The following is a 56,357-nucleotide window of genomic DNA, read 5'->3' on the forward strand; positions in this document are numbered from 1 at the left end:
CGGACCCTCGCCGTCGCGATCGTGGCCGCCGCCGGTGGGGCAGGGGGCCAGGTGCCGGAGGGGGCGCTCGCGGTCACCGGGGGACCGGTCGCGGTCCGGGTGCGCCGTTTGCTCGCACCGGCGGACCCGCTGCCCGCCCGCGCCCGCTGGGCCGCACTCGCCGGCGCGGTCGCGCTGCTCCTCGTGCCCACCCTGCTGTTGCTGCTCCCCGCTCTGCTCTGAGCCGGAGCGCGCGGCTGCCTCCGCTCGCCTAGCGTCAGCCCGATGGACGCAGCAGTGCTCACCGAGCCCGGCACCCCCACCTTCGACTCGTTCGACGAGCCCGCCGCCGGCCCCGGGCAGGTGGTGGTGGACGTCCGGGTCGCCGGGGTCAACCCGGTCGACGTCGCCATCGCCGCCGGCGCCTTCGTCACCAAGCCGCCGTTCCCGTCGGTCGCCGGGCGTGAGGGCGTCGGCACGGTCGAGGACCGGCGGGTGTACTTCAACGGCTGCGTCGCGCCGTTCGGCTCGATGGCGCAGCGCACGCTGGTACCGGCCGACTCGCTGTTCGACGTGCCCGAGGGGCTCGACGACGGGCTCGCGGTCGCCCTCGGCATCGCCGGGTTGGCGGCGTGGCTGCCGCTGCAGTGGCGGGCCCGGCTGCAGCCGGGGGAGACGGTGCTCGTGCTGGGAGCCAGCGGGGTGCTCGGCACGATCGCCGTCCAGGCGGCGAAGGTGCTCGGTGCCGGCCGGGTGGTCGCGGCTGCCCGGGACGCCGAGTCGCTCCGGCGGCTGACCGACCTGGGTGCCGACGCCACCGTCGAGCTCACCGGCGACGAGTCGACCGCCGCGCTCGGCGAGCGGATCCGGGACGCGGCCGGCGGCGGGGTCGACGTGACCATCGACCCGGTGTGGGGTCAGCCTGCGCTGGCTGCCATGGCGGCTGCCCGGATGGGGATGCGGCACGTGCAGATCGGGCACTCGGCGGCGCCGGCGGCGGAGGTGGTCGCGGGCGGCTTCCGGGAGGCGATGGTCGACCTGCTCGGCTACACGACCCGGCACGTGCCGCAGGACGTCGTCGCCCGGGGCTGGGCCGAGCTCACCGGGCACGCCACCGACGGGCGGATCGCCGTGGAGGTCGAGCGGGCGCCGTTGGCCGACGTGGCCGCGGTCTGGCAGCGGCAGACCTCCTTCGCCCACCGCAAGCTGGTGCTGGAGCCCTGATCCGCCGGCTCAGCGGCGCCGGTCGCGCAGCTCCTGGCGGACGGCGTCCCGTTCGTCGCGGGCGTGCTCGGCGTCGGCGACGGCCTCGGCCAGGTCGTCCTGCAGCTGCACGATGACCTGGGCCGAGCCGAGCAGGTGGCCGTCGTCGAGGAGCACCCGCACCCGGGCGGCCAGCTGGAGCTGGTGCCGGGAGTAGCGCCTGTGCCCGCCGGGGGAGCGGTGCGGGTGCAGCACGCCGGAGGAGTCCAGGCTGCGCAGGAAGGCCGCCTGGACGCCGAGCAGGTCGGCCGCCTGGCTCATGGTGAGCACCGGGTGGTCGGGGTCGTCCAGGGGCTGGAGCGGGTCGGTGCTCATGGGTCCTCCGGAAGACGCCGGAGGGGCGGGACCGCTGGGTCCCGCCCCTCCCGGGTTGCTGTCGATCAGCTCTCGACGGAGGGCTGCTCACCCTCGATGGTGTGCGCCTCCACCGCAGCCGGGGTGTCCGCGCGGGTCACCGTGATCTTGCGGGCCTTGGCCTTCTCGGCGACCGGGATGCTCACGGTGAGCACGCCGTCGTGGTAGCTCGCCTCGAGCCGGTCGGTGTCCAGGCTGCGGCCCAGCACCAGCTGCCGGGTGTAGCTGCCGAACGGGCGCTCGGCGACCTGCCACTGCGCGCCCTCGATCTGCGGCACCGACCGCTCGGCGCTGATGGTCAGCGTGGTGCCCTCGACCGACAGGTCGATCGAGCCGGGGTCGACGCCGGGCAGGTCGAAGTGGGCCACGAAGTTGTCGCCCACCCGGTAGGCGTCCATCGGCATGCCGGCCAGCGGGCGGGCGGTGGTCGTGCCGGATCGGCCGGTCAGCTGGTCCAGCGCGCGGAAGGCGGCGGACGTCGCGGCGAAGGGGTCGTAGGAAGTCAGCATCATGGCTGCGTACCTCCGGATGTCGTGCTGGTTCGGTTGTCGTGTCGCCGGCTCTGGTGAACCTCCAGCGGCAACTGGAGATTACCTCGGCCGCGCACTGAAGTAAACGTCGTTGCTGGAAAAATGTTCCAGCAGTCACTGGAGGTCGGCCAGGTGGACCGCCGAGCCTGCCCGTGCGGGGTCGACTGAGCGGGTCGGTGCTCAGTACCGCCAGCGGACGGCGGCGGTGAGCTCCTCCGGTGACGTCTCCGCGAACAGGGCGATCTCCCCTCGCCGGACCTCGGCAATCGTGGTCGCCAGCTCCGGCCCGAACGCGGCGAGGAGCACGTCGTCCCGCTCGAAGGCGGTCACTGCCTCTTCCAGCGAGGTCGGCAGCGCGACGATCCCGGCCTCCCGGCGTCCCTCCTCGGTCAGCGTGCCGGGGTCGACGGCGACCGGGTCGGGGAGGACGGAGCCGGCCCGTAGTCCCGCCTGGCCGGCGGCGAGCAGCCCGGCCAGCAGCAGGTACGGGTTGGCCGCGCCGTCGACGCACTTGACCTCGACGTTGGCCGCAGCCTGTCGGTTGCCGCTCGGACCGGTGACGAAGCGGACGGCGGCCTCCCGGTTCTCCAGACCCCACACGGCGTAGGCGCCGGCCCAGTGCGAGGGCACCAGGCGCAGGTAGGAGGCGACGCTCGGGCAGCCGACGGCGAGCAGCGCGGGCAGGTGGGCGAGCAGCCCGGCGGTGAACCCCTCGCCGTCCTCGGTCAACCCGAAGGTCCCGGGCCCGCCGTTCATCAGGTTCTCCGCCCCGCGCCACAGCGACAGGTGCACGTGGCCGCCGTTGCCCACCCCGTCGGCGGTCACCTTGGGGGAAAACGAGGCGCGCAGCCCGTGCGCGATGCTGACCGCCTGGATGGTGGTGCGCACCAGGAGCGAGGTGTCGGCGGCGGCGACCGGGTCCTGCGCGCCCACCGACACCTCCAGCTGACCGGCGGCGTACTCCGGGTGGAACTGGTCGACCGCGACCCCTTGGGCGTCCAGCGCCTCCAGCAGGTCCCGCGCGTAGTCGGAGACCTCGATGTGCCGGGTCATGCCGTAGGCGGGCCCGGCGAGCGCCGGCCGGAAGGTGCGGGGGTCGGAGCCGGGTGGCCCCGCACCCTCGCCCAGCGCCCACTCGACCTCGATGGCGGCCTTCACGCTCAGCCCCTCCTCGGCGAGCTCACCGACCAGCCGGCGCAGCAGCGAGCGCGAGCACTGCACGTGCGGTGCGCCGTCCTGCGTGTACCGGTCGACCGGCGCCCACGCCCAGCCGTCCTGGCCGGCCAGCACCCGGAGTCCGGACAGGTCGGGGTGCAGCCGCAGGTCGCCGATCGCACTGCCGGCGTGGGTGCCCGCGACGATGGAGTCGTCGACCAGGAAGCCGTCGAAGACCTGGCTCATGCCCGCGCCCCACTGGGCGGCGCTGGGCAGCCTGGCCAGCGGAACGGACTTCATCCGGGTGATGCCGCTGGTGTCGACCCAGGGCAGGACGACGCCGACCACCCCCGCACTCGCCAGGTCGTCCAGCACCGCCTCGGCCGCGGCTCGTCGCTCGTCCCGCTCGTGCAGTTCCATGTGCCCTCCGGCGTCGGTCGGGTCGCGCTCGGTCCGTGCTGTGCTCAGTCCGTGCTGCGGTCGGGTGGGTCGAAGGACACGTGCACCGTCTCGAAGCCCTTGGTCCGCTGGGCCTTCGCCATGCCGGTGTAGCTGCGCCGGTCGCCGGCGGTGAGGTCGACGTCGTCGGTGAACGGGGTGAGCAGCGCCCGCGGCCACAGCCGGTTGACCCGCACCGCGTTGATCTCCACGCACAGCACGCCGACCACCGCGGCCAGGTACAGGAACGCGAGCAGGCCGAGCACCAGGGCGAAGACGCCGTTGGTGGCGCTCGCCGTGGTCATGACCCGGCTGACGTAGGTGACGCCGAAGGTCTGCAGCAGCTGCCACAGCACTGCGGCGGTGAACGCCCCCGGGAGCACCTGGCGGATCGTCAGGGGCCGGGCGGTGGCCAGCCGGAAGGCGAAGACGAAGACGGCGGCGTTGATCGCCACCGACCCGATGACGGTGAGGACCCGGGACGCCCCGCCCATCGAGCCGGCGTGGCCGGCGGTGAAGGTGGCCAGCGCCGTCGTCCCGATGACGGCGAGCCCGGCGGTGGCGACCAGCAGCAGGCTGAGGCCGCGGGCGAGGAACGGGTTGGGGCGGCTGTTGCGCGGCACCGCCCAGGCGGTGTTCATCGCGTACTGGATCGCCTGGGCGACGCCGAGGGCGCCGTACAGCGAGCCCAGGATGCCGACGACCACCCCGAGCACGCCGCCGCTGAGGCCGCGCGGCTCCCCGATCTGCTGGCCGACCACGGGGAACTGGCTCACCGCCGACTCGAGCAGCTGCTGCTGCAGCTCAGGGTTGTTCACCAGGACGTTGCTCAGGATGGTGGAGAACAGCAGCAGCAGGGGGAACAGCGAGACGAAGGCGTAGTAGGTGATCAGCGCGGCGAGGTAGGGGCCGGAGTCGTCGACGTACTTGTAGATGACGGCGATGGGGAACCCAGCCGCGCGGCGCCGGCGCTGCAGCCGGTCGAGCTTCTCGACAACGGACACCGCGGCAGTGCACCACGGCATCCCGGTCGCGCACCACGCGAGGTCGGCCGTGCGTGCACCCCGGCCACGAGGTGGCGGCGTGGCTCAGGCAGCCGGGGTGTGCCCGCGCATCGCGAGCCAGGCGGCGGCGAGCTCGCGGGCTCGCTGGATCGGGTCTCCGGCGTGGAGCTCCGGGGTGGTCCACTCCCGGGCCGAGCGGGCCAGTGCGCCGTCGTAGCAGAGCAGCACGGTGGCGGCGGCCTCGTCCGGGTCGGCCAGCCCGGCGGCGACGGCGAACTCCCGCAGCCGGTCGGTCAGCAGCCGGGAGTCCGCCTGCAGCCACGCCTGGCCCGGGTGGTCGGCCGGTAGCTCGGTGGCCGCGGCGAGGAACCCGCACCCGCGCCTGCTGCCCTCGCGTTCGCGGTACCGGACCACGGCGTCGAAGAGCGACAGCAGCCGGTCGACCGGGTCGGTGCGCTCGGCGAGCACCTCGTCCCAGGTCCGGCGCCACACCTCGTACCGCTGCTCCAGGTAGGCCGCCACCAGCCCGTCCTTGCCGGCGAAGTGCGCGTACATCGTCGCCGGGGCGACCTGTGCGCGGGCGAGCACCGCGTCGACCCCGGTCGCGGCGATGCCGGACTCGTAGAAGAGCTCGCCGGCGGCGGCGAGCAACCGATCGCGCGCGGGCCGGGTCGCGGAACGTGGGGTCATGCGCCTACTGTAACGCTCGTTATGATGAAACGATCGTTACAGTCAGCGTCGGAGCACCGGTCGGCCGCCCTGGTCGTGCCCGGGCTGGCGGTCATCGCCGTCACCTACGGGCTGGCCCGCTACGGCTTCGGCCTCTACCTGCCGCAGTTCCGCGCCGCCTTCGGGTTGTCCCCGGGGACCGCGGGGGCCATCGCGGCGGCCAGCTACCTGGCGTACTGCCTCGCCGCCCATGCCAGCCAGCGACTGGCCGGGCGCGCCCGGGCGCGACAGGCGCTGTGGCTGGCCGGCGGTACCGCTGCCCTGGGCTCGCTGCTCGTGGCTGCCTCCTGGTCGGTCCCGGCCCTGGCGGTCGGGGCGCTCGTCGCGGGCAGCGGAGCCGGGGCGGCCAGCCCGGCGCTGGTCGCTGCTGTGGCCTCGACCGTGCGGCCGGAGGCGCAGCCGCGTGCCCAGGCCCTGGTCAACAGCGGCACCGGGGCCGGCGTCGTCGTCGGCGGACTGCTCGTGCTCGCCGTGCCGGACGCGTGGCGGGCGGCATGGGCCGGGTTCGCCCTGGTGGCCGTGCTGGTCACCGCGTGGGCCGACCGGAACAGCCGCTGGCCCACCGTCCCGGAGAGCCGCCCCGAGGCGCCGTTGCGCGACCTCGTCCGGCCCCTGGTCGCCGCCGGACTGGCGGGCGCGGGCTGCGCCGCCGTGTGGACCTTCGGGCGGGACCTGATGACCGTCGCCGGCGGGCTGTCCGCCGGCACCACCGGGCTGCTCTGGTGCGTGCTCGGCGGTGCCGGCCTGATCGGTGGGCTCAGCGGCGACCTGGTGCTGCGGGTCGGGCTGCGCCGGGCCTGGGCGTGCTCGGCCGGGACCGCGGCGGCCGCCACCCTGGCACTCGCCGTCCTGCCCGGTTCACCCGCCGTCGTGGCGCTCGCGCTGGCCGGGTTCGGTGCCGCCTTCGTCGCGCTCAGCGGCGTGCTCATCGTCTGGGGTGGCCACCGGCTCCCCGCCGCAGCGCCGCAGGCCGCGGCGGTGCTGTTCATCGGCCTCACCGTGGGCCAGGCGGCCGGTGCCCTGGTGCTCGGCGCGGTCGCGGACGCGACGAGCACCCGGACGGCGTTCGTGGTGGCCGCGGCCCTGGTCCTCGCGGCGGCGCCGGCCGCGGAACGGGCGGTGGTCAGGTCGGGGAGTCGACGCCGGTGAGCTCGACGGACGCAGTCCACAGCCGGCCGGCCATCACCGGGTCCGAGGCGGCGGGGCTGCGGCCGGCCAGCGTCGGCGCACCGCGCATGGTGGTGCCGTCCGGCCCGGCGAAGCTTCCACCCGGCAGGTCGGCGGCGGCGGCGAACAGCGTCGGCAGCGCGCCCTGCTGGGCGCTGGTGGCCAGGGCGCGGTTGGCGACCGCCATCGCGGCGTCCTTCACCCGGTTGCCCGTGCGGCCCTGCAGGTTGGTGGCCGCCCAGCCCGGGTGTGCCGCGAGGGCGCGCACCGTCGAGCCCGCCGCGGTCAGCCGTCGCTGCAGCTCCAGGGTGAACAGCAGGTTCGCCAGCTTCGACTGCCCGTAGGCGCCGGTGGCCGAGTACGTGCGGCGCTCCCAGTTCAGGTCGTCGAGCACGATCTCCCCGGACCGGTGCAGCATCGAGGAGACCGTGACCACCCGGTCGGTCACGTGCGGCAGCAGCAGGTTGGTCAGCGCGAAGTGACCGAGGTGGTTGGTGCCGAACTGCAGCTCGAAGCCGTCGGCGGTGCGCCCGGCCGGCACCTGCATGATCCCGGCGTTGTTGACCAGGACGTCGAGGTCGCCGGTCCACCCCGCGGCGAACTCCCGCACCGAGGCGAGGTCGGCCAGGTCCAGCCGGCGCACCTCCACCTCACCCGGCAGGTTCGCCGCGGCCTGGGTGCCGCGGGCGGTGTCCCGCACGGCCAGCACCACCCGGGCGCCGGCCACGGCCAGGGCGCGTGCGGTCTCCAGGCCCAGGCCGCTGTTCGCGCCGGTCACCACGACGGTGCGGCCGGACTGCGCGGGGATGTCGGCGGTGCTCCAGGAGGCCATCCACCGACTGTAGGCAGCGCCCCGGCTCCCGGCAGGCGGCGCCCGGCCGGCCCGCGAGCCAGACTGGCCCGGTGAGCGACCTGGACCCCGACCTCGCCGACCTGCCGCTGGTCGACCACCACTGCCACGGCCTGGTCCGCCGGGACCTGACCCGGGCCGGGTTCGAGTCGATGCTGACCGAGGCGGCCGGGCCGAGCGCGCTCGGTGGCTCGCTGTTCGACTCGCAGGTCGGTCTCGCCGTCCGCCGGTGGTGCCCACCGGTGCTCGACCTGCCCGCGCACGCCCCGGCCGAGGAGTACCTCGACCGCCGGGCCGAGCTCGGCGCCGACGAGGTGAACCGCCGCATGCTCGCGGCGACCGGCACCGGCACGTTCCTGGTCGACACCGGGTACCTGCCCGAGCCGATCACCTCCCCGGCCGAGCTGGCCGCGCTGGCCGGGGGGCGGGCACGGGAGGTCGTGCGGCTGGAGGCGCTCGCCGAGGAGGTGCTCGCCGACGGTGGCGCAGCCGCGGACTTCCCCGAGCGGCTCCGCACCCGGCTGGCCGCCCGCACCGCCGAGGCCGCGGGGGTCAAGTCGATCGCCGCCTACCGGGTCGGGCTGGCCCTGGAGGGCACCCGGCCGGACGACGCCGAGGTCGCCAGGGCCGCCGACCGGCTGCTGGCCGGGGGCGGCCCGGTCCGGGTCGCCGACCCGGTGCTGCACCGGTTCCTGATCTGGTCCGGCATCGACCTGGGGATGCCGGTGCAGTTCCACGTCGGGTACGGCGACGCCGACGTCGACCTGCACCGCTGCGACCCGCTGCTGCTGACCGACCTGCTGCGGGCCACCGAGCCCGCCGGGGTGCCGGTGATGCTGCTGCACAACTACCCGTTCCACCGGCACGCCGGTTTCCTCGCCCAGGTGTTCGGCCACGTCTTCGTCGACGTCGGGCTGGCCACCCACAACGTCGGGCACCGGTCGGGGGCGCTGCTGCGCGAGCTGCTCGAGCTGGCGCCGTTCGGGAAGGTGCTGTTCTCCTCCGATGCCTTCGGCCTGGCCGAGCTCTACCTGCTGGGCACGCTGCTGTTCCGCCGCGGGCTGGGCCGGTACCTGGCCGAGGGGGTCGCCGAGGACGCCTGGACGACGGCCGACGCCGTCCGGATCGCCGGTCTCATCGGCGCCGGCAACGCCGAGCGGGCCTACCGGCTCGGCTGACCTGCAGCGCCGCGGGGGGACGCCCGGGAGGCGAGGGGCGGGTGCGACGCCGTCCGCCCGTCCGGCCGGAGATCGGCCGACCGGCCACCTAGCCTGTCCGGGTGTCGGCCCACTCCCACGTCCACGGACCCGAGGGCGAGGTCCGCCCACCCGACCCGGCCGCGGTCGCACGTCGCCGCACCGCCGTCCGGCTGATGCTCCTCGTGCTCGTGCCGGTGGGCATCGCCACGCTGGTCGGCCTGCTGGTGCTGTGGCCCAGCAGCGAGCAGACCGCGGCGCAGCGGGCGGCGGAGTCGTTCCAGCCGCCGGGCACGACCTACCCGGAGGCGACCATCGTCTCGCTGGAGACCTACGAGTGCGCCGCGGCGACCGGCAACGCGCCCGCGCAGGTCTGTGCCCGGGCGGTCCTGGTCGTCGCCGAGGGCGACAGCTCCGGGGACTACGTGCAGGTCGAGCTGTCCTCGGAGGTGGTGGCCGAGGGCATCGAGGTGGGCGACGAGCTGGTGCTCAACCGCGACCCCGGCATCGACACCGGGCAGGTCACGTACTCGTTCCAGGACTTCCCGCGCAGCACCCCGATCATCACCCTGGCGCTGGCGTTCACCCTCGTGGTGGGGGCGGTGGCCCGGTTGCGCGGCCTGCTCGCCCTGCTCGGCCTGGTGTTCGCGTTCTTCATCCTGCTGCAGTTCATGCTGCCCGGTCTGCTGGCCGGGTCCTCACCGATCTGGGTCAGCCTGGTCGGCTCCTCGGCGATCATGTACGTCGTCCTGTACCTGGCGCACGGCTTCAACGCCCGGACGACGACGGCGCTGCTGGGCACCTTGTTCGGGCTCGCGCTCAGTGCGGTGCTCGGGACGATCGCCGTCGCCGCCGCGCACCTCACCGGCCTGGCCAACGAGGAGGCCGTGCAGCTGCTCCAGTTCGACCCGACCCTGGACTTCTCCGGCCTCGTGCTGGCCGCCCTGGTCGTGGCCGGGCTGGGCATCCTCAACGACGTCACCATCACCCAGGCGTCCGCGGTCTGGCAGCTGCACGAGGTCTCGCCGGAGATGGGCTGGGTGCAGCTGTTCCAGCGCGGCATGGCGATCGGGCGCGACCACATCGCCTCGACGATCTACACGATCGTCTTCGCCTACGCCGGCGCCGCGCTGCCGCTGCTGCTGCTGTTCGACATCTACGAGCGCCCGTTCTGGACGACGCTGACCGGCTCGGTGGTGGGCGAGGAGGTCGTCCGTACGCTCGTCGGCGGGATCGCGCTCGTGCTCGCCGTCCCGGTGACCACGCTGATCGGCGCACTGGTCGCGGCCGCGGCGACGTCGGCGACCCCCGCGACCGCCGAGCTGCCGGCCGACCGCAGCGGAGGAGCCGCCCGATGACCACCGACCTGCTGGCCGCTGCGGCCGCCGCACCCGGGTTCATGCCGCCGGACGAGGGCCGGGCGCTCTACGTCGCCGCGCGGGCGGTGCAGGTGCCCGGGCCGCTGCTGGAGATCGGCAGCTGGCTGGGCAAGTCGGCGCTGTACCTGGCCGCCGCCGCCCGGGAGACCGGCCGGCAGGTGGTCACCGTCGACCACCACCGCGGCTCGGAGGAGCACCAGCCCGGCTGGGAGTACCACGACCCGTCGCTGGTCGACCCGCTGGTCGGGCGGATCGACACCCTCCCGGGCTTCCGGCGCACCGTCGCCGCCGCCGGCGCGGAGGACGTCGTGGTCGCCGTCGTCGCCCGGTCGGAGGTGCTGGCACCGCTGTGGTCGACCCCGCTGGCACTGCTGTTCCTGGACGGCAGCCACACCGAGGAGTCCGCGCGCCGCGACCAGGACGCCTGGGTGGCGAAGCTCGCCGTCGGCGGCACGCTGGCCGTCCACGACGTCTTCCCGGACCCGGCCGACGGCGGGCAGGCGCCGTTCGGGGTCTACCAGCGGGTGCTGGGGTCGGGGGAGTTCACCGAGCTGCCCGGCACCGGCTCGCTGCGGCTGCTGCGGCGCACGTCGTCCTGACGGGGCCACGTCCTGACGGGGCCACGTCCTGACGGGGCCACGTCTTGACGGGGTCACGGTGCGCGACGATGGCGCGATGACGGTGACCGACGAGCTGGCCCGCGCCCGGGCCGAGACGCTCGCGCAGATCGACGCGCTGACCCGGGAGTTCGACGAGGTGGTCGCCGCGTCCCGGTCGTCCAACGCCGACGACGAGCACGACCCGGAGGGCGCGACCATCGCCTTCGAGCGCCAGCAGGTCGCGGCGCTGCTGGACCAGGCCCGCCGTCGGCTGGCCGACGTCGACGACGCCCTGGCCCGCGCGGAGACCGGGGACTACGGCCGGTGCGCCGACTGCGGGCAGCCGATCGACCCGGAGCGGCTGGCTGCCCGCCCGCAGGCCCGCACCTGCATCGCCTGCGCCCGCTGACCCGGGCCGCGGGTCAGGGGAGCGCGCCGACCTGCTCCAGCTCGGTGAGCACGTCGGGCAGCTCGGCGAAGGCCTCCTGGACGTCGTCCGGCGTGGCGATCGACCAGGCGTTCGCGCGCAGGTAGTCCTGCAGCGCGGCGTCGAAGGCCTCGGCGCCGACCCGGTCCCGGGCGGTGACCAGAGTCGCCCCGCCGACGGTGTAGACGGTGTCGTAGTAGGTGGCGCTCGGCCGGCGGAACTGCTCCCAGTACTGGATCGGCTCGCCCACGCCGTGCCGGCGGGACCCCGGCAGGTCGGCCATGCTGGCCGAGCCCTGCCCGTGCACGACCATCTGCGCGAAGGTCGCGAACGACTCGTCGAGCCAGGGGTGCACGGCCTGGTTGTTGCCGACCAGGCCGTAGAACCACATGTGCGCCAGTTCGTGGGTCACCAGCGCCCGGCGGAAGTCCGGGTCGGTGTCGCCGAACTGGATCGCCCCGGGGAACTCGATGCCGCTGGTCTGGCTGGACAGCACCGAGACCCAGAGGTCGTCGTAGGGGAAGGGGCCGAGCAACGCGACGAGGGCGTCCATCGACTCCTCGAGCCGGGCCAGCCACTCCACCGCGCTCGCCTCCTCCACCCCCTGGTCCAGGCCCACGTGCACCCGGACGCCGCCGATCTCCGCCGACTGCACGTCGAGCTCCCCGACGGTCACCGCGACGTCCCGGACGGACGGGGCGGTGAACTCGTGGACCGTGGTGTCGCCCGGGCCGTCGGAGGTGCCGACCGCCTGGCCGGTGCCCAGCACCTCGTACCGGGAGTCCGCGACCACCTCCAGCGAGGCCAGCTCGAAGTCCTCGCTCACCGCCATCTCGCCGGCGACGGCGACGGCGGGGCTGCGGTCCCATCCCCGCCCGCGCTCCCAGGCGAGCAACGGGAAGGCGGTGGCGAACCAGGCGACCTCGACGTCCCCGGCGGTGCCCACCCGCTCGTTGACGTCGGTGCCGAGCTCGACCTCGAACTCGAGGTCGATGGTGATCTCCTCGCCGGGCTCCGCGCACTCGGTCAGCGGCACCTCCTGCAGCGTGCCGGCGGGCGCGTTCTCGGGGGCTCCGGCCGGCACGTCGCGCACCTCGGCCGGTTCGCCGTCGACCCGGACCTCGGACACGGTCAGCCCGCTGCCCGCCCGCGCGGTGGCCGGCTTGTTGGGCCAGGAGCGGAAGACCAGCACGCAGGTGTCGAGGTCAGGGGTGAAGACCACCCGTTCCGCACCGGCGATCGTCTCCAGGTCCTCGGCTACCTCGAAACGCAGGTCGACCACCGGCCGGTCGGCCCGGGGCTCGGGCCAGCCCGCGGCGTCCGGGGTGGACGGCGGCCGGGGCACGGGGTCGGGGGAGTCGCTCGTGGAACAACCGGCGAGCAGCAGGGCTCCGGTGAGCGCGGCGGCCGCGGCCCGACGACGACCCGCGCGCATCACTGCCCTTCGAGATGGACGACGGGATCCTCCCGTCGCCACCCATTGTCTCGATCGTGCGCAACTCGGGCCAACCCGCCCTCCTCGGCAGTGCCGGGGGACGGGGACACCCCACTCACGAGGCGGTTGTTACTGCTGTGACGAACGAGTCAACTGTGAACCGAGCGTGACCTTACGGATGCACAAAGTGCGTGTAACGATCAGTTCCGTAATCACCGCACACCGTCCGCACCCAGATGGCGGACGCTCGGAGAGGTCTCTTCTTGTCCAGACGTCACACCCGGAGTGGCCATGGCCGCCGCTTCCTGTCCGCCCTCACCACCCGCAGCGGCCGGCGGGCGCGGACCGGCCTCGCCGCCGCCTTCCTGTGCGTGACCGCCACGTTCGGGGCCACCAGCGTCGCTGACAACTCACCCGTCGCGTCGCCGGTGAGCAACGTCCAGCCGCAGGCGGAGACCGCGGTCCAGGTCGAGGCCGCCCGAGCCGAGAAGCCTGCGCGGAACTCCGAGCGGGCACGTCGGGGCACGCAGAAGCCGGCGCCCACGGCGACCGCCCCGGCCCCGGCACCGGCCCCGGCACCGGCCCCGGCTCCGGCACCCGCCCCGGCCCCGGCTCCGGCCCCGGCACCCGCCCCGGCCCCGGCCCCGGCTCCCGCTCCGGCACCCGCCCCGGCTCCGGCCCCTGCCCCGGTCGCCACCACCCCGACGAAGTCGGCTCCCACGGCGCCGCTGACCAACCGGACGACGTCCTTCAGCGCCGCGGGGTACACCGCCGACTACCGCGTCTTCGCCGAGGGCATCGACCCCGCGAAGCCGATCGGCCTGCTCGTGTACGCCGACGGCACCGGCGAGTACGGCGTCGAGAACCCGACCCAGTCCTACGCGATCGGCGGGGCGAAGGGGCTGGCCGCCGTGGCCAAGGCGCGCAACATGGTGCTCGTGGCGCCGTTCAGCCCGAACCGTTCCTGCCAGTGCTGGGAGCAGGGGGACGCGGTTGGGTACGCGAAGTACCTGGCGGCGCTGATCGCCGAGACGAAGGCCCAGTACGGCGCCGGAGAGCTGTGGTTCTCCGGCTACTCGTCGGGTTCGCAGGCGGCGACCCGATTCGTCTTCCCCGCCCACCCGGGGTTGTGGTCCGGCGGCGGCGGGGTCATCGCGATCGGCGGCGGTGGCGCACCGGCAGGTCGGGTCACCATCCCCGCGGACGTGAAGGCGAAGGTCGCGCTGCGCTGGGACACCGGCGCCCTGGACACGGGCGCCGGCGGTGGGTTCAACGCGCTGTCCGGTCCCTACGGTGCGCAGGCCGGGGAGCGGTGGTACGCGGCCCAGGGCCTCGACACCCGACTGGTCGCCCCCGCCGGGGTCGGCCACAACCGGTCCGGGCAGTTCGGCGCCATCGTGGCCGCCTTCCTCGACGAGCGCTGAGCCGGCAGCTCCACCACGTCGCACGACACAGGCCACCGCAGGGAGCTCGGGCTCCCTGCGGTGGCCTGTGTGCTGTGCTGGGTCGTGCTCAGCGGGCCGGGGCGACCTGACCGAGCTGCATCACCCGGTCGACGAGGTCCTGGGTGAGGTCGGCCCCCAGGTCCGCCGGCACGGGCAGGCCACAGTCGGTGAACCAGTCCGGCGTCGCCTCCGGGTGCGGCCCCACGACGCCGACCGCACCGGCTCCGAAGGGTGCGACCACCGCGGCGGGCAGCCCGTTCTCGTAGGTGGCCAGCACCTCGGCCGGCCCCCGGGTGGGGTCGAGGTCGAACCAGGCGCCGTCCTGGAAGAACACCTCTCGGCGGCGGCCGTCCCAGATCACGGTGGCCACCGTGTCGTCGGTGTGCGTCGGCCACGCCCCCGGGGAGGCGATGAACTGATCGGTGTCCCCGGGCAGGAGCCCGAAACCGGGTGTCTCCCCGGCGAGGTAACCGCCCAGGCAGAAGCCCAGGTAGCGGCCCCCGCCGGCGACGTAGTCACGGACCGCCGGGGCCTGGCGGCGGAGCTTGCGCCAGGCCTTGTCCAGCTCGCCGCCGCCGGGCTGGGCGTACAGGACGGCGGAGGCGAGCACCGCCGGCTCCAGCGCGAGGCGCTCCTTCGGCCCGACGAACCGGACGTCGAGGTCCCACCGGCTCCGCGTCAAGGCACCGGCCACCGCCTCCGGGCACCCGGCCGTGGAGGCCGGGCCCCGGTAGACCAGCGCCGGCCGCCGATCACCGCCGCCACGCCCGAACACGATCAGCTGCCGGTCGTGGTGGCCGGCGCCCGGTGGGCGCGAGATGACCCCAGCACCTTCCGGCGCACGGCGTCGGTGACCCGCCAGACGAGCTCCTCCAGGGGCCCGCGCAGGTGGCTCCGGTTCCAGACCAGGGCGAAGGCCACCAGGACGGCGACCTGCACGATCAGGTTGAGGACCCCGCGGGGCAACGGCGAGGCGACCAGCAGCAGGTGGGCGCTGTACAGGGTCAGCGTCATGCTGCCGGCGGCGGCCAGCGGGCGCAGCAGCGGCTGCAGGCCCCGGCCGAGCAGCAGGCACGCGCCGAGCACCGCCAGCGCCACCCCGATGGTGAAGGTCAGGTCGAGCGGGCTGCCGCTGTGCGGCGCCATGGCCGCCAGCCACCACGGGCTGTTGGTCGGCGTCGTCCCGGACGGCCCCCAGGTCAACGTGTCCTGGTAGAGCTCGAACTCCATGGTCTGCAGCGCGTCCACGCGCAGCCGGCTGCCGAGGCCGCCGGCGGTCAGCAGCAGCATGGACACCAGGCTCGAGGCGAGTGCGAGCCCCAGGCCGATCAGGGTGAGCTGGCCGACGACCCGCCGCGAGGCGAGCACCGCCCGACCCACTGCCATGCCGGCCAGCAGGTAGGCGATCCAGACCAGGGCGGGGAACACCCCGGTGAGGGTCAACCGGGACAGCAGCCCCAGCGGGTCGGTGACCAGGTCGGTCAGCGTCGGGTTGGCCTCGGTGACCGGCGTCATCTCACTGCGCAGCCCGTAGCTGACCAGCGGCATGACGAGCGCTGCGATCGCCGCCGCCACCACCAGGCCGCGGGTGGACAACCGCAGGAACGGGATGGCCAGGGCGAACAGCACGCCGTAGTAGGCGAGGATCACCGCGGCGTCGCCCGTGCCGACGACGTAGCCGAGCGCGAGGCCGATCGCCGCGATGATCACGGCGCGGGTCAGCAGCGACAGCGCGCCGGCCCGCCAGGCCAGGCCACTCGGCGGCCGGCGCCCACCGGTGGAGAAGGCGATGCCGACGCCGGCGAGCAGGGCGAACAACGCCGAGGCCTTGCCGTTGGACAGCAGCCAGGCCCACGACACGTCTCCGTCGGCGGTGGCCGCGGGGATCAGGTGGACCGACATCATGCCCACCAGGGCGACGCCGCGGGCGGCGTCGATCCCGACCAGGCGTGCCTTCGGGCGCCGGGGCGCCGCGGCCGGCGGACCCGCGGGGGTGCCCTCGGCCGGGGTGCCGGCGACGTCACCCGGCTGCGCGGGGGCACAGCTGTGCGGCAGGGCCGCTGCCGTCGCCGTCGGGACCTCCGGGGGCAGCGGGGCCACGAAGTTCCGGTGCGCGCTGGTCTGCGACACGGTCACACCTCCCGGCTGTTCGACGCGGTGCTGAGCTCACGGCTCTCGGTGGTCGGGTTGTCGATCATCGGGCTGTCGAGGGACGGGTCGTCCCGCACCGGCAGCGTGCTGGCCGGGGCGCGGCCGACCTTCTGGGCGGGGATGCCGCTCCAGGCGGTGCCGGCGGGCAGCACCTCGCCCTTCATCACCAGGGAGAGGTCGGCGAGCGTGGCGTCCGCCTCGATGATCGAGCCGTAGAGGACCACGGACTTGTCCCCGACGCTGGCCCGGTCCCGGATGACGATGTGGTCCATCTTCATCACCCGGTCCTCGAACAGGTGGGTCTGCAGCGAGGCGTTGGTGCCCACGGAGACGTCGTCGCCCAGGGTCACCAGGTCGAACTCGGTGAGGTAGGTGGTGTCGATGAGCGTCCGCCGGCCGATCTTCGCCCCGTAGAGCCGCAGCAGCGGGCCGAGCAACGGGGTGCCGGTCAGCCAGGTCAGCAGCGCCGGGACGGCGGCCGCCTCGTAGATGCCGGTGACGAACTCGGTGCGGCGCACGAACCCGCTCCACAGGGGACGGACCCGCGGCTTGTACCGGCCGACCATGGCCCACTTGAGCAGGGCCACCGCCACCACGACGGTGAGGCTGGACAGCAGCGCGATCAGCGGTGCCACCACCACGGTGACGAGCGCGTTCTGGTTCGCCGCGAGCAGTGAGACCCCGTACAGCGTGGCGAACATCGCCAACGCGAGGATCGAGCTGGGCAGCACGATCCGCAGGAACTCGATGGCGTACCGAGCGCGGACCCGGCGGCGGCTGGGCGTGAAGGTCTCCGCCTCGGTGTACTCCTCGAACATCTCCCGGCGCGGCAGGTTGATCGGCGGGGAGCCCAGCCAGGAGCTGTTCGCCTCGACGCCGGTGGTCGGCGGCACGCTGCGCACGCCGATCAGCGAGCCCTCGCCCAGGTGCGAACCGGAGGGGATGAAGGCGGCGTTGCCGACGAAGGCGCGCGCGCCGACCTCGGTGACCTGGAAGGCCACGTGCCCGTTGGCGTAGGTGGCGCTGCCGACGCTGGCCATGTCAGCGACGAAGCTGCCCTCACCGAGGGTGAGCAGGTCGGGGTCGATGTTGGCGATCGTGGAGACCTCGGCGCCACGACCGACCTTGGTGCCCATGGCCCGCAGCCAGATGGAGGTGTACAGCGTCGCGTACATGCTGTTGTTGAGCATCAGGCTCATCTCGAGGAGCTTGTCGCCCAGCCACTTCTCCAGCCCGAGCTTGGAGCGCACGTGGTGCACCCCCGGCGGCGTCTCCGTCAGGGCGAGCCGACGGGAGCCCAGGATGAGCGCGCAGGAGGCTGCCACGAAGACCGGCCCCGACAGCGCGGTGGCGAGGATGGCGGCGCCCAGCCCGAAGGTGAGCAGCACCCACCAGACCAGCGCCACCACCGGCAGGAGCACGAGGAAGGGCAGCAGCTCCAGGAGCCCGATGCCGGCGGCGAAGCCGGTCCGCAGCTGACGCGACCAGGTGGTCGGTGCCGCGGTGCAGCCGGTCATCAACGCGAGCACCGGGTCGGTCGGCTCGGTCGAGGCCTGGGCCGGTGACCCGGCCCAGGTCGCCCCGGCGGGAACGACCTGGCCGGCGGGCAGCAGCGACTGCTCGCGCAGCACGCCGCGGTCCTCGACCGCCGAGCCGGCCTCCAGCAGCGACTGCGAGCCGAGGGTCGCCCCGGCACCCACGGAGACGACCCCGAGGGAGAGGACGCCGTCGGCGATGCGGTGGCCGTGCAGCTGGGTGCCGTAGCCGAGGGTCGCCCCGGGGCCCACGTCCAGCATCGCCGGGAGGCTGATCTCCGACGTGCCGATGTGGCAGTCGTCGTCGATCCGTGCTCCGGCCAGGCGCAGGTAGGTGGCCGCCCACGGCGATCCGCTCAGGACCGTCAGGGGGGAGATCACCATCAGCTTCTGGATCGTCCAGACCCGCAGGTGGGTCCAGCTCCACAGCGGGTGGTCACCGGGCTGCAGGCCACGGGAGAGCAACCGGGAGCCGACGACCGGCAGCACCCAGCGGACGACGAGGAAGAACGCCGGCAGAGCGAGGGCCAGCTGGAGCACGAGGGCGACCGAGGGCTCCCCGTCGTTCACGGCGTAGACCACCGCGGCCGGGAACAGGAAGAGCAGGACGATGCCGTAGAAGGTGGCGAGCTGGGCGCTGCCGAAGGCGGCGACCCGGCGGCGGGAGGACTGCACCGGGCGGCGCAGGTGCGGCTCGGCGACGGCCTCTCCGGCCCGGGCGTCCTCCTCCAGGTGCGCGGCCAGCGAACGGACCGTCGGGTGCCGGTAGAGCTCGAGGATGGACAGCCCGGCGCCCAGGTCGCTGGAGCGCATCGTGGAGATGATCCGCGCGGCGAGCAGCGAGTGGCCACCCAGCGCGTCGAAGAAGTTGGCCTCCACCGACACCGATCCGCCAGGCAGACCGAACGCCTCCTCCCAGATCCCGGCCACCCACGCCTCGGTGGGGGAGTCCGGGGGCACGTGGGCCCCGGTGTCCCGCATCAGGCGCGGGCCCTGCGGCTCCGGCAGCGCCTTCCGGTCGGCCTTGCCGCTCGGCAGCATCGGGATGGTGTCGACGACGTCGAGGAAGGCCGGGACCATGTAGGGCGGCAGCTGCGCCAGGACCAGGTCGTGCAGCTCGGCGACGAGGCCCTCGGCATCGTCCCCAGGGCGGGGGATCACGTAGGCGGCGAGCTCCCCGCCGGTCTCCGCCTCCAGCAGCGTGACGACCGCGGCGGTGACCCGGTCGTGCTGCAGCAGCATCCCCTCGATCTCCTGGAGGTCGACGCGGTGGCCGCGGACCTTGACCTCGCTGTCGGCGCGGCCGAGGTACTCCAGCTCCCCGTCGGGGAGGAAGCGCCCGAGGTCGCCGGTGCGGTAGAGCCGCTCGCCGGGGAAGCCGTTCGGGTCGGGGAGGAAGCGGTCGGCCGTCAGGTCGGGGCGGTTGACGTACCCGAGAGCCACCCCGGGGCCGCCGACGCAGATCTCGCCGACCTCACCGTTGGCCACCGGCCGGCGCTCGTCGTCCAGCAGGGTGACGCGGTAGGTGGGCAGCGGCCGCCCGATCGTCACCGGCTTGCCGGGGTACAGCTCGGCCATCGTGCAGGTGACCGTGGTCTCCGTCGGCCCGTAGGTGTTCAGGATCCGGCGGCCGGGGCCCCACCGGTCGACGAGCTCGCGCGGGCAGGCCTCGCCGCCGACGTTCACCGTGCGGATCAGCGGGAGCGTGCGGTCGAGGGTGGCCAGCACGGTGGGGACGCAGTAGATCATCGTGATCTCCTGCTCGGCCAGGAAGTCGGCCAGCCCCGAGCCCACCCGGCGCCCGTCGGTGGGCCCGGCGACGAGGGTCGCGCCCACCGCCCAGGTCGGCCAGATCTCCTCGATGGAGAAGTCGAAGGCGATCGTCATGCCCTGGTAGACCCGGTCGGTCGGCTCGACGCCGTACAGGACCGGCACGATGCCGATGAAGTTGCAGATGCTCGACTGGGCGATCTCCACGCCCTTGGGGCGGCCGCTGGAGCCCGACGTGTAGATGATGTAGGCGACCGGGTCGCCGCCGGTCTCCAGGCCGGGGCGCCAGCTCGGGGCACCTGCGAGGGCGCCACCCAGCTCGTCCAGGTACACGGGCGGGCAGGGGATCCCGGCGCAGGTCGCCGCGAACGACGAGGTCGTGACCACCATCCCGAGTTCGGAGTCCTCGGCGATGTACTGCACGCGGTCTGCCGGGGCCGCCGGGTCGATGGGGACGAAGGTCGCCTCGGTCTTCGTCACCGCGAGCAGGGCGACGTAGGTGTTGACCGAGCGGTCCAGCAGGATGCCGACCCGGACACCGGCCCGCACACCGAGGCCGAGCAGGTGGTTGGCGAGCCGGTTGGCCCGCTGGTCGAGGTCGGCGTAGCTCAGGCGCTCGCCGTCGCACTCCAGTGCCGTCGCCGAGGGTCGCTCGTCGCAGGTCCGCTCGAAGAACTGGGACATCCGCGTCGTGTCGTGCTGCGGTCGGGACGGAGCCCCAGCGACGTTGTCGGAGAAGGAGAAGCGTCGGCTCGTGGAGTCGACTTCCGGGTCTCTGGGGGTGGTGAAGCCTGGGATGAAGTCCCGGCTGTCGCTCTCCGTCGCCATCGACTCGCTCTCATGGTTGACAATCAGGAATTGTGTCCGACGCTAGGGAGAAGCACAGGCTCCTGCCACTCATTCCGGGTGAACTCACATTTATTTCTGCGGTGTTAACTCACCGTGTTCGACCAATTCCTGAGCGTTCAACTTCGTTAAACATGAGTGCAAAGATCAATTCTTTGCGCAATTGACCGTGTTCGGACAGTCACAGCACACGTCGCTGCGCCGACGTGTCGGCCGGGAGGGGGACTGGTGTTCGCTCGCCTGCGCCGGGCACCTGCTCGGCGACCCCTGGTCGTCGTGGCCACCCCCACCGAGGTCCTCGCAGACGGCGACGCCGGCCTGCTCGGAGCCGCCGAACGGCAGCGCAGCGCGTCCCTGCGGGACCCGGCGGACCGGGCCGCCTACGTCGCCGCGCACCTGCTGGTCCGCCGATGCGCCGCTGCGCTCAGCGGACGACCGGTTGTCGACCTGGCCGTGCAGCAGTGGTGCGCCGACTGCGGGACGGCGGGACACGGACGTCCCTCGATCGCGGGCTCCCCGGACGTCCACGTCAGCTGGGCGCACAGTCGCGGCGTGGTGGTGGCGGCTGCGTCGTGGCACCCGGTCGGGGTGGACGTCGAGACGTTCCCGCCGAACGGGTCCGTAATCGGCCGGTTCCCCGGGCTCACCCCGGCCGAACAGTGGCAGCTGCGCTCGGCGGCGGACCCGTCTCTGCTCGCCCTCCGCCACTGGGTCCGCAAGGAGTGCCTGGTGAAGGCCGGGGCGGCGACGCTGGACGGGGTGCACCGGATCGACCTGTCCCGGGTGGTCGAGCGCACCGACCGGGCCGGGCGGTCGGTGAGCCGGTACCGCGGTCTGCGCCTGGTCGACTGGTGCGACCCGACGCGACGGGCGCTGGTGGCCGTCGCGGGGGCAGGCGTCCCCGCGGTCCGTCCATCCACCGATCTGGCGGCGGTGCACCGGAAAGGGCCCGTCGGGCACTGAGTGAGCCCGGGCACATTACCAGGACATTTCGCTCACTCGTGGTCACCGAACGCTGACTCGATTGCGCGGGCGCTCCGCGTGTTCGCGAAATGGACGACCATTCGCTGCAGCGCACTCCGCAGTCGATCAGGCTCGCCGACAGGGGAAACGACCTCTCCGGCCGCACGTCGCCGAGAGCCGTCGTCCACCCCGCTGTCCGTTCCATCGATCCAGAGGAAGTGTGTGTGCGCACGCGCATCGCGTTGTTGGTCGTCCTGATCACCGGGTCGTTGCCCGCCGGGATCGCGATGGCCGAGCAGCCGGTGGCGGTCGACGCACCGATCACGGACGAGGCCGGCGTGCTCGGCGCGGACGCCCGAGCGGCCGAGCGCGCCGTGGCCGAGCTCCGCCGGGAGGCCGGGATCGCCCTGTCCGCGGTCTTCGTGCCCTCTTTCGACGGTGCGACCGACGACGCCGACTGGGCCGAGCTGACCGCGATGCGGTCCGAGCTCGGTGCCGAGGAGGTGCTGCTGGCCGTCGCGACGGACACGGCCGCCTACGAGTGGTGGATCGGTGAGGAGTCGACGTTGCAGCCGGACGCCGTCGAGGCCCTGATCGACGAGGACGTCGAGCCCGCCGTCGTGGACGGGGACTGGTCAGGCGCGGTGGTCGCGCTGGCCGACGGGCTGCAGTCCACCGACGTCGTCGACCCGGCCATGCCGTCGTGGTCACCGGCGAGGACGGCAGTGGTCGTGGTCGTCCTCGCCGGGGTGCTGACCGCGCTCTACCTCGTCTCCCGTCGCGGCTCCCCGGCGGGCCGGGACTCCGACGCCACGTCGGCCCAGCCGAGCTGACCGGCTGGGTCGTCGCTCAGCTCACGTAGCGGCGGGCGCTGGAGCTGCGCTGAGCGTGTTCCAGGGCAGCGAACCGGGCCTCCGCGTGCGGGGGCAGCACCCTCCGCTCGCGCAGCACCCAGGGCAGGCCGCGGGCCGCGGCGAGCAGCCCCCGGGCGGTGACCCGGTCGCGCGGGACGGTGCGCAGCAGGTGCACGGTGCGTCGCAGCGCGGGCCGGAACGGGCGGCGCAGCCACGTCGTCCACAGCGTGTTGCGGATGCCGTCCTGTCTCCGCTTGTGCGGGTCGCGGGCGGTGCTGGCCTGGTGGTGGATCGCGATCGTGGACAGGTAGCAGAGCTCCCAGCCGGCCGCGGCCAGGTCCCCGGCCATCAGCTCCTCCTCGCCGCCCAGCCACAGGCGCTCGGAGAAGCCGCCGACCTCGGTGAACGCCTCCCGGCGCAGCACGCTGGCACCGGCCAGGAAGCTGCCCAGCGCCGGTCCGGGCAGCCAGTCGGCGCCGACCACGGGGGAGTCGCGCAGCTCGGCGACGATCGGGTCCTCGACACCGCCGGGCTCGACCAGGATCCGGGCGGTGACCACGGCCAGCCGCGGGTGGGCGTCCAGCGCGTCGGCCGCGGTGCGCAGTGAGCCCGGGTCCCACCAGGTGTCGTCGTCGCAGAAGGCGACGTACGGGGTGTCCAGCCGGGCCACGCCCAGGTTGCGGCCGACCGCACCCAGGTTCTCCGGGCTGGCGATCAGTTCGACCCAGGCGTGCTGGGTGCGCACCGCGTCGGCGGTTCCGTCGGTCGAGCCGTTGTCCACGACGACCACGTGCGGCTGCTCGGGCAGCTCCCGCAGCCGGGACAGCGCCAGCACCAGCTCGTCCCGGCGGTCGTGGGTGATGACGACGACGGCGACGCGGGGGTCCCGGCCGTTGTCCGGGGCCACCGGTCCGGTCGGCTCGCTCGTCATGCCGCCAGCTCCCGGACCCCGGCCATCACGTGCCGGGGGAGCACCCGCCGGTTGCGCAGGGCGGCGGGGACCCGGGGGACCGCCCCGGCGAGTCCCCGCCAGCCCGGACGGCCGGCGCGCGCGCTCCTGACCAGCTGGCCGGCGACGTCGCGCAGCGGGTAGCGCATGAGTGCGGTGAGCACGCGGCTGCGCCAGATGCCCGCCTGTCGGGCGGTGCTGGGCTCCCGGTGGGTGGAGGGGTGGTGGTGGACGGTGACCTCGTCGACGTAGGCCAGTCCCCAGCCGGCGGCTGCGAGGTCCAGCGCCAGCCGCTCCTCCTCCCCGGGGAAGCGGACGACCCGGTCGAACCCGCCGACCGCGGTGAACGCCTCGGTCCGCACCAGCGCGGCGCAGGCGACGAAGCCGAGCAGCGACGGGCCGGGCAGGTCGGGCTCGGTGCCCAGCGGACTGTCGGCCATCTCGGTGCAGACCGGGTCGAGCTGCTCCGCGGAGCCCACCAGGATCCGGGCGGCGAGCAACCCCAGCCGCGGGTGCGCGCGCATGATCTCCACCCCGCGGGCCAGGTCGCCCGGCGCCCACCAGGAGTCGTCGTCGGTGAAGGCGACGAAGGGCGTACCGGCGCGGGCGACGCCGACGGTGCGGGCGACGGCGCCGGTGTTGCGGTCCAGGGGGACGACGGTGACCTCCGGGTGCGCGGCCCGCACCGCGGCGACCGTGTCGTCGGTGGAGGCGTTGTCGACCAGCACCACCGGGGCCTCGTGTCGGGGCAGGCTGGCCAGCAGGTCGTCGCGGCGGTTGCGGCTGGCCACCACGCAGGTCACCGCCGGGGTCCTGGGCTCTGTGCGCACCGGGTGATCGTGCCCGACGGGTCGGAGCGTCAACCCAGGGCCTCCGTCACCCAGGGCCTCCGTCACCCCAGGGCCTCCGTCACCGCAGCGCGGTCCAGCGCAGCCGGGTCGGCGAACAGTGCGGCGCCCGGCCCGGTGCCGGCGATGGCGTCGGCGGCCAGCACCACGGCGGCTGCCGTCCAGGTGGTGCGCTCGACCGGCCAGCGGGCGTCGTCGGCGTAGACCAGGCCGGTCCAGTACGAGCCGTCCTCGGCCCGCAGGTGCTGCATGGCGGCCAGCTGCTCCGTCGCGTCGGCCGGCCGGCCGGCGGCGGCGAGCGCCAGCGCCAGCTCGCAGGTCTCCGCACCGGTCACCCACGGCCGGTCGGCGACGCACCGCACGCCGAGCCCGGGGACGACGAAGGTGTCCCAGCCGGCGGACAGTCGCGCCTCGGCCGCGGGACCGGTGAGCGCACCGGCGAGCACCGGGTAGTACCAGTCCATCGAGTACCGGGACCGGTCGGCGAACGCAGCGGGCTGGTGGCGCAGTGCCCGGCCGAGGTCCGCGGCGGCCAGCTCCCAGTCCGGCCGGGCCGCACCGACCAGGTCGGCCAGGGCGATCCCGGCGCGCAGCGCCTGGAACAGGCTCGCGTTCCCGGTGAGCAGGGCCGTGTCGTCCGGCGTCCCGTCCGGGCGCAGCGCCCAGCTGATCGCCCCGGTGGCCAGTCGCATCGTCGTCACCAGGTCCAGTGCCCGGCGCACCGTGGGCCACAACCGGTCGACCGTCCCGGCGTCACCGGTGCACAGCCAGGAGTGCCAGACCCCGACGGCGAGGTAGCCCGCGTGGTTGCTCTCCACCGCCGGGGCGACGACGGCGCCGTCCCGGTACTCGGCGGCCCAGGAGCCGTCGGCGCGCTGCCGCCCGGCCAGCCAGTCGTAGGCGGCGACGGCACGGTCGTGCTCCCCGCCGACGTCGAGCGCCATCGCCGCCTCGACGGAGTCCCAGGCGTCCAGCTGCCCACCGCGGAACCACGGCAGGGCGCCGTCGGCGGACTGCTCGGCGGCGATCGCCGCCACGGTCCGGCGCACCTGGTCGGCGGTGAGCACGCCGGGGACCTCGGGCAGCGCCGGTCTGCCCTCAGGCACTCGCGAGGGCCCCGCCGGTGGTGGCGGCCTCTCCCGCGGCCGTCCCCGCTGCCGAGGCTGCCGGCTTGTCGGCGTAGAGGACGAGGCTCTTGCCGAGCAGCGGGTCCAGCAGCCGTTCGGCGGTCCGGGTCAGCCAGGGGCGGCGCACCAGGTCCCAGACCAGCAGCCGGTGGTAGCCGCGGACGAGCGCGGTGTCCCGGTCGACCCCGACCGCGCACTTGAGCCACCAGTACGGGGCGTGCAGGGCGTGGGCGTGGTGGGTGTCGGTCGGCCGCAGCCCGGCGCCGGCGAGCCGTTCCCACAGCTGGTCGCCCCGGTAGATGCGGATGTGCCCGCCCTCGTTGGCGTGATAGCCGTCCGACAGGGCCCAGCAGATCCGCTCGGGGCCGTACCGGGGCACGCTCACCGCGACCCGACCACCGGGCTTGAGCACCCGGGCGATCTCGGCCAGGGCCGTGCGGTCGTCGACGATGTGCTCGAGCACCTCCGAGGCGATCACCCGGTCGACGCTGGCATCGGGGACCGGCAGGCAGCGCAGGTCGCCGCGTGCCACCCCCGCGGACGCGCCCGCTGGGGCCTCGCCGGCGGCGGCGATCGCACCCAGCCACTCGGCGGTGGTGGCCACCTCCTGCTGCCCCCAGTCGACCGCGAGGACGCTCGCCCCGCGCCGGTAGGCCTCGAACGCGTGCCGGCCCTCGCCGCACCCCAGGTCCAGCACCCGCATGCCCGGCCGGACGTCGAGCAGGTCGTAGTCGACGGTCAGCACGGACGGCCTCCCAGGGTGGACGAGAGCGCTCGGCGGTCGAGCACCTCGCCGTACCACTCGGCCGTGCGCTCGGCCGTACGCCGCCAGGTGTAGGAGCCCAGCACCCGGGACCGCCCCGCGCGGCCCAGCTGGTCGCGCAGCGACGGGTGGTCCAGGACCAGCCGCAACGCCTCGGCGAGCCGGCCGACGTCACCCGCCGGCACCTGCACCCCGGCGTGCGACCCGACGACCTCCGGGAGGGCACCTGCGTCGGTCGTCACCAGCGGCGTGCCGCAGGCCATCGCCTCGACCGCCGGGAGCGAGAACCCCTCGTACAGCGACGGGATGGCCACCACGGTGGCGGTCTGCAACAGCCGTACCAGCTCCTCGGTCGGGATGGACCCGGTGAAGTGGACCGCATCGGTCAGGCACAACCGGTCGAGCGCGGCGGCCGCGGGCCCGCCGGGCCGGGCCGTGCCGACCACGGTGAGCCGCACGTCCTGCTCGGTGCGCAGCTTGGCCAGTGCCTCCAGCAGGTGGACCAGGCCCTTGAGCGGGACGTCGGCGCTGGTGGTCACCACGATCCGGGCGGCCTCCCGGACGGCGGGCTCGGCCGGGGGCCGGAACACGTCCGGGTCGATGCCCACCGGGATGACCTCGACGTCGGCGGTCGGGACGCCCATGTGCCGGGTGATGTCCCGGCGGGAGCTCTCCGAGACGGTGGTGAGGCCGTCCAGCCGCTGGGCCACCCGGCCCTGCATGGTGGTGAAGCCGTACCAGCGGTGCAGCGTCAGCCGCCGGCGCAGGCCGGGCGCCGCGGCGAGGTCGAGGTCGCGGTCGATGGCGACCGGGTGGTGCACCGTGGCGACGGTGGGCAGCCCTCGGCGACGCAGCTGCAGCAACCCGTAGCCCAGCGACTGGTTGTCGTGTACCAGGTCGAAGTCCGCGGTGCGGCGGCCCAGGAGCCGGGCGGCACGCAGGCTGAAGGTCAGCGGCTCGGGGAAGCCGGCCGTGCACATCGCCAGCCACTCGGCCACGTCGACCGGGCTGGTGAACTCGCTGGGCCGCGGGGTCCGGAACGGGTCGGGCTCGCGGTAGAGGTCCAGGCTGGGCACCCGGGTGAGCGGCACGCCGTCGGCCAGCTCCGGGTAGGGCTGGCCGCTGAGCACCTCGACCCGGTGCCCGAGCTCGCGCAGCTCCCGCGACAGCGCCCGGACGTACACGCCCTGCCCGCCACTGTGCGGCTTGCTGCGGTAGGACAGCAGTGCGACCCGCAACGACCGTCCCATGACCGGACTGTAACGAGGGCGCTCCGGTTGGCCGGTGCCCGGACCGGCCTGGCAGGGTGCGCTCATGCTGCGCCACGTCGTGCTGTTCACCTGGACCGAGGACACCTCCCCGCAGACGCGCGAGGCCACGGTCGCCGCGCTCGGCCGGTTGCCCGAGGAGGTCGGTGGGATGACCTCCTTCGCGGTCGGTCCCGACGCCGGGCTCGTGGACGGGAACGCGCACACCGCACTGGTGGCCGACTTCCCCGACGTCGAGGCGTTCCGCGCCTATGCCGCCGACCCCCGGCACCTGGCGGTGATCGCCGAGCACGTGAAGCCGCACCTGGCCAGCCGGTCGGCGGTCCAGTACGAGGTCTGAGGCCGGCAGCCCGGCCGCTGGGGTGAGGTGCACGCCGGGAGGGTGCGTCGGGCGGTGGCCGTGCTGCCGGCCGCCGTCCACAGTCCGCGCCGCCGTCCACAACCTCGCTCCGGCCGGCCCGGATCGGCACCGGGCGCACCAGGGTCGAGCTCATGGCCGATCCGCAGGAGCCCCTGACCATCCGTCTCTCCGACCCCGGGGAGGTGGTCGCGGCGCTCCCGCACCTGCTCGGCTTCCGGCCGCGCGAGTCACTGGTGCTGATGAGCCTGCGCGGGTCGCCGGACCAGCGGGTGGGGCTCACCGCCCGGGTCGACCTGCCGCCGCCCGAGCACCGCAACCAGGTCGTCTCCGGCCTGGTGCGCTCGCTGCTCACCGACGGGCCGACGGCGGCGCTGCTCGTGGTCGTCTCCGAGGCCGCCGACGAGCCGGCGACCCCGCTCGGCGGGCCTGACGCCCTCCCTCAGGCCCCGGCCGAGGACCTCGCGCACCGGGACCTCGTCCACGAGGTCGTGCTGGCGCTGGACGCCGTGGACGTCCCGCTCCGTCAGGCTCTCCTGGTCCGGCGGGAGCGCTGGTGGTCCTACGACTGCCCGGCGGCGTGCTGCGCGCCGGAGGCAGGCACCCCGCTGCCCACCGGCACCAGCGAGCTCGCCGTGGCCAGCGTGGTCGACGGGCAGGTGGTGGAGGAAGAACGGGCAGCGCTGGTCCGGCGGATCGCGCCGGTCGGCTTCCTGGCGGCGGAGGCGATGGCCCGGGCCTGCGACGAGGTGGGGGACGCGCTGGCGCGGCGGACGGCCGAGCTGGGCTGGGACGTCCTCGTCGAGGAGGGCTGGGCGGCCGTGCTGGCGGCGGTCGAGGCAGCCGGCCCCGGCGAGGAGGGGGGTGCGGGCGCGCGGCTGTCGGACCACGAGGTGGCCCGGCTGGCCTGGGGTCTGCGCGACCACGACCTGCGGGACCGGGCCCTCACCCTCGCGCTGGGGGAGTCCGCGGCAGCCGCCGAGGCGTTGTGGACCGAGCTGACCCGTCGGTCGCCGGCGCCGCTGGACGCGGCGCCGGCGACCCTGCTGGCGGTCAGCGCATGGGTGCGCGGCGGCGGGGCGCTGGCCAACGTCGCGCTGGAGCGGGCCCTGCGGAGCGAACCCAGCTACACCTTCGCCGGGTTGCTGCGTTCAGCGCTGGACGCCTGCCTCGCACCGGCTGAGATGCGCCGGCTCATCCGGCAGGCCAGCGCGCCGCTCGACACCCGGTGGTGAGCGGCGCGCTGGCATCGGACGCGCTGCCCTCAGAGCAGCTCCGGACGCCGCCACTCCTCGCCGAGCACGTGCTCGGCGAGGAAGGCCAGCACGGTCTCGTACCAGACCGCCGCGTTCCCCGGCGTGAGCACCCAGTGGTTCTCGTCCGGGAAGTACAGGAACTTCGACGGCACCCCCCGCTTCTGCAGGTCGTACCAGAGCCGCAGACCCTCGCCGATCGGCACGCGGTAGTCCTTGTCACCGTGGATGACCAGCATCGGCGTCCGGATGGCGTCGGCGTAGCGGTGCGGGGAGTTCTGCTCGTACCGCTTCGGCTCGGTCAGCGGGTCGCCGAACTCCTTCTCCCAGTAGTACGCAGCGTCGGTCGCCCCGACGAACCCGTCCAGGTGCCACAGGCTGGCGTGGGTGACGATCGCCCGGAAGCGGTCGGTCTGGGTGGCGATCCAGTTGGCCATGTAGCCGCCGAACGAGCCGCCCATGGCCGCCGTCCGGGTCTGGTCGATCTCCGAGAGCGCCTCCGCGGCGTCCACCGCCGCCATCAGGTCGGTGTACGGCGCGTCGCCCCACTCACCCCAGCCGCGACGGACGAAGTCCTGGCCGAACCCCTGCGACAGCGCCGGGTTGGGCAGCAGCACGGCGTACCCCCGGGCGGCGAGCACCCACGGCGTCCAGCGCCAGGACCAGGAGTTCCAGCTCATCAGCGGGCCGCCGTGCACCCACAGCACCAGCGGCGCCGGGTTCGTCGCGTCGGCGCCCTCGGGGAGCACCAGCCACGACTGGACCCGGGTGCCGTCGGCCGCGGTGGCGTCCAGCTCGCGCAGCGTCCCGGGGAGGCTGCTGATCGTGCCCGGGTTCGGCAGCGCGGCCGGGTCCTGCCCCGGGGCGTGCGGGTCCAGCCGCACCGGCACCGGCGGGGTGTCGTACCCGGAACGCAGGGCGTAGAGCGCACTGCCGTCCCGGGCGACCTGCAGGTCGCTGTAGGCGCCCTGGTCGGTCAGCCGCACCGGGGCACCGTCCTCCAACGCGTCGCCGTCGGCCGCCACCCGGAAGACGGCGTGCCGGCCGTCGTCGTCGGCCAGGAAGTACACGGCCGTGCCGTCGGCGGAGAACTGCGGCGCGCTGGGCCAGCGGTCGAAGCCTGGGGTCAGCTCCCGGGTCTCGGCGGTGGCGACGTCGACCAGCAGCAGCGTGTGGTCCGGCGGCTCGGCGTAGGTGGAGGCGGACTCCCGGTCGCACACCACCCGCCGGGAGTCGGGGGAGAAGCGGGCGGCGGAGATGTCGGCCAGCGGGTCGTCGACGAGGACCCGGGTCTCCCCGGTCGCCACCTCGATGAGCACCAGCCGGGACCGTCGCCCGGCCGGGCCGTCGGGCAGCTCCTCGCTGCGCGCCACCCACCGGCCGTCGGGCGAGACGGCCAGGTCGGTGCCCGAGCCCAGCGGCGGGCCCGCCTCGGGGGTCAGGTCCCGCCACTGCGGCGCGGCCGCCGACGTGCCCGGGACGGTCTCCGCCGGGAGCTGGCCGACCCAGTACACGTGCGGCACCGCAGGGCCCAGGTCGTGGTCCCAGTAGCGCACCGGGTAGCTCTCGTGCAGCAGTGCGCTGACGCCTGCGTCCTTGCGCCGGGTGCGGAGCTCCTCGTCGGCCTCGGCGTCCGGGGCGCCGGGCATCGTGCTGGCGACGACGACCACGTCACCGGTGTCGGCGGCGACCGCGACACCGGTCACGCCGGCGCTCCGCTGCAGCACCAGCCGGGCCTCGCCGCCGTCGGCCGGCAGCGCCCACAGGGCCGGCTTCGGGTCGCCGCCGTCCTTGGCGGCGGTGGGATCGGGCCGGGTCGAGGTGAACAGCAGGTCGCCGGCGGGGGTGAACACCGGCGAGGACTCACCGCTCGCCCCGCGGGTCAGCCGCCGGGCGTCCCGCTGCCCGGCCGGGTCGACCTCCCAGAGCGCGGACTGCCACTTCTTGCCCTCGGCGTCCAGCGTGGCCACCGAGGTGACCAGCCGGCTGCCGTCGGGGGAGAGGGCCAGGCCGCCGAGCCGGGGGAGGGCGACGAAGTCCGCGATCCGGTGGAACGGGCTGGGCGGGGTGTCGTCGCTCTGCTCGAGGGGAGCTGCGGTGTCGCTCACCGGGGCCTTCTCTCTGCGCGTCCGGACAGGTCGCACCGGAGCCTAGTGAGAAGGGCGCGAGGTCGTGAGCCCAGCGAACGACCTCCCTGCGGTCAGCCGACCCCGGCGGTCGCCTCGGCCGCCTCGACCGGGGACAGCTCCTCGTCGACCGCGCTGACGAAGACGTGCTGGGCGACCCCGGGCTGCAGGGCGACGCCGTCGACCAGCACCCCACCGTCGGTGAGCGTGGCGGTGACCGTCGAGCCCGGCCGCACGCCGTGGTCGGCCAGCGAGCGCAGCAGCGGGGCGTCCTCCTGCAGCTGCTCGCTGATCCGCCGGACGACGACCTGCCGGCCCTCGGGGGTCGCGGTCGCCGACAGCAGGGTCAGCGCGTCGAGCACCGCCGAGGTGTCGCCGCCCAGGGCGTCCAGGCCGGGGATCGGGTTGCCGAACGGCGAGACCGTCGGGTTGCCGAGCAGGCTGAGCAGCTTGCGCTCCACCGCCTCGCTCATCACGTGCTCCCAGCGGCAGGCCTCTTCGTGCACGTCGGCGTAGTCGAGCCCGATGACGTCGACCAGCAGGCACTCGGCCAGCCGGTGCTTGCGCATCACGGCCGTGGCGAGCTCGCGGCCCTCGTCGGAGAGCTGGAGGTGCCGATCGCCCTGGACCGAGAGCAGGCCGTCCCGCTCCATCCGGGCCACCGTCTGGCTCACGGTCGGGCCGCTCTGGTGCAGGCGCTCGGCGATCCGGGCCCGCAGCGGGACGATCCCCTCTTCCTCGAGCTCGAAGATGGTCCGGAGGTACATCTCCGTGGTGTCGATGAGGTCGTTCACGTCCACACTCCTCCGTCAGGTTCGCCCCGATCCTACGAGGGTCGGGGCACTGGACGGGCGGATCTCATGCGTTCGGGTCGGGCGGGCGCGCTGCCCGGGCCGCAGCGGTAGCGTCGGGCAGGTGATGGAGCTCGCCCGCTCGACGAGGAGCACCGCAGCGCCGCGCCCCGGCCGGCCCCGGCGAGGGGAGCGCCCGTGAGCGACGCCGTGACCGTGATCTGGGACGATGCCCTGCTCGGCTACACCATGGGCGGTGACCACCCCATGCACCCGGTGCGGCTGGACCTGACCATGCGGCTGGCCGACTCCCTCGGCGTCCTGGACTCCTCGCGGATCGAGGTGGTCAAGCCCGAGCCGGCCGGCCCGGAGCTGCTCACGCTCGCCCACGACCCGGCCTACCTGGAGGCCGTCCGCCGCGCCCCGGAGGACCCGTACGGCGTCGGCCACGGCCTGGGCACCCCGGACAACCCGGTGTTCCCGGGCATGTACGAGGCGGCGGCTCTGATCACCGGGGGCAGCGTGCTCGCCGCCGAGCTGGTCTCCAGCGGTCGCGCCCAGCACGCGGTCAACATCGCCGGAGGGCTCCACCACGCCATGCGCGACCAGGCCTCGGGCTTCTGCGTCTTCAACGACGCCGCGGTTGCCATCGCCTGGCTGCTGGGTCAGGGCTGGGAGCGGATCGCCTACGTCGACCTCGACGTGCACCACGGCGACGGCGTCCAGGCCGCGTTCTACGACGACCCCCGGGTGCTCACCGTCAGCATCCACCAGACCCCGCTCACCATCTTCCCCGGCACCGGCTTCCCCGAGGAGACCGGCGGCCCGGGGAAGGCGCTGGGCAGCGCGGTCAACCTGGCGCTGCCCAACGGCACCGACGACTCCGGCTGGCTGCGGGCGTTCACCGCCGTGGTGCCCAGCGTGGTGCGCGCGTTCGACCCGCAGATCCTCATCACCCAGTGCGGCTGCGACGCCCACCACGAGGACCCGCTGGCCGACCTCGGGCTGACCGTCGACGGGCAGCGGGCCTCCTACCGCGCCGTGCACGACCTGGCGCACGAGGTGTGCGACGGCCGGTGGATCGCCCTGGGCGGCGGCGGCTACGGCCTGGTCCGCTGCGTGCCGCGGGCCTGGACCCACCTCCTCGCCGAGGCCGGCGGTGACCGGTTGGCGCCGGACACCGAGATCCCGCAGAGCTGGCAGGACGACGTCCGGAGCCGGGGTCTGCGCACGCCGCCGCCGGGCTCGATGACCGAGGGCGGCTACGTCGGCTTCCACCGCTGGGACCCGTTCACCGAGAACCGGGTCGACCGCGCCGTCCTGCGCACCCGCACCGCTTCCTTCCCCTACTTCGGACTCGACCCGGACGACCCTCGTGATTAAGGACGATCCAGCCCCCCACCACTCGCGAGCTCGTGGCGGGCCCCTGCTGGACGGCCGGGAGGACCAGTGACCGCCAGTGAGGAACTGACCGTGCCGCCGCCCCTGCCCCCGCCCCCGCACTGGGAGGCCGACGTGGTCGCCGCCGACGGCGGCACCGTGCCCCTGCGTCCGATCACGCCCGAGGACGCCGACGGGATCGTCGGGCTGATGGACCGCAGCTCCGACCAGACCCGCTACTACCGGTTCTTCGGGCCGATGCGGCGGCTGTCGGACAAGGACCTGCACCGCTTCACGCACGTCGACCACGACGCCCGGGTGGCCTTCGTGGTGCTGCTGGGCGACCGGCTGGTCGGCGTCGGCCGGTACGACCGCTACCCGGGCACCGACGACGCCGAGGTCGCCTTCCTGATCGAGGACGCCCACCAGCGTCGGGGGCTGGGGTCGGTGCTGCTGGAGCACCTGGCAGCGGCCGCCCGGGAGCGGGGGATCAAGCGGTTCGTCGCCGAGGTGCTCAGCCAGAACAGCCAGATGGTGCGGGTCTTCCTCGACGCCGGGTACTCGGCCAAGCGGTCCTACGAGGACGGCGTGGTGCACCTGACCTTCCCGATCGCGCCCACCGAGCAGTCCCTCGCGGTGGCGCACGAACGCGAGCAGCGCAGCGAGTCCCGCTCCATCGGCCGGCTGCTCAACCCCGGCTCGGTGGCCGTGGTGGGCGCCAGCAACGACCCGGCCAAGGTCGGCCACGCGGTGCTGCACAACCTGCTCGAGTACGGGTTCGCCGGGCCGATCTACCCGGTGAACCCGGCGGTGCGGCACGTCCGCGGGGTGCCGGCGCACGCGTCCATCGAGGCCATCCCGGACGACGTCGACCTCGCCGTCCTGGCCGTGCCCGCCGACGAGGTGGCCGCGGTGGTCGAGGCCTGCCGGCGCAAGAACGTGCACGGGCTGGTGGTCATCTCCGGTGGCTTCGGGGAGACCGGGCCCGAGGGCCGGGCCGCCGAGCGCGCCCTGGTCGCCTCGGCGCGCGCGTCCGGGATGCGGGTGGTCGGCCCCAACTGCCTGGGGATCGTGAACACCGACCCGGACGTGCGGCTCAACGCCAGCCTGGCCCCCGACGTGCCCGGCCGCGGGCGGGTGGGCTTCTTCGCCCAGTCCGGTGCGCTGGGCGTCGCGCTGCTGGAGCGCGCCCGGGCCCGGGGGATCGGGCTGTCCAGCTTCGTCTCCGCGGGCAACCGGGCCGACGTCAGCGGCAACGACATGCTCCAGTACTGGGCGAGCGACCCCGGCACCGAGGTCGTGCTGCTGCACCTGGAGAGCTTCGGCAACCCGCGCAAGTTCGCCCGGCTCGCGCGCGGGGTCGGCCGCACCAAGCCGGTGGTGGCGGTCAAGAGCGGCCGGCACGTGGGCATGACCGCCGGGCTGGCCGGCACCAGCGTCGCCGTCCCCGAGCAGTCGGTGGCTGCGCTGTTCGCCTCCGCCGGCGTCATCCGGGTCGAGACGCTCGCCCAGCTCTTCGACGTGGGCACGCTGCTGGCCCACCAGCCGCTGCCGGCCGGTGACCGGGTCGCCATCGTCGGCAACTCCACCGCCATGGGGGTGCTCGTCGCCGACGCCGTCCTGGAGCAGGGGCTGGAGCTGGCCCACGAGCGGCCCGTCGACATCGGCACCCAGGCCGCGCCGGAGGACTTCCGGGCCGCGCTGCAGGCCGCGCTGGACGACGAGGGCGTCGACTCGGTGGTCGCGGTCTTCCTGCCGCCGCTGCTGCAGGGTGAGCAGCCCTTCGGCCGAGTGCTCCGCGAGGTCTCCCGCACGGCGGAGAAGCCGCTGGTGGCCAACTTCCTGTCCACCGAGGGCATCCCCGCCGAGCTGGTCGTCCGGGACGAGCACGGCATGCCGGGCCGTGGCTCGGTGCCGTCGTTCTCCACCCCCGAGCGGGCCGTCATGGCGCTGGCGAAGATCAGCGAGTACGCCCGCTGGCGCCGGCGGCCCCTCGGCGTCGTCCCCGAGCTCGGCGGCATCGACGAGGCGGCCGCCCGGGAGGTGGTCGAGTCCGCGCTCGGCGCGGCACCGGAGGGCCGTGCCCTCTCCGACGAGGAGACGATGGCGCTGCTGGGTGCCTACGGGGTGCCGATGCTGGGCACGCGCCGGGTCGAGGACGTGGAGGCGGCCGTCGCGGCCGCCGAGGAGATCGGCTACCCGGTGGTGCTGAAGTCGACGGCGCCGTGGCTGCGGGACCGCCGCGACCTCGGCGGCATGCGGTTCGACCTGGCCGATGCCGAGGACGTGCGCAGCGCGTTCGCCGCCATCCCGGCCGGTGACCCGGTCATCGTCCAGGAGCAGTCGGCTCCGGGCGTGGCGACCGTGGTCGACATCGTCGACGACCCGTCCTTCGGTGCGCTGGTGAGCTTCGGGGTGGGCGGGGTCGCCACCGACCTGCTCGGCGACCGGGCCTACCGCACCCTGCCGCTGACCGACCTGGACGCCGCCGAACTGGTCCGCGAGCCGCGGGCCTGGCCGCTGCTGAACGGCTACCGGGGGAGCGCGCCGGTCGACACCGCGGCGCTGGAGGAGCTGCTGCTGCGGGTCGCCCGGCTCGGTGACGACCTGCCCGAGGTGCTGTCGCTGACCCTGGAGCCGGTGATCGTCGGCCCTGCGGACGCCTGGCACGGTGGCCGGTCGCTCGTGGTCGCCGGTGCGACCGTCCGGATCGGCCAGCCGACGGCACGGGTGGACACCGGCCCCCGCCGGATGTTCCGCCCGGCCACCCCGTGACCTTCCGGCCACCCGACGTCGAGACGCGGAGAGCCGGGCCGCCGTGAGGCGACCCGGCTCTCCGCATCGGTGTCATCGCGGGGCGACGACGGTGCGCACTGCTCAGCCCAGGTAGTCCCGGAGGGCGTCGGCGCGCTGCGGGGCCCGCAGCTTGGTCATCGTCTCGCGCTCGATCTGGCGCACCCGCTCGCGGGAGAGCCCGAAGCGCTTGCCGATCTGCTCGAGCGTCCGCGGCTGCTCGCCGTCCAGGCCGAACCGCATGATGACGACGTCCCGCTCGCGGTCCTCCAGGGTCTTCAGGACGTTGCGCACGTCGCCCTTCATCATCTGGAAGGCGACGGCGTCCTCGGCGACCGCGGCGTCGGCGTCCTCGATGAAGTCACCGAGCCGGGACTCCTCGTCGGCACCGACGGTCTGGTCGAGGGAGACCAGGTCGCGGGAGTACTCCAGCAACTCGGTGATCCGCTCGGGCGTCAGGTCGAGCTCGAGACCCAGCTCCTCGGCGGTGGGCTCGCGCTCCAGCTCCTGGTGGATCCGGCGGCGGGTGCGCACCACCTTGTTGACCTGCTCGGCCAGGTGGACGGGCAGCCGGATCGTCCGGCCGGAGTCGGCCATGGCGCGGGTGATGGCCTGACGGATCCACCACGTCGCGTAGGTCGAGAACTTGAAGCCCTTGGTGTAGTCGAACTTCTCGACGGCCCGGATCAGCCCGACGTTCCCCTCCTGGATCAGGTCCAGGAACGTCATGCCGTGGCCGGTGTAGCGCTTGGCCACCGAGACGACCAGGCGCAGGTTGGCCTCCAGCAGGTGGGCCTTGGCCGCCTTGCCGTCAGCGGCCAGCAGCTTGTAGTCCCGCTTGACGGCGGGGGTCAGCTGCCGCTCGCCCAGCAGGCGGTCGGCGTAGAGGCCGGCCTCGATCCGCTTGGCCAGCTCGACCTCCTGCTCGGCGGTCAGCAGCGCGGTCTTGCCGATGGTGTTGAGGTAGACGCGCACCAGGTCCGTCGACACCAGGCCACTGGTGTCCGGGGCACGGCGCGGCGAGCGCACCTCGAGGGTGTCGGTGGGGGAGGACTGCAGCACGGTCACGATGAGTCTTCGTCCTTGCTTCGGGGTCTGGATGCGCCGCGTCGTCGATGTGCGGTGCACCCCGGTGGAGGTCAGAGCGTCGGCCCGGCGTCACCGGGTGGCTCTCCAGCCGTTTCTGTCCGTGTGGTACATCGTGTGCAACGGACCCGGGTGGGTCGGTGTTCCGGAGCGGCTCAACTCACAGGGAACGTCCAGGTGTGGCGCTCCGCGGGCGAGTGGCGAGCACGCGGGGGACGACGGTGTGGTACCCGGGGACGCCGGGGCTAGACCTCCAACTGCAAGGTCATCGGGCCCTCGTTCACCGAGGCGACCGCCATCCGCGCCCCGAACCGCCCGGTGGCGACCTCCGTGCCGCGCCTGCGGAGGTCGGCCACCACCTCCTCGACCAGTGGCTCGGCCAGCTCGCCCGGGGCGGCGTCCGCCCAGGACGGGCGGCGACCCTTGCGGGTGTCGGCGTAGAGGGTGAACTGGCTGACCACCAGCACCGGCAGCCCGAGGTCGCCGACCGAGCGGGCACCGTCGTCGGTGGGGAACACCCGGAGTTCGTGCAGCTTCCGGGCCATGGCGCGTGACCGGTCGGCGTCGTCCTCCCGGCCGACCCCCACCAGGGCCAGCAGGCCCGGGCCGATCCTGCCGACCACCTCGTCGTCCACCGTCACCGATGCCTGGCTGACCCGGCTCACCACCGCACGCACGGCATGATCCTCGACCGACGGTCCTCGCCGGTCGCGGCCAGGGTGCGCCGGCTGGGCAGAGCGGGTGCTCCACACTGCTCTCGGCGCGGGACGTCGCGTGGTGCGCCGTCCGGCCGCACCAGTCACCATGACCACCCAGACGGCACGCGCGTGCCGACCGACCGGAAGGACCTCCCGTGGCGGGTGGACTCGTAGCTCTCCTCGACGACGTGGCCGTGCTGGCGCGTGCCGCCGCGGCCTCGATCGACGACATCGGGGCGGCGGCCGGGCGGGCGAGCATGAAGGCCGCCGGTGTCGTCGTCGACGACACCGCGGTGACGCCGCAGTACGTGCACGGTCTGAACGCCGAGCGCGAGCTGCCGATCATCCGGAAGATCGCCCTCGGGTCGCTGCGCAACAAGCTGCTGATCATCCTGCCCGCGGTGATGCTGCTCAGCGAGTTCCTGCCCTTCCTCCTCACCCCGATCCTCATGGTCGGCGGCGCCTACCTCTGCTACGAGGGGGCGGAGAAGATCTGGCACCGGCTGCGGCCGCACGAGGAGACCCACGCCACGGTGGAGGACGCGCTGCCGGACGAGAAGACCATCGTGTCCGGGGCCGTGCGCACCGACTTCATCCTGTCGGCCGAGATCATGGTCATCTCGCTGAACGAGGTGGTCGACCAGGGCTTCTGGTCCCGCGCGATCATCCTCGCCGTCGTCGCCCTGGGGATCACCGTGCTGGTGTACGGCGTCGTCGGCCTCATCGTGAAGATGGACGACGTCGGCCTGCACCTCGCCCAGCGCCCCAGCAAGGGCGTCGCCCGGTTCGGGCGCGGGCTGGTCAAGGGGATGCCGAAGCTGCTCAGCGCGCTCACCGTGGTCGGGACCGCCGCGATGCTGTGGGTGGGTGGGCACATCCTGCTGGTCGGCACCGACGAGCTGGGCCTGACCTTCCTCTACGACGTCGTGCACCACCTGGAGGAGGCCGCCGCGGAGGCGACCGGGGCCCTCGGGTCGGTCGTGGGGTGGCTGGTCAACACGCTCGGCAGCGCGGTCCTCGGGCTCGCCGTCGGCGCCCTGGTCGTGCTGGTCATGACCCTCACGTTGCACCGCCGCGGGAAGTCGGCGGGCGAGGGCGGGGCGCACTAGCCGAGCGCGGCTGTCCGAGTCCGGAGCGAGCCCCGCTCGATGAGTGCTGCCCAGACGGCCGCGGGCGGGGTGCCGCTCGCGGCCCTGGCGGCCGCCGGTGTCCTCGTGGCGGTGCAGCTGCTCGTGCCGCGGGTCCGCCGGCGCGTGTCACCCGGGTCGGCCAGGTTCCAGTCGTTCGCCGGCGGACTGGCGATCGCCTACGTCTTCGTGCGCCTGCTCCCGGATCTGGCGCAACCCGTCACCGGGGCCGGCCCGGCGCAGGGGCTGCTCGGGCTGCTGGCGGAACGCCCGTTCCTCGTCGCGCTCGCCGGCCTGCTGCTGTACTACGCGGTCCTCGACTGGGCCCAGGACGCGGACCGCCGGGAGCAGCGCCGGCACGGCGGCACACCGACCCCGTGGCCGTTCTGGGCCAGCGGCGCCCTGTACCTGGTCTTCAACCTCTTCGTCGGGTACCTGCTGGTGCACCAGGTCCGCCCCGGCCCGACCGAGCTGGTCCTCTACACGGTCGCGTTGTCCGCCCGGTACCTCGTCGGGGAGATCGCGCTGCGCGACCAGGACCCGCGCGCCTACGACCGGCTGGGGCGGTGGGTCCTGGCCGCGGCGGTCCTCGTCGGCTGGGGGATCGGCGCCGCGGTGGACCTCGGCGACGCGGCCGTGCGGGTGTCCTCCGCGCTGCTGGCCGGCTCGATCGTCCTCACCAGCCTCAAGCAGCAGCTGCCCGGATCCGGACGGGCGCACGTCCCCGTGCTCGTGGGCGCCTGCCTCGCCTTCGCGGCGTTGCTGCTCGCCCTCTGACCCGTTCGATCAGGCCGGGGGGCAGTCGCGCAGCGCGGAGCCGTCGAAGTCGGGGACGGGCCGGGCCTGCGCCTCCGCCAGCGTCTCGGCCTCGCCGTTCTCCTCGATGTCGGCGATCAGCCACTCCATCTCGCTGATCTCCCGCTCCTGGGCCTCGATGATCTCGACGGCGAGCTGGCAGACCCGGACGTCGGTGATCTCGGCGCGCTCGGACCGGGTGATGGCTAGCGAGTGGTGCGGGATCATCGCGCTCATCCAGGCGGTGTCCTGCACGGTGGCCTGGCTGCGGTCCAGGGCGATGCCGCCGCCCAGCAACAGCAGGCTGACCGCCACGATGGCGATGTTGCCCTTCATGTCCTTGTACATGTTGAGCATCCAGGCGAGCATGATCAGCCCCATGGTGCCGCCCATGGTGAGCGCCATGAACAGGCGGCTCTCGCTCCACTGGACGTGGCTCCACTCCCACGTGCCGGCGAACATGGTCCAGTACATGACGACCATGGACGTGGTGATCATGGCGGCGAAGCGCAGGTACATCTTCGTCTGGTGCGACATCCCGCCGCCGTCCTCCTGGCCCTTGCTCTTGTCGTTCTCGTCCTTGTCGTCCGTGTGCATCGAAGCCATGGCCGGGATCTCCGTTCTCTCGTCAGTCGGGGCGGGTCGCCACGCCTCGTGGGCCATCACCGCCGGGCCTCGGGACGGGCGCTGCGCCCGTGTCCGTCGAGGAGTGCGCACAGGGCGGACGGAGGCGCCGGCGGACGCGGGCGTCACCCGCATGCCCGCACGGTCGTCCGGATAAACGGCGTCCCTTGAGACGTCGCCGGATGCCCTGCGGGGTCGCCGGGGCCGCGGAGGGGTCGTCGTGCTGTCAGCCGGTCAGCGGCAGTCGGACGACGAACCGCGCGCCAGGGCCGGCGTCCTCGATGCTCACCTCGCCGCCGTGCTGTCGGACGACGTCGCGGACGATCGCCAGGCCCAGGCCGGTCCCGCCGACGTCACGGCTGCGGGCGTCGTCGAGGCGGGTGAAGCGGTCGAACACCCGTTCCCGCTGGTCGGCGGGGATGCCCGGGCCGTCGTCGGTGACGGTGAGCACCGCCCGGTCGGTCGCGGTCAGCCCGACCGCCGCGGTGGTGCGGGCGTGCCGGAGCGCGTTGTCGAGCAGGTTCTGCACGACGCGTGCGAGTGCGTCCCGGTCCCCGGTGACCCGGGCAGCGGACACCGTGGAGGTGTCGATGTCCAGCGCGGTGTGCCGACGGGCACGCGCCGCCGTCTCCAGCAGGATGTCGTCGAGGTCGACCTCGTCACGGGCGAGGGGTGCCCGGGCGTCGATCCGGGCCAGCCGGAGGAGGTCCTCGACCAGCCGGGAGAGTCGCTGGGCGTCCTCGGTCAGCGCGGGGAGCTGCGCGCGCCACGACGGGTCGTCGTGGAGGGCGGCGACCTCCAGCTGGGTGCGCAGGGACGCCAGCGGGCTCCGGATCTCGTGCGCGGCGTCGGCGACGAACTCCCGCTGCCGCCGGGTGGCGCCCTCGGCCCGGCCGAGCAGCGCGTTGAAGGTGGTGGCCAGTCGAGCCAGCTCTTCTCCGCTGGGGGGAACGGCGAGCCGCCGGTCGAGGGCGTGGCCGGGGATGTCGGCCGCCTGCCGGCGCAGCGCCTCGACCGGGCGCAGCGCCCGCCCCGCCAGCAGCCACGTCAGGACGGCGAGGACGGCGACCACGGCCGGCACGCCGATGGCGAGCGCGGAGGTCAGCTCCTCGACGCTCTCCTCCGTGTCGTCCAGCGGCAACCCGACCTGGACGACGACCCGCTGCCCGTCCGGCGTGGAGACCGGGAGGGTGAACACCCGATGGGGCTCGTCCTCCTCGCCGGGGAGGGCCAGTCCGTCCTGGGTCACCACCTCCGGGCCGTTGCCCGTCGGCGTCGTCAGCAGCGGCCGGCCGCCCCGTGGTCCGACGGAGGAGGCCAGCACGGCTCCGTCGCCGTCGAGGAGCTGGACGACCTCGTCGTCGTCGACGGCGAGTAAGGACTCCGTGGACCGGCCGGAGCTGATCGCCGCGGCGATGCGCTCGGCCCGGTCCCGTGCGGCCCCGTCGATGCCTCCGACCAACGCCGACTCCAGTCGGACGACGAGCAGGACGGCGGACAGCGAGATCGCCACGGCGACGACCGCGACCGCGGCCGCGGTCAGCCGAGCGCGCAGGGAACGGCGGCGCACCCACCCGGTGAGGCCGGGCGGTCGTCGGGCGATCATCCGCCGGCGGCGTCGAGGCGGTAGCCGACGCCGCGCACGGTCTCGATGCTCTTCCGCCCGAAGGGGACGTCGATCTTGCGCCGGAGGTAGCCGATGTAGACCTCGACGATGTTGGGGTCCCCGGCGAAGTTCTCGTCCCACACCTCGGTCAGCAGCTCGGACTTCGGCACTGCGTCGCCGACCCGTCCCATCAGGTGCTCCAGGAGCGCGAACTCCCGGGCCGTCAACGCCAGCTCGGTGTCCCCCCGCCAGGCCTTGTGGGCCGCGGGGTCGAGGACCAGGTCCGCCACGACCAGCTGCGCCGGGCGCTCCGGTGCCCCACGGCGCGCCAGTGCGCGCAACCGGGCGACCAGGACGACAAAGGGGAACGGCTTGGTCAGGTAGTCGTCGGCGCCGAGGTCGAGTGCGTCGGCGATGTCGTACTCGCCGTCCTTCGCCGTGAGCATCAGCACCGGCGTCCACACCTGGCGTGCCCGCAGCTCGCGCAACACGTCGTACCCGGATCGGCCCGGCAGCATGATGTCCAGGACGATCGCCGCGTGGCCACCGGCCAGCGCGCGCTCCAGACCGGACACCCCGTCGCCGGCGACGTCGACGCCGAAGCCCTCGGCACGCAGTCCCCGGGCCACTGCGGCCGCCAGGTTCGCCTCGTCCTCCACCACCAGTACCCGCATGCCCACCTCCGCCGTCGGCAGGTCCGTCCCGCCGGCCTCTTGTCTGCCAGTCGAGTGCTGAGAACGAGCTGAGAGGGGCCCGCCGGCTCTCAGCGTCGCCTCAGCTGGTCCGGTCGACACTCGGGACGTGCCCCAGACGCGGGGCTGCCACGGATCCCAGGAGGAGACATGAAGAAGAGCACTCGGTGGATCATCGGCGGCGGCGCGACCGTGGCGCTGCTGGCCGGCGGCGGCGGCGTCGCCCTGGCCGTGAACGCCGACTCCGAGGACGACCGCCCGGACGTCGCCCTCACCGGCGACGCCCTCGAGCAGGCCAGTGATGCCGCCCTCTCCCACGTCGGCGGAGGTGCGGTCACCGACAGCGAGGTCGGCGACGAGGAGGGCGCCTACGAGGTCGAGGTCACCCTCGACGACGGCAGCGAGGTCGACGTCCACCTCGACGAGGGCTTCACCGTGCTCGGCGACGAGCGCGATGGTGGCGAGCGCGATGGCGACGAGTCCGATGAGCGGGACGAGCAGGTCACCGGCCGCGATCGTGACGAGGCCGCCGCTGCTGCCCTGGAGGCGGCCGGCGGCGGCACGGTCACCGAGGTCGAGATCGCCGACGACGGCGACACCGGCTACGAGGCCGAGGTGCAGCTCGACGACGGCACGGTCGTCGAGGTGGTCCTCGACGGGGACTTCACCGTCACCGCCGTCCAGAACCACGACGACTGACGTCCGTCGTTCGCCGGGCCGGGGTGGCTGAGGTCCCCTGGCCCCTGCCCGGACGCCCCGGTCCGCACGAGGCGGACCGGGGCACCCGGGAGCAGATGCCTACCGCAGGTCGTAGCGGTCCAGTTCCATGACCTTCACCCAGGCGGCGGCGAAGTCCTCGGCGAACTTCTCCTGCATGTCGTCGCCCGAGTAGACCTCGACGATGCCGCGCAGGATGGAGTTGGAGTTGAGGACCAGGTCCACAGCGGTCGCCGTGCGGACGACGTTCCCGTCGGCGTCCAGGCCCTCGTAGACGTCCTCGTCCTGCACCGAGGTGCGCCACTGGACGCCCAGGTCCAGCAGGTTGCGGAAGAAGTCCTGCGACAGGACGCCCGGCCGGTCGGTGAACTCGCCGTGCTGCACCCCACCGGTGTTGGCCCCGAGCACCCGCAGGCCGCCGAGGAGCACCACCATCTCCCGCGCGGTCAGCTCGAGCATGTAGGCGCGGTCGATCAGCAACGTCTCCGGCTCGAGCTTGCTGCCCGGCTGGAGGTAGTTGCGGAAGCCGTCGGCCCGCGGCTCCAGCCAGCGGAAGTTCTCGACGTCGGTCTGCTCCTGGCTGGCGTCGGTGCGGCCGGGGGAGAACGGCACGGTGAGCTGCACGCCGGCGTCGGCCGCGGCCTTCTCCACCGCCGCGGTGCCACCGAGCACGATCAGATCGGCCAGCGAGACCTTCTTGCCGGTCTGGGACTCGAAGTCGCTCTTCACCTGCTCCAGCACCGGCAGCACGTCGGTGACGCCCTGGTTGGCCGCCCAGTTGACCTGCGGCTCCAGGCGGAGCCGCGCACCGTTGGCCCCACCGCGCTTGTCGGTGCCGCGGTAGGACGCCGCCGCCGACCAGGAGGTGTGCACCAGCTGCGACACGGTCAGCCCCGAGTCGAGGAGGCGGGCCTTGAGGTCGGCGATCTCCGCCTCGCCCACGAGCTCGTGGTCGACGGCCGGGACCGGGTCCTGCCAGATGAGCTCCTCGGCCGGCACGTCGGGGCCGACGTAGCGGCTCTTCGGGCCCATGTCGCGGTGCAGCAGCTTGAACCACGCCCGGGCGTACTGGTCCGCGAAGTACTCCGGGTCGTTGTAGAACCGCTCGGAGATCTCGCGGAACCCGGGGTCGGCCATGAGGGCGAGGTCGGTGGTCGCCATCATCGGGGCGTTCTTCTTGCCCTCGATGTGCGCGTCCGGGACGAGCTCCTGCGCCTCGGGGTTCTTCGGCTTCCACTGCTTGGCGCCGGCCGGGCTCTCGGTGAGCTCCCAGTCGTAGCTGAACAGCATCTCGAAGTAGGTGTTGTCCCACGTCGTCGGCGTCGGGGTCCAGGCGCCCTCGAGGCCGCTGGTGATGGTGTCGGCGCCCTTGCCGGTGCCGTACTGGCTGACCCAGCCGATGCCGTTGCCGTGCACCGGGCAGCCCTCGGGCTCGGGGCCGACCAGCTCGGGGTTGCCCGCGCCGTGGGTCTTGCCGAAGGTGTGGCCGCCGGCGATCAGCGCGACGGTCTCCTCGTCGTTCATGCCCATCCGGCTGAAGGTGACGCGGATGTCGTGGGCCGAGGCCAGCGGGTCGGGCTTGCCCTGCGGGCCTTCCGGGTTGACGTAGATCAGGCCCATGGTGACGGCGGCGAGGTGGCCGTCGTCCAGGTCCAGCGGGGCGTCGTCGGCGTAGCGCTCGTCGCCGAGCCAGGTGTCCTCCGGGCCCCAGAAGACCTCACCGGGCTGCCAGTTGTCGGCGCGGCCGAAGGCGAAGCCGAAGGTCTTCAGCCCCATGTCGTCGTGCGCGACGTTGCCGGCGAGCACGAGCAGGTCGGCCCAGGAGAGCGTGCGGCCGTACTTCTGCTTGACCGGCAGCAGCAGCCGGCGGGCCTTGTCCAGGTTGGCGTTGTCCGGCCAGCTGTTCAGCGGGGCGAAGCGCTGCCCGCCCTCGCCACCGCCACCGCGGCCGTCGGCGATGCGGTAGGTGCCCGCGGCGTGCCAGGACATCCGGATGAACAGCGGGCCGTAGTGGCCCCAGTCGGCCGGCCACCAGTCCTGCGAGGTGCGCATGACCTCGACGACGTCGCGCTTGACCGCCTCGACGTCGAGCGTAGCCACGGCGGCCTTGTAGTCGAAGTCGGCGCCGAGCGGGTCGGAGTCCTTCGAGGTCTTGTTCAGCACCTGGACGTCGACCTGGTTGGGCCACCAGTCGCGGGTGGTGCGGGGGCGCCCGTTGGTGGCCGGCTCCGGCGCCTTGATCGCCGGGTTCTCGCTCTCGCTGGTGCTCTCCGACTGGGCCTTGGCGACCTCGGTCTTGTCGTAGTCGGCCGTGCTGACCTGGGACTTGTCGTGTTCGGTCACGGGTTGCCTCTCTCTGCGGGACGGGCGGTGGTGGACGGGGCGGCCGGTGCGGTGGCGCAGGAGCGGCACCGGCCCCAGTAGATGACCTCGGCCTCGTCGACGACGAAGTCGGGTGGCGCGTCACCGGACGGCATCAGGCACGGCGCCGCACCGGTGGCGCAGTCGACGTCGACGATCACGCCGCAGTCCCGGCAGACCAGGTGATGGTGGTTGTCGCCGACGCGTGCCTCGTAGCGGGCGACCGAGCCCTGCGGCTGGATGCGCCGGACGAGGCCCCGGTCGGTGAGCACCCGCAGGACGTCGTAGACCGCCTGGTGGGAGACCGCGTCCAGGCGGGTGCGCGCGGCGCCGATGAGGGCCTCGGTGTCGAGGTGCGGGTGCGCGTGGACGGCGTCCAGGACCGCCAGGCGGGGGCGGGTGACGCGCAGGCCTGCGGTCCGCAGGTCGCGCTCCAGCTCCGCAGGGTCGGGCACGGGCTCATCGTGGCCTGCTCCCTTGAAGCAGTCAAGAAACGCCCGGCCCGTGACGCCCCGTCGCGGTCATGGCGGTCGTGTGACGATCGCGCCGACCACGTGTCCGACGGCAGACGGACGGGCACATCCTTCGGGACAACGGAGAGGGGATCCACATGCTCGGTTTCATCGCACTGCTGCTGGTCCTGTGGCTGGCGTTCGTGGTGATCGGTGCGGTCGTCGAGGGCTTGTTCTGGCTGCTCGTCATCGGTGCCGTGCTCTTCGTCGCGACCGCCGCCTTCGGCTGGATGAAGCGCAACACCAAGGTCTGACCGGACCAGCGCACGGCGGTAGCCTCCGGTCGATGCACCCAGCGGAGCACGCCAGTTCCAGTCCACCGGCCCCGGGAGCGGGGCTCGCACACGCTCCCGGCCACGTCCTCCGCGGGATGGCGATGGGCGCCGCCGAAGTCGTCCCGGGGGTCAGCGGGGGCACCGTCGCACTCGTCGTCGGGGTGTACGAACGGCTCATCGACGGTGCCGGGCACGTCGTGACGGCGTTGCGGCTGGCGCTCACCGGACGGTGGGCGCCGGCCCGCACCGAGCTGAACCGGGCGCACTGGCCCACGATCGCCCCGGTGCTGATCGGCATGGCCGTCGCCGTCCTCGTCGCGGCAAGGTTCCTCGAGCCGCTGGTCGAGGAGCACCCGGTCGGGGCGCGGGCGGTCTTCTTCGGGCTGGTGCTGTCCTCGATCGTCGTCCCCGCGCGGATGGTGGGCCGCTGGGCCGGGCGGGACGTCGCGATCGCTGTGCTGGGCGCCGTTGCGGCGTTCCTGCTGACCGGGCTGCCACCCGGAGGCGATGTCGATCCGCCGCTCACCCTGGTCGTCCCCGCTGCCGCGGTGGCCATCTGCGCGCTGGTGCTGCCCGGGGTGTCCGGCTCCTTCCTCCTGCTGACCGTCGGGCTGTACCAACCGACCCTGGCGGCGGTCAACGACCGGGACATCGGCTACCTGGGCGCTTTCGGCCTGGGGGCGGCGCTGGGACTGGGGCTGTTCGTCAAGGCGCTCCAGGCCGCGCTGCGTCGGCACCACGCCCTGACCCTGGCGCTGATGACCGGGCTCATGGCGGGGTCGCTCCGAGCGCTGTGGCCGTGGCAGGAGGAGGACCGCAGCCTGCTGGCCCCCGACGACGGCGCGCTGCCGATGCTCGCCCTCGCCGTCGGCGCCGGGATGGCGGTCACCGCCGCTCTGCTGGTCCAGGCGCGCGTCGAGCGCCGCGCCGCGGCCGCACTCCCAGCGGCGCCCGACCACACCGACATCTGACCGCCCAGGTCTCGGCCGACTCTCGGCCCGTCAAGGCAGCAGACCGTCTTCCAGCGTGGTGCGCAGCCAGCGTTCGTACCGGTCCGGAGGCCAGCCGCAGTCGACCCGGAACATGTGGTGCAGCTCGGGGCTGGTGAGCGTCCACAGGATGGCGGCTGCCTCCTCTACCGGCATCGCGTCCCGCAGAGGGCTGTTCGACGCGATCCAGCCCGCGATGGTCGTCATGGCCTGGCGCCGCTGGCGATGGTGCAGGTCCTCCCGCAGTGCGGCGACGTCGGCGTCGACCGCGGCAGCGCTGCGCAGCATGTCGTCGACCGGGGCGATCCGCTCGAGCTGGCCGAGGATGCCGTGGGCGAACAGCGCGATCTGCCGGCGTGGATCGGTCTCGGCCCGCATCGTCTGTGGATCAGGTCGCTCCAGCAGCGGGACGTCGGCGTCGTCACCACCGATCACGGTGTCCATCGCCGCCTGCAGCAGCCCGCGCTTGCTCCCGAACAGGTGGAAGACCGTGTCGACCGACACCTGGGCCCCGGCGGCCACCGCGGCCAGGGTCGTGCCGGCGTAGCCCCGGGCGAGGAAGAGCTCGACGGCCGCCGCGATCACCCGGCGACGGGTCGCCCTCGCCCGCTCGGCCCGTAGCGGTGAGCTGTAGGACCGCCGGTTGACAGGCTGCGGCATGGCGAGCACGCTACCTGTATTCGTCCTAGTCCAACTAGGACCGAACTGATGAGAGGTGCCGCATGAGCACCGGATACGCCCTCGCCTACCGCCTCGGCATCACCCCCTGGGAACGCGCGGGACGGGGCGCTGCGGCTCAGTTCACCGCCCTGGTGCACCGGGAGGAGGCCGAGCGGACCCCGCCCTACGGGCCGGCGCTCGACCTCGGCTGTGGGACCGGTGGCCACTCCCTCCAGCTCGCCCAGCGGGGGTGGCGCGTGACCGGGATCGATGCCGTGGGTGCCGCAGTCCGGCAGGCCCGGGCGAGGGCTGCGGAGGACGGGCTGGACGTCAGGTTCCTCGAGGGCGACGTCACCGACCTCCGCCTGGACGAGGTGGGCGAGGTCGCGTTCTTCCTCGACGTCGGGTGTTTCCACGGCTTGACGGAGAGCCAGCGGGCGGTCATGGGAGAGCGGGTCACCGCTGTTGCAGCCCGCGACGCAACGCTGCTGCTGCTGGCCTTCCGGCCCGGACGGCGCCCGCTCCTGCCACGCGGTGCCGGCCGCGGCGACGTCGAGACGGCCTTTCCCGGCTGGACCCTTGCGGACGACGAGCCCGCCGACGTGACCGGGATGCCCGGCCCGCTCAAGCGCACCGCGCCGCACTGGTACCGCCTGCGGCGAGCCTGACGGGGTCGCAGCGTCGGCCGTGCTGCTGGCGCCCGGCAGTCGTCGACCGGGCGAGGACAGCCGGGTCGCGGTCGCGGCGGGTGGGTGCGTCCGGGTCGCGCTGCGGCACGATCTCCGTGTGCCGACCATCCGCATCGCCCAGGACACCGCCGCCGACGAGCTGCTCAGCCGCGATCCGCTCGCGCTGCTGATCGGGATGCTGCTGGACCAGCAGTTCCCGATGGAGCGGGCCTTCGCCGGGCCCCGGCTGCTGGCCGACCGGCTGGGCGTGGAGACGCTGTCGGCGGTGCAGCTCGCCGAGTGCGACCCCGAGGTGCTGCAGCGGCACTTCGCCGGCCCGCCGGCGGTGCACCGCTATCCCGGGTCGATGGCCGGCCGTACCCAGGAGCTCGCCCGGGCGCTGGTCGAGCGGTACGACGGCCGGGCCGACGCCGTCTGGGCCGACGTCCCGGACGGCGCCACCCTGCTCCGCCGGCTGCGCGAGCTGCCGGGCTTCGGCGCCCAGAAGGCGGCGATCTTCCTGGCCCTGCTGGGCAAGCAGTGCGGCGTCACCCCGCCCGGCTGGCGCCAGGCCGCCGGCGACTACGGCGAGGAAGGGGCGCGCCGGTCGGTCGCCGACATCACCGACCCGGCGTCACTGGCCGAGGTGCGCACCGTCAAGCAGGCCGCCAAGCAGGCGGCCAAGGAGGCGCGGGCCGGGAAGGCCGGGACCGACTGAGGGGCAGCACGGACGGTCCCGCCGGACCCCTGCATCGCGCACGATCGAGTGGCACCATGGGTCGCAGGAGCCGGGGGCTCCGGGGGCCGGTCGCACCACCCGCATGGGCGATCCAGCCGACCACCGCCGCCCTTCCCCCGGCCGGTCCAGGGAAGGGCGTCCGTGGCCTCCAGCCAGTCCAGCAGCCGCAACGAGCCGGTCCTCATCACCGAGGCCGAGCCCAGCCAGGTCGACCAGCACGCCGCTCGGAAGAAGCGCTACGCGATCACCATGGCGATCCGTGGGGTCAGCCTCGTCCTCGCGGCCATGACCTACACCTACTCCATCTGGTTGATGGCGGTCTTCGCCGTCCTCGGCACGGTGCTGCCGTGGGTCGCCGTGGTCATGGCCAACGACCGGCCGCCGAAGAAGAAGATCGACATGAACCGCTACCGGCCGCCGGCGCCGGACCGGATCCTGGAGTCCGGCAGCAGCAGGGCCCGCGTCATCGACATGTGAGTCAGCGGGCGCCGGGCCGTCCCACCACGGTGGCGGCCCGCGCCAGGCCGGCTTCCAGGACGGCCGTCGGGTCGGGGTCCCCGCCCGCCGCCGTCCACGCCGTCAGCACCCCCGCGGTGAAGGCGTCGCCGGCGCCGGTGGTGTCCACCACCGTGGCCGGGTGTGCCGGCCGGTGCACCAGGAGGTCGCCGGCTGCCCACAGCGCGCCGTCGGCGCCCAGGCTGACCACGACCACCGGGTGCCGGGCCGCCAGCTCCCGCGCGGCCGCTGCCGGGTCGGCGCAGCCGGTGAGCAGGCGGGCCTCGTCCGCGTTCGGCACCAGCAGGGTCGCCGCCGCGGTGTCGGCGAGCCACCGGTCGACCCCGTGGCCGGTGAGCGGGCCGGTCGAGGCCGGGTCGACCGAGATCGTGCAGCCGGCCTGCTGCGCCGCCGCCAGGGCGGCCAGCCCGGCGGCGCGCGGACCGGCGTCCAGCAGGGTGTAGCCCGACAGGTGCAGGTGCCCGCCGGTCTCGGGTGCCGGTACGTCGGCGGGCCGCAACGCCAGGTTGGCGCCACGGTCGGCCAGCATGCTCCGCTCCCCGCCGGGTTCGACCAGGCTGACGATCGTCCCGGTCGACGCCGAGTCGACCACGCGCACCGCCAGGGCCACTCCCGCGGCCGCGAGCTCACGGCGCAGTGTCTCGCCGGCGACGTCCGCGCCCACGCAGCCGACGAGCTGCACCGGGGTTCCGAGCGCCGCCAGGTGCGCGGCCACGTTGGCCCCGGCGCCGCCGCCCCGCGTGGTGATCGACGCCGGCCGGTCCGAACCCGGTGCCGGTGCACCCGCGAGCAGGACGACGACGTCGGTGCAGACGTCGCCCACGACGACGACCGGGGGCGTCGCCACGGCCGGGATCAGCGGGGGAGCGCGGCGAGCTCGGCCGCGATCTGCCCGGCCAGCTCGGCGTTGCGCAGCACCAGTCGCACGTTGACCTCCAGGCTCGCGCCACCGCTGGCCGCGTGCAGGTGCCCGAGGACGAACGGGGTGACGTCCTTGCCGCGCGCCCCGGCGGCGTCGGCCGCGGCCAGCGCGTCGGCGATGACCCGGTCGTGCAGCGCCGGGTCCAGCTGCTGGTCGACCGGGAGCGGGTTGGCCACGACCACCGCGCCGGGAGCGAGCTCCCGCCGGGCGGCGAACACTCGCGCCGCCTCAGCGGCGGAGGCCACCGACCAGTCGACGGAGGAGCCCGAGTCGGCGACGTAGAAGCCGGGGAACCGGTGCGTGCGGTAGCCGACGACGCTGACCGACAGCGACTCCAGGCGCTCGAGCGTGGCCGGGACGTCGAGGATCGACTTCACCCCGGCACAGACCACGACCAGCGAGGTGCGCGCCAGCGCCACCAGGTCCGCGGACTCGTCGAAGGTGTCGGCGGCGTGCCGGTGCACCCCGCCGAGGCCGCCGGTGGCGAAGACGCCGATGCCGGCCCGGGCGGCGAGCAGTGCCGTGCTGGAGACCGTGGTGGCCCCGCTGCGCCCCTGTGCGATGGCGATCGGCAGGTCGCGTACCCCGAGCTTGGCGAGCTCCGGGTCGGCGCAGACCCGGTCCACCTCCGCCGCGGTCAGCCCCACGTGGGGCACGCCGTCCAGCACGGCGATGGTGGCCGGCACCGCACCTCCGGCCCGGACGGCGTCCTCGACCTGGTCGGCTGCCCTGCGGTTCTCCGGGCGGGGGAGGCCGTGTGCCAGCAGCGTGCTCTCCAGCGCCACCACCGGCCGGCCTCCGTCGAGCGCGTCGGCGACCTCCGGGGAGAGGACGGCGGTGGACGGGCTGGGGGAGCGGGGGGTCGACGGCACCCTGCCATCATGGGGGGCGCCCCGTACGGACCGGACCCCGGTCCGGACCCCCGAACCGAGGGAGCAGACCGTGAGCAGCAGCGACATCCTCGAGCGCCCGGACGTCCGCGAGTCCGACACCGGCAACGCCAACGAGGTCTTCCACTACGTCAAGAAGAACAAGATCGCGGAGAGCGCGGTCATGGGGACGATGGTCGAGGCGCTGTGCGGCGAGGTCTTCCCGGTGACCAAGACCCCCAAGCCCGGCAGCCCGGTGTGCCCGGCCTGCAAGGAGGTCTACAACCAGCTCAAGAAGGAGTAGGAGGACCCTCGCTCCGCTCGGGCCGGGACCCTGCCCGTGGGCCGGTCGAGCCCGTGCTGCGCGGACCGACCCGCTACCTCAGGCCGAGCTTCTGCGCCTCGAGCTCGATCTTCGCCGCCCGCCGACGCTGCCGGCGGCGATCGTGCCGGGGGCGCGGGGCCGGCCACCACGCCTCGATGGTGGCGTTCAGCTCGGCGCCCAGGAGCAGGGACATGCCGAGCAGGAAGCAGAACAGCAGCGCGGCGATCGGCGCGGCCAGCGCACCGTAGGGCAGGGCCACGGTGAGGATGTCGGCCACGTAGCTGCGCAGCACCACCGCTGCGCCGATGAAGAAGACGACGGCGAACAGCCCGCCGACCAGGTGCCGGTGCCACGGGAGCCGCCGCGGCAGGATCACGTGGTAGAAGCTCGTCAGCCCCAGGACCAGGGCGATGACGACCAGCGGCCAGTACACGGCGTTGACCAGCAGCGCGGCGGTGCCCTGCCAGTCGGTGGGCATGAGCGCGACCAGCGTCCCGCGGCCGAGCACCAGCAGCGGCAGCGTGAGCACGGCCAGCACCAGCCCGATGATGAACAGCCACAGCGCCATGAGCCGGGTCCTGATCGGGCCCCGCACGTCCCGCTGGTCGTAGGCGATGACCACGGTGTTGAGGAAGGTCGCCGTCGCCGAGGACCCGGCCCACAGCGAGATCACGAAGCCGATGCTGACGATCTCCAGCCGGCCGGAGTTGAGGATGTCGTTCAGGGTCGGCTGCACCAGGTCGGCCACCACGCCGGGGGTCAGCGCCTCCGCGGACGCGCTGACCAGCTCCGTCTCGATCTGGCGCACCGCATCCTCGCCGATCCACGAGCCGAGGTAGCCCAGGGAGCCCAGCAGCCCGATGAGCAGCGGGGGGACCGAGAGGATCTGCCAGAAGGCCGCCTCCGCGGACAACCCCAGGATGCGGTCGTTCCACGCCTTGGCCAGCGTGCGGCCGAGCACCTGGAGCGGCACCCGCAGCGGCGTCGGCAGTCGGCCGACCAGCCCGCGCCGGGGTGGCTCCTGAGCGCTCCCGGACCTCTGCTCGGTGGGCTGATCGGTCACCGGTGGGGTCTCGACGGTGTCGCCGTCCAGGTCACCGGCGCGCGCCGGTGAGCTGCGGGGGACGACGGAGGCCACGGGTCCAGTGTGCACGGCCAGGCTGCCCGGAGTGCCTCGGTGTCCGCCCTCGACGTCAGCCGGCCGGGGCGGGCGGCGGGGTGGTCGGCGTGGTGGCCGGCGGGCCGGCCGGCGCCGCACCGCCTGCTGCCGGGTCCGCGGCAGCAGGGTCGGCGGGCGGCGCGGGCGGGGGCACGCAGTGGATGATCGCCTCGGCCGCGTAGCGGGTCTCGAAGTCCTCCCGGCGCAGCTCGGCCTGGCTGGCGAGGTCCCGGAACACCCGGGTCACGGTGATGTCGAAGCCGCGCGACCCCGACTGGGGCGTGCAGTTCCCCTCGTCCACCTTCTCCTGGACGGCGGGCTCCCGGATGTTGCGGCGCTCGCTGCTGATCGACTCGATGTCGTAGTACTTCGTGCCCCAGAAGGTGACCGTGAGGGAGCTGGGGGTCCACTCGGTCTGCACGTAGATGCCGGTGTCGGTGTCGTTGCGCCACTTGAGGTCGATCTGACCCTCGTAGACCGTGGCCTCACGTCCCGCCGGGTAGCGGCTGATGTAGAAGCTGTGCGGCTTGTGGTAGACGTCCTCCAGCCCCGCGAAGAACACCGTGTTGAACATGGTGGTCGCGAACTGGCTGATCCCACCGCCCACCGCCTTGGACAGCTCGCCGCCGCTGATCACCGCCGCCGGGACATAGCCCTGCGCCGTGCCGCGGGGACCGGTGTACCCGTTGAGGCTGAAGGTCTCGCCCGGTCGGACGAGGGCACCGTCGACCTCCGCCGCCACGACTCGGATGTTCGTGCCACTGGCCTGGTTGGTGAACTCGGTGGTGAAGGAGCTGACCTTCTCGGTGATCCCCAGCGCCTGCGCCTGCTCGGTCGTGAGAGAGGCCGGCACCGGGCCGAGCACGCCGGTGACCGTGCGCGGAGCCGGCTCGGTGAGCACGGGGAGCAGCTGGTCGGCCAGCTGGGCCGGGTTGATGCCCTGGCCGTCGACCGACGGGACGACGGCGATCGTGTCACCGGAGACCTCGAACCGGGCGTCCTGGGCGGGGGAGCCGAAGACGCCGAAGGCCTCGCCCATCTGCGCCTGCAGCGTCGCCGGGTCGACGGCGACGGCGAGGGTGCCGTCGTCCTGCGGGGTGAACGTCAGCGACGCGGCGATCGCGGTGACCGGGACCTCCACGGACTCCGAGCCGGCGGGGCCGACCACGGTGACCGGCGCCGAGAGCGCCGGGACGACCGTCTCCTCCAGCACCCGCGCGGCCTCCTCGGCCGCCACCTGCACCTCGGTCACGTCGACCGGGAGCTCGATCGGATCGTCGACCGCGCCACCGGCGGCCAGCGTCGCGGTGATCGCCTCGGCGGCGCCGGCCCGGTCGAGGGTGCGGCCGTCGACCGGCTCCACGAGCGTCGGTTCGGTGCCGTCGAGGGTGATCGTCGCGTCGACCGGCGCCCGGTCGACGGTGGCGGCGAGCTGCTCGACCTGTGCGGCCAGCGCCGTCTCGTCGGCGGTGAGGACGGCGTCGACGTCGCGATCGGTGAACAGCGAGGTGAGCCGGGTCCACGGGTTGAGGGGCTGGTCGTCGACGGCGTCCACGGTGGCCGGCACGTCCAGGGCGATCCCCGCCGACGCCGGGTGCAGCACGCCCGTCACGTCGTCGGCCACCACCGGGTGGTCGGCGGCGACCTTCGGCGCCAGGTCGCCCTCCAGCCGCTGTGCGGCGGCAGCGGGGGAGAGGCCGCTCACGTCGACGCCGCCGACGACCGTCCCGCGGGGGACGTCGCTTCCGGCGAGGGCCAGGTCGGCGCCGTAGAGGACGCCCAGGGCGAGGAGGACGGCCGCAGGCACCAGCACCCTGCGTCGGCGCCACGCGGGGGCGTTGTCCCCGCCCCCGTCGCTGCCGTCGCTGTCGTCCCCGGCGCCGGTGGGGCGCGTCGGCGGTGGCCCGCCCGGACCGCTCGGGGCGCCCGCGGGTGAGGACCCGGTCGGGGACGTCGGGTGCGCCGCGTTGCCGTTGTCCGCGGGTCCGGTGGCTGGGGTGTCGACGCGGGGGACCACGGCGGTGTCCTCGACCGCGGACCCGACCACGGGGGCGTCCGCAGCCGTGGGGGAGTCGGCCGGCGAGGTCGTCTCGGCCGCTGGGGTGGGTGACCCGGGGACCTGAGGCTGCTCCGGTGCGGCGGTCGGCGGGGGGCCGTCTGCCTCGACCGGAGGGCCGATCACCTGGGTGTCCCCGGGCTGCGGGGAGTCCTCTGACGGCTCGCCGTCTGCGGGGGGCTGGGTGTCCACGGGCTGTCCGGGGTCCCCGGGCTGTTCGGCGTCCGCTCGCTGCTCGGCGTCTGCGGGCTGCTCGGCGTCCGTGGATGGCTGGGGGGCGGCGCCCTCAGCGGTGCCGGCGGATGCCAGCGGCTCGGCCGCGGCCGAGGGGGCGGCGTCGGCGGGCCCGGCCTTGGTCGGGGCCGGCGGTGCGGGCGGCGCCGGGCGGCTGCTGCCGACGGTGCCGTCGGGCTGCAGGCGCACGGTGTCCGAGACCCCGCGGGGTTCCTGCGGCATCGGTCGATCTCCGGATCGCGGGGGACCGGTGGCCGGTCCCGACGACGACGAAGCCGCCGACCCCCCGGTCCCGCGGTGCGGGTCCGGGCTGTCGGCGGCTTCGTCGGGTGAGGGCTTCATCGCTGGCGCGACGATAGTTGGCCCACTCAGTTGGAGAGGCGCGCCTCGCCGTCGGTCTCGATGATGTCGGCCGCGATGTCGCGGAGCTTGTCCTCGTACTCGCGTGCGTGGTGTCCACAGAAGACGAGGTCACTCCCACTCGGGAGGACCACTCGCACCTTGGCCAGAGCACCGCAACGGTCGCAGTGGAAGGGAACGACGAGTTCTTCGGTGGGCGGGGTCGTCGTCAGCGTCTGGGTCATCTGGCTCATCACTCGCTCTCTACCGCACGGACCCGCGGCTGCGGATCGGCCTCCTGCACAGCGCCAGGATGGCCCCTCGTGTTCCCGATCCTGCGCCTGTTGTGCACGGACTCGCCGAATGAGATGCGGCCGTGACACTCGAGGTGCGGGTGGAGCGGGTCAGCAGGGGACGTCACTGGTTCGGAACTGGGTCCGGATGGTGCACGTGCTGGGTGGTGCTGTCACCGGCTGGCGGTGTGTGGGTCCGCTGCTGTTCTGACGTGCCCCACGCTACGCCGTCTACCCGATGCGTGCCGCCGCACACCGCCGCGTCACCCGATGGGAGCGGTCGACCCGTTCGCGCGCCGGACACGCCAGCGGCCGGTGACCCGTTCGGGTCACCGGCCGCAGCAGACGTGCTGGAGCGGCCCCCGCAGGA

General features: G+C 73.9%; 53 protein-coding genes (1 of these 53 running past the window's edge). 23 read left to right on the forward strand and 30 right to left on the reverse strand.

From position 1 onward, the window contains the following. Nucleotides 1–222: the final stretch of a M56 family metallopeptidase gene (locus O2W53_RS14870; RefSeq protein WP_269163826.1), read on the forward strand. Its footprint begins 744 nt before the window's first position; 222 of the gene's 966 nt are visible here — the last part of the coding sequence; the start codon falls outside the window, past its left edge; it ends in the stop codon at nt 220–222. A gap of 42 nt (nt 223–264) precedes the next feature. Continuing rightward, nucleotides 265–1,203 carry a quinone oxidoreductase family protein gene (locus O2W53_RS14875; protein ID WP_269163827.1) on the forward strand — a complete coding sequence of 313 codons (939 nt, stop codon included), beginning with the start codon at nt 265–267 and terminating at the stop codon, nt 1,201–1,203. A gap of 9 nt (nt 1,204–1,212) precedes the next feature. Here O2W53_RS14875 and O2W53_RS14880 read toward each other — a convergent pair whose 3' ends face one another. From O2W53_RS14880 to O2W53_RS14900, 5 genes are all read right to left on the reverse strand, one after another. Further along, nucleotides 1,213–1,557 carry a helix-turn-helix domain-containing protein gene (locus O2W53_RS14880; RefSeq protein ID WP_166755593.1) on the reverse strand — a complete coding sequence of 115 codons (345 nt, stop codon included), beginning with the start codon at nt 1,555–1,557 and terminating at the stop codon, nt 1,213–1,215. Nucleotides 1,558–1,622: 65 nt separating this feature from the next. Continuing rightward, the gene (locus O2W53_RS14885; protein ID WP_269163829.1) at nt 1,623–2,105 is read right to left on the reverse strand and encodes an Hsp20/alpha crystallin family protein; all 483 of its coding nucleotides are present in this window, start codon (nt 2,103–2,105) and stop codon (nt 1,623–1,625) included. A gap of 201 nt (nt 2,106–2,306) precedes the next feature. After that, nucleotides 2,307–3,701 (reverse strand): glutamine synthetase family protein, encoded by a 1,395-nt coding sequence (locus tag O2W53_RS14890; RefSeq protein ID WP_269163830.1) that lies wholly within the window; start codon nt 3,699–3,701, stop codon nt 2,307–2,309. Between the two features lie 44 nt (nt 3,702–3,745). Further along, on the reverse strand, nt 3,746–4,723 hold the full coding sequence (locus tag O2W53_RS14895) for a YihY/virulence factor BrkB family protein (RefSeq protein WP_269163831.1): 978 nt from the start codon (nt 4,721–4,723) through the stop codon (nt 3,746–3,748). Nucleotides 4,724–4,807: 84 nt separating this feature from the next. Beyond that, entirely contained in the window at nt 4,808–5,413 is a 606-nt protein-coding gene (locus O2W53_RS14900; RefSeq protein WP_269163832.1) for a TetR/AcrR family transcriptional regulator, read from the reverse strand. A 24-nt stretch (nt 5,414–5,437) separates the two neighbouring features. On the opposite strand from O2W53_RS14900, the gene O2W53_RS14905 reads away from it, so the two are divergent. Beyond that, on the forward strand, nt 5,438–6,601 hold the full coding sequence (locus tag O2W53_RS14905) for an MFS transporter (protein WP_269163834.1): 1,164 nt from the start codon (nt 5,438–5,440) through the stop codon (nt 6,599–6,601). On the opposite strand, the gene O2W53_RS14910 is transcribed toward O2W53_RS14905, so the two are convergent. Continuing rightward, on the reverse strand, nt 6,576–7,451 hold the full coding sequence (locus O2W53_RS14910) for an oxidoreductase (protein ID WP_269163835.1): 876 nt from the start codon (nt 7,449–7,451) through the stop codon (nt 6,576–6,578). The two genes, O2W53_RS14905 and O2W53_RS14910, sit on opposite strands and share 26 nt — an antisense overlap. 71 nt (nt 7,452–7,522) lie before the next feature. On the opposite strand from O2W53_RS14910, the gene O2W53_RS14915 reads away from it, so the two are divergent. From O2W53_RS14915 to O2W53_RS14930, 4 genes are all read left to right on the forward strand, one after another. Next, nucleotides 7,523–8,647, forward strand: coding sequence for an amidohydrolase (locus O2W53_RS14915; protein ID WP_269163837.1), 1,125 nt, complete (start codon nt 7,523–7,525; stop codon nt 8,645–8,647). 101 nt (nt 8,648–8,748) lie between these two features. Next, nucleotides 8,749–10,023 (forward strand): YibE/F family protein, encoded by a 1,275-nt coding sequence (locus tag O2W53_RS14920; RefSeq protein WP_269163838.1) that lies wholly within the window; start codon nt 8,749–8,751, stop codon nt 10,021–10,023. Then, nucleotides 10,020–10,643 (forward strand): class I SAM-dependent methyltransferase, encoded by a 624-nt coding sequence (locus O2W53_RS14925; RefSeq protein ID WP_269163839.1) that lies wholly within the window; start codon nt 10,020–10,022, stop codon nt 10,641–10,643. Before O2W53_RS14920 ends, O2W53_RS14925 begins: the two co-directional genes overlap by 4 nt. 76 nt (nt 10,644–10,719) lie before the next feature. Then, complete coding sequence (locus tag O2W53_RS14930; RefSeq protein WP_269163840.1) at nt 10,720–11,052, forward strand: TraR/DksA family transcriptional regulator; 333 nt, start codon at nt 10,720–10,722, stop codon at nt 11,050–11,052. A gap of 13 nt (nt 11,053–11,065) precedes the next feature. Here the strand turns inward: O2W53_RS14930 and O2W53_RS14935 are convergent, their stop codons facing one another. Continuing rightward, nucleotides 11,066–12,505: a M1 family aminopeptidase gene (locus O2W53_RS14935; protein WP_269163841.1), complete on the reverse strand. Its 1,440-nt coding sequence runs from the start codon at nt 12,503–12,505 to the stop codon at nt 11,066–11,068. 263 nt (nt 12,506–12,768) lie between these two features. On the opposite strand from O2W53_RS14935, the gene O2W53_RS14940 reads away from it, so the two are divergent. Then, nucleotides 12,769–13,929, forward strand: a complete 1,161-nt coding sequence (locus O2W53_RS14940) for a hypothetical protein (RefSeq protein ID WP_269163842.1) — start codon at nt 12,769–12,771, stop codon at nt 13,927–13,929. 88 nt (nt 13,930–14,017) lie between these two features. On the opposite strand, the gene O2W53_RS14945 is transcribed toward O2W53_RS14940, so the two are convergent. Genes O2W53_RS14945 through O2W53_RS14955 form a run of 3 tightly spaced genes read right to left on the reverse strand, consistent with a single transcriptional unit; the run spans nt 14,018 to nt 20,090 of the window. Further along, nucleotides 14,018–14,725: a BPL-N domain-containing protein gene (locus tag O2W53_RS14945; protein ID WP_269163844.1), complete on the reverse strand. Its 708-nt coding sequence runs from the start codon at nt 14,723–14,725 to the stop codon at nt 14,018–14,020. A gap of 2 nt (nt 14,726–14,727) precedes the next feature. Then, nucleotides 14,728–16,080 (reverse strand): heparan-alpha-glucosaminide N-acetyltransferase domain-containing protein, encoded by a 1,353-nt coding sequence (locus tag O2W53_RS14950; RefSeq protein WP_269163846.1) that lies wholly within the window; start codon nt 16,078–16,080, stop codon nt 14,728–14,730. 2 nt (nt 16,081–16,082) lie between these two features. After that, entirely contained in the window at nt 16,083–20,090 is a 4,008-nt protein-coding gene (locus tag O2W53_RS14955) for a Pls/PosA family non-ribosomal peptide synthetase (RefSeq protein WP_269163847.1), read from the reverse strand. Between the two features lie 390 nt (nt 20,091–20,480). Between O2W53_RS14955 and O2W53_RS14960 the strand changes: the two genes are divergently transcribed. Further along, nucleotides 20,481–21,215 (forward strand): 4'-phosphopantetheinyl transferase family protein, encoded by a 735-nt coding sequence (locus O2W53_RS14960; protein ID WP_269163848.1) that lies wholly within the window; start codon nt 20,481–20,483, stop codon nt 21,213–21,215. A gap of 224 nt (nt 21,216–21,439) precedes the next feature. Next, nucleotides 21,440–22,048 carry a TPM domain-containing protein gene (locus tag O2W53_RS14965; protein WP_269163850.1) on the forward strand — a complete coding sequence of 203 codons (609 nt, stop codon included), beginning with the start codon at nt 21,440–21,442 and terminating at the stop codon, nt 22,046–22,048. A gap of 16 nt (nt 22,049–22,064) precedes the next feature. On the opposite strand, the gene O2W53_RS14970 is transcribed toward O2W53_RS14965, so the two are convergent. The 5 genes from O2W53_RS14970 to O2W53_RS14990 form a co-directional block, all read right to left on the reverse strand. Continuing rightward, complete coding sequence (locus O2W53_RS14970) at nt 22,065–23,000, reverse strand: glycosyltransferase family 2 protein (protein ID WP_269163851.1); 936 nt, start codon at nt 22,998–23,000, stop codon at nt 22,065–22,067. Then, entirely contained in the window at nt 22,997–23,848 is an 852-nt protein-coding gene (locus O2W53_RS14975) for a glycosyltransferase family 2 protein (RefSeq protein ID WP_269163852.1), read from the reverse strand. The genes O2W53_RS14970 and O2W53_RS14975 overlap by 4 nt, the downstream gene beginning before the upstream one ends. A gap of 62 nt (nt 23,849–23,910) precedes the next feature. Continuing rightward, entirely contained in the window at nt 23,911–24,933 is a 1,023-nt protein-coding gene (locus O2W53_RS14980) for a prenyltransferase (protein ID WP_269163853.1), read from the reverse strand. A gap of 31 nt (nt 24,934–24,964) precedes the next feature. After that, on the reverse strand, nt 24,965–25,738 hold the full coding sequence (locus O2W53_RS14985; protein WP_269163854.1) for a class I SAM-dependent methyltransferase: 774 nt from the start codon (nt 25,736–25,738) through the stop codon (nt 24,965–24,967). Then, nucleotides 25,732–27,006: a glycosyltransferase family 4 protein gene (locus O2W53_RS14990; RefSeq protein WP_269163855.1), complete on the reverse strand. Its 1,275-nt coding sequence runs from the start codon at nt 27,004–27,006 to the stop codon at nt 25,732–25,734. The genes O2W53_RS14985 and O2W53_RS14990 overlap by 7 nt, the downstream gene beginning before the upstream one ends. Before the next feature lie 64 nt (nt 27,007–27,070). Between O2W53_RS14990 and O2W53_RS14995 the strand changes: the two genes are divergently transcribed. Both O2W53_RS14995 and O2W53_RS15000 read left to right on the forward strand, forming a co-directional pair. Continuing rightward, complete coding sequence (locus O2W53_RS14995) at nt 27,071–27,364, forward strand: Dabb family protein (protein ID WP_269163856.1); 294 nt, start codon at nt 27,071–27,073, stop codon at nt 27,362–27,364. 152 nt (nt 27,365–27,516) lie between these two features. Then, nucleotides 27,517–28,617 (forward strand): DUF4192 domain-containing protein, encoded by a 1,101-nt coding sequence (locus O2W53_RS15000; protein WP_269163857.1) that lies wholly within the window; start codon nt 27,517–27,519, stop codon nt 28,615–28,617. A gap of 29 nt (nt 28,618–28,646) precedes the next feature. Here the strand turns inward: O2W53_RS15000 and O2W53_RS15005 are convergent, their stop codons facing one another. Next, nucleotides 28,647–30,743 (reverse strand): S9 family peptidase, encoded by a 2,097-nt coding sequence (locus tag O2W53_RS15005; protein ID WP_269163858.1) that lies wholly within the window; start codon nt 30,741–30,743, stop codon nt 28,647–28,649. A 92-nt stretch (nt 30,744–30,835) separates the two neighbouring features. Next, nucleotides 30,836–31,555 (reverse strand): metal-dependent transcriptional regulator, encoded by a 720-nt coding sequence (locus O2W53_RS15010; RefSeq protein ID WP_269163859.1) that lies wholly within the window; start codon nt 31,553–31,555, stop codon nt 30,836–30,838. Nucleotides 31,556–31,750: 195 nt separating this feature from the next. On the opposite strand from O2W53_RS15010, the gene O2W53_RS15015 reads away from it, so the two are divergent. Together O2W53_RS15015 and O2W53_RS15020 are read left to right on the forward strand one after the other, a co-directional pair. Further along, nucleotides 31,751–32,935, forward strand: coding sequence for an acetoin utilization protein AcuC (locus O2W53_RS15015; RefSeq protein ID WP_269163860.1), 1,185 nt, complete (start codon nt 31,751–31,753; stop codon nt 32,933–32,935). Between the two features lie 66 nt (nt 32,936–33,001). Continuing rightward, nucleotides 33,002–35,707 (forward strand): bifunctional acetate--CoA ligase family protein/GNAT family N-acetyltransferase, encoded by a 2,706-nt coding sequence (locus tag O2W53_RS15020; RefSeq protein ID WP_269163861.1) that lies wholly within the window; start codon nt 33,002–33,004, stop codon nt 35,705–35,707. 102 nt (nt 35,708–35,809) lie between these two features. On the opposite strand, the gene sigB is transcribed toward O2W53_RS15020, so the two are convergent. Together sigB and dtd are read right to left on the reverse strand one after the other, a co-directional pair. Beyond that, nucleotides 35,810–36,793 (reverse strand): RNA polymerase sigma factor SigB, encoded by a 984-nt coding sequence (gene sigB, locus O2W53_RS15025; protein ID WP_206330605.1) that lies wholly within the window; start codon nt 36,791–36,793, stop codon nt 35,810–35,812. Nucleotides 36,794–37,056: 263 nt separating this feature from the next. Then, nucleotides 37,057–37,488 carry a D-aminoacyl-tRNA deacylase gene (gene dtd, locus O2W53_RS15030; RefSeq protein ID WP_269163862.1) on the reverse strand — a complete coding sequence of 144 codons (432 nt, stop codon included), beginning with the start codon at nt 37,486–37,488 and terminating at the stop codon, nt 37,057–37,059. A gap of 176 nt (nt 37,489–37,664) precedes the next feature. Between dtd and O2W53_RS15035 the strand changes: the two genes are divergently transcribed. Then, nucleotides 37,665–38,618 (forward strand): DUF808 domain-containing protein, encoded by a 954-nt coding sequence (locus O2W53_RS15035; protein WP_269163863.1) that lies wholly within the window; start codon nt 37,665–37,667, stop codon nt 38,616–38,618. Nucleotides 38,619–38,657: 39 nt separating this feature from the next. Further along, nucleotides 38,658–39,413 carry a hypothetical protein gene (locus O2W53_RS15040; RefSeq protein WP_269163864.1) on the forward strand — a complete coding sequence of 252 codons (756 nt, stop codon included), beginning with the start codon at nt 38,658–38,660 and terminating at the stop codon, nt 39,411–39,413. 9 nt (nt 39,414–39,422) lie between these two features. Here O2W53_RS15040 and O2W53_RS15045 read toward each other — a convergent pair whose 3' ends face one another. From O2W53_RS15045 to O2W53_RS15055, 3 genes are all read right to left on the reverse strand, one after another. After that, complete coding sequence (locus O2W53_RS15045) at nt 39,423–40,037, reverse strand: DUF305 domain-containing protein (protein ID WP_269163865.1); 615 nt, start codon at nt 40,035–40,037, stop codon at nt 39,423–39,425. A 244-nt stretch (nt 40,038–40,281) separates the two neighbouring features. Beyond that, nucleotides 40,282–41,661 carry a sensor histidine kinase gene (locus O2W53_RS15050; protein WP_269163866.1) on the reverse strand — a complete coding sequence of 460 codons (1,380 nt, stop codon included), beginning with the start codon at nt 41,659–41,661 and terminating at the stop codon, nt 40,282–40,284. Then, nucleotides 41,658–42,335 (reverse strand): response regulator transcription factor, encoded by a 678-nt coding sequence (locus O2W53_RS15055; protein ID WP_269163867.1) that lies wholly within the window; start codon nt 42,333–42,335, stop codon nt 41,658–41,660. The genes O2W53_RS15050 and O2W53_RS15055 overlap by 4 nt, the downstream gene beginning before the upstream one ends. Nucleotides 42,336–42,503: 168 nt before the next feature. Between O2W53_RS15055 and O2W53_RS15060 the strand changes: the two genes are divergently transcribed. After that, complete coding sequence (locus O2W53_RS15060) at nt 42,504–43,052, forward strand: PepSY domain-containing protein (RefSeq protein ID WP_269163868.1); 549 nt, start codon at nt 42,504–42,506, stop codon at nt 43,050–43,052. A 99-nt stretch (nt 43,053–43,151) separates the two neighbouring features. On the opposite strand, the gene katG is transcribed toward O2W53_RS15060, so the two are convergent. Continuing rightward, a complete protein-coding gene (gene katG, locus O2W53_RS15065; RefSeq protein WP_269163869.1) occupies nt 43,152–45,413 on the reverse strand; it encodes a catalase/peroxidase HPI in 2,262 nt (753 codons plus the stop codon). Beyond that, entirely contained in the window at nt 45,410–45,886 is a 477-nt protein-coding gene (locus tag O2W53_RS15070; protein ID WP_269163870.1) for a Fur family transcriptional regulator, read from the reverse strand. Before O2W53_RS15070 ends, katG begins: the two co-directional genes overlap by 4 nt. Before the next feature lie 155 nt (nt 45,887–46,041). Between O2W53_RS15070 and O2W53_RS15075 the strand changes: the two genes are divergently transcribed. After that, nucleotides 46,042–46,197, forward strand: coding sequence for a hypothetical protein (locus tag O2W53_RS15075; RefSeq protein WP_269163871.1), 156 nt, complete (start codon nt 46,042–46,044; stop codon nt 46,195–46,197). Nucleotides 46,198–46,319: 122 nt separating this feature from the next. Continuing rightward, complete coding sequence (locus O2W53_RS15080) at nt 46,320–47,189, forward strand: DUF368 domain-containing protein (RefSeq protein WP_269163872.1); 870 nt, start codon at nt 46,320–46,322, stop codon at nt 47,187–47,189. 30 nt (nt 47,190–47,219) lie between these two features. Here O2W53_RS15080 and O2W53_RS15085 read toward each other — a convergent pair whose 3' ends face one another. Further along, nucleotides 47,220–47,867 (reverse strand): TetR/AcrR family transcriptional regulator, encoded by a 648-nt coding sequence (locus O2W53_RS15085; protein WP_269163873.1) that lies wholly within the window; start codon nt 47,865–47,867, stop codon nt 47,220–47,222. 62 nt (nt 47,868–47,929) lie between these two features. Between O2W53_RS15085 and O2W53_RS15090 the strand changes: the two genes are divergently transcribed. The 3 genes from O2W53_RS15090 (at nt 47,930) to O2W53_RS15100 (ending at nt 49,751) form a co-directional block, all read left to right on the forward strand. After that, on the forward strand, nt 47,930–48,535 hold the full coding sequence (locus O2W53_RS15090; protein WP_269163874.1) for a class I SAM-dependent methyltransferase: 606 nt from the start codon (nt 47,930–47,932) through the stop codon (nt 48,533–48,535). Nucleotides 48,536–48,653: 118 nt separating this feature from the next. Next, nucleotides 48,654–49,253, forward strand: coding sequence for an HhH-GPD-type base excision DNA repair protein (locus O2W53_RS15095; RefSeq protein WP_269163876.1), 600 nt, complete (start codon nt 48,654–48,656; stop codon nt 49,251–49,253). 162 nt (nt 49,254–49,415) lie between these two features. Next, the gene (locus tag O2W53_RS15100; RefSeq protein WP_269163877.1) at nt 49,416–49,751 is read left to right on the forward strand and encodes a DUF3099 domain-containing protein; all 336 of its coding nucleotides are present in this window, start codon (nt 49,416–49,418) and stop codon (nt 49,749–49,751) included. A gap of 1 nt (nt 49,752) precedes the next feature. On the opposite strand, the gene O2W53_RS15105 is transcribed toward O2W53_RS15100, so the two are convergent. Together O2W53_RS15105 and O2W53_RS15110 are read right to left on the reverse strand one after the other, a co-directional pair. Then, nucleotides 49,753–50,637, reverse strand: coding sequence for a carbohydrate kinase family protein (locus tag O2W53_RS15105; protein WP_269163878.1), 885 nt, complete (start codon nt 50,635–50,637; stop codon nt 49,753–49,755). Nucleotides 50,638–50,645: 8 nt separating this feature from the next. Next, nucleotides 50,646–51,584 (reverse strand): pseudouridine-5'-phosphate glycosidase, encoded by a 939-nt coding sequence (locus tag O2W53_RS15110; RefSeq protein WP_269163879.1) that lies wholly within the window; start codon nt 51,582–51,584, stop codon nt 50,646–50,648. Between the two features lie 70 nt (nt 51,585–51,654). On the opposite strand from O2W53_RS15110, the gene O2W53_RS15115 reads away from it, so the two are divergent. Then, the gene (locus O2W53_RS15115) at nt 51,655–51,885 is read left to right on the forward strand and encodes a DUF3039 domain-containing protein (protein ID WP_269163880.1); all 231 of its coding nucleotides are present in this window, start codon (nt 51,655–51,657) and stop codon (nt 51,883–51,885) included. Nucleotides 51,886–51,958: 73 nt separating this feature from the next. Here the strand turns inward: O2W53_RS15115 and O2W53_RS15120 are convergent, their stop codons facing one another. From O2W53_RS15120 to O2W53_RS15130, 3 genes are all read right to left on the reverse strand, one after another. Next, nucleotides 51,959–53,044, reverse strand: coding sequence for a YihY/virulence factor BrkB family protein (locus O2W53_RS15120; protein ID WP_269163881.1), 1,086 nt, complete (start codon nt 53,042–53,044; stop codon nt 51,959–51,961). Between the two features lie 55 nt (nt 53,045–53,099). Next, nucleotides 53,100–55,577, reverse strand: a complete 2,478-nt coding sequence (locus tag O2W53_RS15125; RefSeq protein WP_269163882.1) for a VanW family protein — start codon at nt 55,575–55,577, stop codon at nt 53,100–53,102. A gap of 146 nt (nt 55,578–55,723) precedes the next feature. After that, nucleotides 55,724–55,948 (reverse strand): DUF7455 domain-containing protein, encoded by a 225-nt coding sequence (locus tag O2W53_RS15130; protein WP_231558401.1) that lies wholly within the window; start codon nt 55,946–55,948, stop codon nt 55,724–55,726. Nucleotides 55,949–56,357: the final 409 nt, after the last annotated feature.

The organism is Modestobacter sp. VKM Ac-2978, assembly GCF_026968025.1.
GTDB lineage: Bacteria > Actinomycetota > Actinomycetes > Mycobacteriales > Geodermatophilaceae > Modestobacter.

What these genes read in the sequence shown, in the direction of transcription:
- O2W53_RS14900 (WP_269163832.1), bottom strand. Translation starts at nt 5,413, where the DNA reads ATGACCCCACGTTCCGCGACCCGGCCCGCGCGCGATCGGTTGCTCGCC.
- O2W53_RS14925 (WP_269163839.1), top strand. Translation starts at nt 10,020, where the DNA reads ATGACCACCGACCTGCTGGCCGCTGCGGCCGCCGCACCCGGGTTCATG.
- O2W53_RS15090 (WP_269163874.1), top strand. Translation starts at nt 47,930, where the DNA reads ATGAGCACCGGATACGCCCTCGCCTACCGCCTCGGCATCACCCCCTGG.
- O2W53_RS15055 (WP_269163867.1), bottom strand. Translation starts at nt 42,335, where the DNA reads ATGCGGGTACTGGTGGTGGAGGACGAGGCGAACCTGGCGGCCGCAGTG.
- O2W53_RS14995 (WP_269163856.1), top strand. Translation starts at nt 27,071, where the DNA reads ATGCTGCGCCACGTCGTGCTGTTCACCTGGACCGAGGACACCTCCCCG.
- O2W53_RS14990 (WP_269163855.1), bottom strand. Translation starts at nt 27,006, where the DNA reads ATGGGACGGTCGTTGCGGGTCGCACTGCTGTCCTACCGCAGCAAGCCG.
- O2W53_RS15040 (WP_269163864.1), top strand. Translation starts at nt 38,658, where the DNA reads ATGAGTGCTGCCCAGACGGCCGCGGGCGGGGTGCCGCTCGCGGCCCTG.
- O2W53_RS14885 (WP_269163829.1), bottom strand. Translation starts at nt 2,105, where the DNA reads ATGCTGACTTCCTACGACCCCTTCGCCGCGACGTCCGCCGCCTTCCGC.
- O2W53_RS14875 (WP_269163827.1), top strand. Translation starts at nt 265, where the DNA reads ATGGACGCAGCAGTGCTCACCGAGCCCGGCACCCCCACCTTCGACTCG.
- O2W53_RS15045 (WP_269163865.1), bottom strand. Translation starts at nt 40,037, where the DNA reads ATGGCTTCGATGCACACGGACGACAAGGACGAGAACGACAAGAGCAAG.
- O2W53_RS15075 (WP_269163871.1), top strand. Translation starts at nt 46,042, where the DNA reads ATGCTCGGTTTCATCGCACTGCTGCTGGTCCTGTGGCTGGCGTTCGTG.
- O2W53_RS14935 (WP_269163841.1), bottom strand. Translation starts at nt 12,505, where the DNA reads ATGCGCGCGGGTCGTCGTCGGGCCGCGGCCGCCGCGCTCACCGGAGCC.
- O2W53_RS15050 (WP_269163866.1), bottom strand. Translation starts at nt 41,661, where the DNA reads ATGATCGCCCGACGACCGCCCGGCCTCACCGGGTGGGTGCGCCGCCGT.
- O2W53_RS14930 (WP_269163840.1), top strand. Translation starts at nt 10,720, where the DNA reads ATGACGGTGACCGACGAGCTGGCCCGCGCCCGGGCCGAGACGCTCGCG.
- O2W53_RS15080 (WP_269163872.1), top strand. Translation starts at nt 46,320, where the DNA reads ATGGGCGCCGCCGAAGTCGTCCCGGGGGTCAGCGGGGGCACCGTCGCA.
- O2W53_RS15130 (WP_231558401.1), bottom strand. Translation starts at nt 55,948, where the DNA reads ATGAGCCAGATGACCCAGACGCTGACGACGACCCCGCCCACCGAAGAA.
- O2W53_RS14905 (WP_269163834.1), top strand. Translation starts at nt 5,438, where the DNA reads ATGAAACGATCGTTACAGTCAGCGTCGGAGCACCGGTCGGCCGCCCTG.
- O2W53_RS15125 (WP_269163882.1), bottom strand. Translation starts at nt 55,577, where the DNA reads ATGCCGCAGGAACCCCGCGGGGTCTCGGACACCGTGCGCCTGCAGCCC.
- O2W53_RS15000 (WP_269163857.1), top strand. Translation starts at nt 27,517, where the DNA reads ATGGCCGATCCGCAGGAGCCCCTGACCATCCGTCTCTCCGACCCCGGG.
- O2W53_RS15085 (WP_269163873.1), bottom strand. Translation starts at nt 47,867, where the DNA reads ATGCCGCAGCCTGTCAACCGGCGGTCCTACAGCTCACCGCTACGGGCC.
- O2W53_RS14970 (WP_269163851.1), bottom strand. Translation starts at nt 23,000, where the DNA reads ATGACGAGCGAGCCGACCGGACCGGTGGCCCCGGACAACGGCCGGGAC.
- O2W53_RS14910 (WP_269163835.1), bottom strand. Translation starts at nt 7,451, where the DNA reads ATGGCCTCCTGGAGCACCGCCGACATCCCCGCGCAGTCCGGCCGCACC.
- O2W53_RS14890 (WP_269163830.1), bottom strand. Translation starts at nt 3,701, where the DNA reads ATGGAACTGCACGAGCGGGACGAGCGACGAGCCGCGGCCGAGGCGGTG.
- O2W53_RS14955 (WP_269163847.1), bottom strand. Translation starts at nt 20,090, where the DNA reads ATGTCCCAGTTCTTCGAGCGGACCTGCGACGAGCGACCCTCGGCGACG.
- O2W53_RS14880 (WP_166755593.1), bottom strand. Translation starts at nt 1,557, where the DNA reads ATGAGCACCGACCCGCTCCAGCCCCTGGACGACCCCGACCACCCGGTG.
- O2W53_RS15060 (WP_269163868.1), top strand. Translation starts at nt 42,504, where the DNA reads ATGAAGAAGAGCACTCGGTGGATCATCGGCGGCGGCGCGACCGTGGCG.